This window comes from Clostridium magnum DSM 2767 (assembly GCF_001623875.1).
Classification (GTDB): Bacteria; Bacillota; Clostridia; order Clostridiales; family Clostridiaceae; genus Clostridium_AM; species Clostridium_AM magnum.
The window spans coordinates 57,672-115,342 of record NZ_LWAE01000009.1 but is presented as its reverse complement, the minus strand read 5'-3'; the positions used below and the strand labels follow the sequence as shown (position 1 = coordinate 115,342).

Genomic DNA, 57,671 nt, shown 5'->3' with positions numbered 1-57,671 from the left:
TTTGAGTATATTGTAAGGCATAATCCTAAAATTGTTGTTTTAGTCGTACCAACATTAGCATTAATTGATGAGTATTTAAAGAAGATAGTTAAAAAATATAATGATAAGTTTTCAGAGTACAAAATACACACTACACTAGATGAACAGAAAGATTATGATTTTAATAAAAAGAATATATTTATTTTAACTCATGATAGGGTAGTCAAAGAAAGCTTATATACAATATTTAAAAGGATAGATTTTTTAGTTATTGATGAGGTATATAAACTTCAAATGGATATAACTGATGACAGGGTATTGGTTTTAAATATGGCATACTATCATCTTTCAGAAATAGCTAAAAAGTACGTTTTATTGGCACCATTTATAGGTTCTATAGAGGATATTGATGATTTGAATAAAAAACCTAAGTTCTTTAAGTCAACATATTCTCCAGTTGTTAATGATGTTAAGGTTATTAGTATATTTGATGACAAAGACAGATATAAAGAGTGTAAAAAGTTGCTTGACAGTTTTGATAAATCTGATAAAACTCTTATTTACTTTCCTACAGTATCTGGAATATATAAGTATGTTAATGATATTCTTAAGGATGAGCCTATTCTGAAAAAGCTAGATAGTAATGCGGAAAATTTCATAAAATGGGCGAAAGAAGAGATTCATGATGATTGGTGTTTAGTTAAGGCTTTGGAAAGGGGGTATTTAATTCATAATGGACAGATTCCAATTGGAACAAGGTTATTTCAGCTAGATTTCTATGAAGAAAGTGAATTGTATAATATTTTACTTTGTACATCGACATTACTAGAGGGTGTTAATACTACAGCGAAGAATATTGTAATTACAAGACCTTCAAGAATATCCGAAAAGTACGATGAAAAGTATAATTTCACAGCATTTGATTTTTTTAATCTTGTTGGCAGTACTGGTAGGTTAAACCAGCACTTAATAGGAACAGCATTTTATTTGAAAGGTGAGAATGATCCCAATTTTATAAAAAATGATGCTGTAAAGAGTATTCGATTTGAGATAACTGATACAAGTAAAGATGTAGATATACAAAAGGGAAATATAGATGCACATAAAGATGTACAAGATTTTTTAAATAAGTTAGATATAACTTTAGAGGAATATTTATCAGAGATTGGCAGTCATCTTAGGTTTGATACTGTATTAATGATATTTAATCAATATTTGCAATATAGGAAAGAGTTGTTCAATGAACTTAACTTTTTCTTGATGAATCCGATGAACGGAAGGTTACATTTAGTACAAATACTTTATAAAATAACATCTAAAGAATACAATGGACTATATGCAAATATTATTAGTAATTTATTGAATAAAACAAGACCTAAGATAAAGAAAATAATAAATAACACCAAAAAGTATTTCCCTAGGATTGATATTAATTATATTATTGCTACAACCATTAAAATGAAAATGAGTTATATAGAAAATGATTTTTATACTAGGGTAACATTAGTAAGATTTTTCATGGAAAAAGAAAAAACAAGTAAACAATTACTAATAGAGATGTTGAATAATAAAGTTATTGGTGCTATTGAGCAGTTATATTTCACTTCATCAAAACATAAAAAAATGCTTATAGATTTGGGAATATATGAAAGAGATGTTGATAAAATAATTAAGATTATAGGTGATGATTTCGATGATACAGTGGAATTAAAATTGAGATTAGCCAGAAATCAACATAGATTTAACAAATTAAGCTTTATTTCAAAATATATTATTGGTAAGCTAGTTTAATATATATATATGTTCGAATTATGGTAATACGCATTTAGTAGTTAGAAATATAAAAATACTTTTGGCACATAATTATAAATTAGTTAGTAGTAAAAGCTGTTCAACTTAATATACTTATTAGAAAAAAGACTTAAGTACATAAAGGACATTCAATCTGATGTAGGTTGAATGCTTTTTATTATGGGTAAATTGGCGTATAATGTAAAATATGATATTATTTAATTACAATGAATAAAAATATATGAATGAAAAAATGTGTCAGTTATGATGTTTTAGTGGTAATTCAAAAGGGATAACGAGTGTGAAGAAAGCAAGGGGAGGGTTGAAGTTGGAGAAAGATTATAGTAATGAAATGTAATTATAATTAGGATAAGAGGAGTTTAATATGGAAATAAGAGAAATTCAAATAAAAAATTTCAGATCAGTAAAAGAAATATCTATAAATAACATTACTAAGATAATGGGATTTCTTGGAAAAAATAATTCGGGAAAAAGTGCAATATTAAATGCAATTAGAATGTTTTGGGGAGAGCTTGAGTTAACAGAAGATGATTTTCATAAAAAAAGTGATAATATTGATTTAAAAATATCGTTTGAAGTTAATGATAAGTATATAAATAAACTTATTCTAGATAGTAAATGGGGGATAAATAAATTACCAACTACAGTTGAAGAATATAGAAAATTAAAGGAAACATTGGAGACAGAAGGCATAAAAAATGCACGGGAATACAAAGAAAAAATTAAAGCATTAAGTCAAATTAATTCTCCAAAAGAGTTAATAGAATCAAATCCAATAATACATAAGGTTTGGCTTGAGTGGATAAAAGAAAAGTTACAAATAAAGGATAAGTGTTTACAAATAATATGTAAAGTACAAAAAAAGACAAATGATAAGAAAGGTTCTTTTGATAAAAGTTATTTAATTGGAGAAAACAAAATTAGTGATATAGAAAGAATATTTCCTAAATTAGCATTTGTTGATGATGACAGAAATTTTACTGAAGAAGAAAATGGAAAGGCAAAAACTATAACATCTAAAATTTTTGATAGATATATTATGAGTAATGCTCAAAATAATAATGATAGAGGATGTGAATTAGGTAAAGCATGTAAGTCATATGATGAAATAGCATGTACAAAATGTGTAAAGTATTTAGAGGAGAAAAAAGTAAATGAGTTATCTTTAAGGGATTTAGAATTATTAATTAAGGAAAGAGTAAATAATTCTTCAATAAATATTTCTGATAAAATAAGCTCATATTTTAATACCAATTATAAAGATGGATACAAAGTATTTATAGAAGCAAATGCAAGTATTGATAAAGCATTTTCAGTAATTACTAAAATATATGATTCTAACTTAAATAAAGAAATCGAGTTATCTAAGGTGGGGGCAGGAGTTAGAAGTATATATATACTTTCACTATTGCAAGCATATCATGAGTTAAATAATGAAAATGATATTTTGTTTATTATAGAGGAGCCAGAAATATATTTACATCCATCTTTACAAAAAGAAATGGGTAAAATATTAAGACAAATATCGATGAGAAACCAAGTTGTTTTTTCATCACATTCACCATTAATTATTAAAAATTGTGATATGCATGAGATTAGGGAAGTGAAATTGGAAAGTTCTGAAACAAGTGTAAATGAAACAACGCTGGAGCATATCATTGATGAATTAGGGTATTCCACATCAGATATTATAAATAGTGAATTTGTAATTATATCCGAAGGAAAAGATGATAGGTTAAGATTAGAAAAGATAATAGAAAAATTTTATGATGTAGATATGAAAAAGATTTTAATTTTAGACTCAAATGGATGCGATAAAATAGAAACTTACGCTACTTTGAAGTTTTTACAAAAGACATATTTAGAAGATGATTTTGTAATAATAAGGGATTCAGACACGGCAGAAAAAAGTGCATTATTAGAAAATTTGAGAAATAGTTTCAATGAAAATATAGGAAAAGAGTATTTTGAAAGGATAAAGAATAAAATACTGATATTAGACTATAGTTCTTTAGAAAATTATTTTTTGAATCCTGAAAAATTAGTATGTATACATGCAGTAAAATCAGAAGATGATTTTTATGAAAAAATTGAAAAATACATTAATACGAGTGAAGAACAAATAAAGAAGTATATAGAGAATCACAATAAAAAATTCCCAGAAAAGGCTAGGTTCAAAATTGATAGTATTTATAATGAAACTAGCATTAAAGAAAGAATAGAAGATATAAAAAAATATGTTAGAGGACATGAGCTTTTTGGTATATTTAACAAGTTGAAATCTAATATACACCAATATATTGAACTATCTGATAATAATGATTTTAAAGAGATTTTAGATCATCTTAATAAAGTACCTTATTTTCAAGAAAAAAGGAGATAAGTTATTTTAATAAATAAATATGAACTCTTATGACAGTGTGATAGTAGAAAGAAGTATAAAAATGCTGCGGAAAAACTTTGAAAAAATTTATGTGGGTGTAATCTAAAGTGGTATAATGAGGTTTTTTATTTAATCTACTAAAGGGAAAGGAAGTAAACAAAAAAATTCTTTATATTAACAATAAGATAATTAAGTGTCAAAAGAATATATGAGAGAACAACAAGTATTGAGTATTATAAAAAATACATATCTCAAAGAAAACCTAACTATAAAATAACCAAGATTCTATTATAATATATAAACGATATATGTAGTGTTTTTAACAGTAAGTTAAGTTTTAGAACGGAGGATATTGTGATAAAAGAATCAGAATTACAAAAACAGATACTAGATAAAATAAAGACTAAAGGATTTTATTCATTAATTAATAATCTTGAGTTAATTGATGATTTACTTGATAAGAGGAAGCTTGATGACTTTATGCCAAATTTATCTTTAGATTATCTGTTGAAGTATAAGTATTTAGAATCAGCAAAATTAATTTTGAGAGACTTAGACAGTGAATTAGAATTTATAAATGGTGAACAAATAAAAAATATATCGTTAAACAAAGATGAAAAATTATACCCTGATATAGTATTATATAATCAGTCAACTGAAAAGTATATTATTTTAGAGTTAAAGAGGAGTAATATTTCAGAACGTCAGGCGATTACAGAGTTATTAGGTTATAAACTTGAGATAAAAAATCATCTTCCGTTTATAAGTGATTTGGACATCCATTTGGTAGTTATATCAACTGAATTTAACGCTCTTTTAAAGCACTCTGTAGCTTCATTAATACTAAGTGATATTCCTGTACTATGTTTAAGGCCAAATTTAGAAGGTGACAATTTTAAGGATTTTGAGATAGTTGAGATAGATAGTTGGACAAATACAAACTACCCTGTACTAAACATGGAAGCGTTTAGTGGATATACTTTATGCCTTTATGAACATAATTTCGATAATAAACTCAATGACGACAAAGTTTTTGATTTAATAACGATATCCATAGACTATTTAAAATCTAAAGCTAATAAGGCTGGTAGTCATGGATTTTGTGTGGCTTGGAAAAGTATTAACAAAAAAAGCCTAGCTAAATTTTCAATTTCGATTTTTACAGTTAATCCATATAATATATTTTATAACTCAAGAATTAGTTCTAATAGTAATTTTGATAATCCTATGACTGAACATATTGAAAATTGTATTAATAATTATCAAACACATAGTATTGCAACTTCTTCTATTTTTGACATTTCCGGTGATATGATTGAGTTTTTAAAAGAAGAATTAAATCCTGAATTTGAATTCCCGTGTAATTTTAGGGGATTTAGAAATTACTTATATGATAACGGCGAGGCTGTAATTTGTGATTCTTGGGGAGAAATTGGAGAGTTTATAAGGATGATGTACAGACATCCAAATGTAAAAAGATTTATTGGAAATAAGTACTTTGGAAATCAAAATCCAGTAACTTTTTTTCGAATATATGATCTTATGACACAAAACTTTACTTTTTCTAAGGGCTTTGATAGTTGTGCAGATTTTTTCAAATTTGGAATTCAAGTAGGGTGTATACTAAGTATATTGAGTACTATATTGAGTAACAAACGTCCAATACCTCAGTTTGAAAATCATTTATACTGGCGGATGCTTGATTTAGTTAATACATTTCAGGAAATTGCTATTACATTTAATGATCAAACTGGATACTCAAATCCGCCACATGCAAAATTTAATGTTAAAAATAGAAAGAAATTAATAGAAACTCTTAATTCATTCATAGATTGGTTTTCGAAGGAAATTAATCCTAAATCCCCTGCAATTAGAATGTTTAATTATGGACTTAGATATCATATTATTTTTGATAGTTATACATATAGTAAATTTGATCGGGAGCAAATACTATTTCTAGAAAACGAACTTGTAGAAGAGGTATACCCCTACTTTTGCAATCTACTTAAAGACATGATAGATGGAGGGTATATAAGTACAGATTCTAAGGTTGTTGAGATGTTATATAAAATATGGTGCGATTTAGAGATGGAAGATTTTAATTGTAATCCCAACCAATTAATACGACTTTTTATAGATATAAATAGGGAAGAATTATTTTCATCTTTGAAAAAATTTGATAATGGATATAAGATTGAGTTAATGAGATTGCATTTTTATGATTTGTTAACTCATGCGAAATCCTTTGTTAAAACAAAGTTTGAGGAAGATATAATAAATATTATTAAAAGATTTGATGTTAAGTGGTTAATGAATTGTATTGAACAGTCAAAGAAAAACAATGAAAAAGTATTCATAAATGTCAATGATAATGGAACCGTTGAAATAGCACATTCTCAAAATGAAACAATTATAAGTTTTATTAATAGTCTTGAAGAAGACGAAGTTCTAATACGTCAAGAGGGGTTTGTAGAAATACTTAGAAAAGAAAAAATAAGTGATTTATTAGACTAATTAGTAAAGCTGTCAATTTATTAAATGAAAAAAGTTGGTGTTATATATGGAACTAATTTATGTATATGTTAATAAATTTAGAAATATTGAAAAGCAAGAATTTAAGTTTTCAAATAAGTTTAATATATTTTTTAATAATGTGAATGGTAATTTGGAGATATCAAAGAATAACGATTATTTTGATATGTTTAAATATGATAAAAAAATATGCAATTTTACTGTAATCGTTGGAAGAAATGGAGTTGGCAAAACAAATCTTTTGGATGTAATTGGAGAATTCAAAAATATGCATACAAGGATTGAGAATAAGGATGATTCCTATTTTCTAATTTACCTTTATAGCAATGATAGGTTTGTTGTTGAGGCGATAAATATCAATTTGTTCAGTGAATGTTTCGATAATAGTTTTAATACATTTTGTTGTTCTTTTATGATAATAGATAATAAATTTTGTAATTTCAATATTATTCATCGTAATGATGAATTTATAGATAATAAATTTGATTATAAAGCTGAAGAATATTGTTGCGTATATTTTAGCAGAAATTCTAGAGAAGCAAGTGATACGAGGAATCCTAATTTCTCAAATTGGTTAGGGTTGGAGTTAAACAGTCCTTTTTTTAAGTATGCATTTCTATATAGGCAATCATTTACTAATTATAATAATAATTTCTTTGCCATATATTCTTTTTTAAATCATATAGGAGATTCAAATTATTTTGAAGCAAATTTACATCCAACAGTTTGTTTAGTATTAGGTAATTCATTTAAACATCATAATGCGCAAGGATATGTAGCAAAGTCAATAAAGGACATACCTGACAATGAATTTAAAAAGTTAACCAATAAGCAAAAGTTTATTTTAAATATTTTATACTATTTAAATTTAGTTTTCGCATTCGAATTTATTGATAACTCTAAAGAAGAGTGGGATGATGTGTTAATAGCAAAAAATGAAAAAGTCAAGATAGATTATAGTCAGAATTTATTTAAGAGTTATATTAAATATTATTTGGAAATATATTCATCCCTAGTTAATGAAAGTAGAAGGCTTATAATTAAGGAGTATAAAACACATGAACACGATAATCAAAGAAGAGGTGACTTTATCGAACACTATAATGATATGGCTTATTATGTAAGTAATTCAGATACTTACGCCAAGATGGCTAATCTCCTTAATGAAATATACAAATCTCTAGAAGGAATAGAAGATAAGTTTTTTGTTGATGAAATTAGGTTATGTGTTATAGATAAGGATTGGACGGAGTTGTCTGAAAACTATATTGTTAAAAATAATATAGAAAATGTATTAAATTTATTAGATGATGCTCAAGTGGTTCCATTATGGAATTATATTGGGACCATACATTTAGATATACAAAATATAAGTGAGGGAGAGAAACATTTAATAAATCTCATCGGAGGACTATGGAATTTTAATAAATCAGATGGTGTAAAAGAGATTATTTTCTTATTTGATGAACCAGATTTGTCGTTACATCCGGAATGGAATAGGAGATTTATAAACGATATGATTGGGATGATTTCATCCATTTCTACTTTGAAAAAATATCAGATTATTATCACAACGCATTCTCCTTTCGTTCTTTCAGATTTGCCTAGAGAAAATATTATTGCACTTAAATCAGATGAAAAAGGTAAATGTCAAGTAGAAAAAATTAAAAATAATACTTTTGCAAATCACATACATACTCTACTATCACAAGATTTTTTTATGGATAGTACAATAGGAGAGTATGCTAGAAAGAAAATAAATGAAATTATTAATTACATAAACAGTACTCATCTAACTAATAGAAATCAAGCTAATATAGATAAAGAAAAGATTAATTATTACTTTGGCATAATTAACCATATAGGAGATGAATTACTAAGAAAAAAATTAATAAATATGTTTGTTAACAATGAAGATTATTCTATAAGAAGAAAGGCTATTGAAATGCAAATAAAAAATCTTCAAGATGAATTAAAAATAATTAATTTTAACGGAGAAGATTATGATACAGATAATTAATAGAAATTTGCAACCACTAATTGAAAATCATTGGAATCATATTGAGAATCATTTTAAAAACCATACTAATTCTATTAGATTTGAGGATATAAATCGATTATGCATGAAAATTGAACCTGGATTTTCCTTTGAAATGCTCATAAAAGCTAATTATCAGAAATTGCGATATATTAAAGAAAAAATATATCCTAGAATAAAAAAAATACCGAATTATAATAAGTGTAGTGAGAAAATAAAAGCAGTATATAATGATAAATTTTCAAAATCAAATAGTCATATAGGTGAGTATAATTATAATGCGATCGAATTTGTGGATAATCTCGATATATCAGTATGTCCATATTGTAATAGAAACTATATAGACACACGAGAGTATAATAATGTAAAAAAGTCTGGATGCCAAATTGATCATTTCTATGATAAGTATAGTTATCCATTACTAGCATTATCTTTTTATAATTTGGTTCCAGTTTGCCCATCGTGCAATCATACAAAGGCAACTAAAGAATTTTTTGTTTCACCATTTGATGAAACTAAAAAAACAGACGATATTATTACATTTGACTGGGAACCAATAGATTCTGATTATCTTCAGAGTAAAGATGATGTTAAATTAATATACAAATGTGACATGGAAATGAAACACCAGTTTGAAGAATTAAAGCTGGAGAAACCATATAAAATGCACAATGATATTATTTATGAAATTATAAAAAAAACTCAACTTTATAATAATATAAGATTATTGGAGTTAAAGGAAGATTTCCCAGGTATTCCATTTAATCAGGAAGAAACTATAAAAATTTTATTTGGAGTATATTTAGATAGCGTAGATTATTTAAAAAGACCATTATCAAAGTTAACATATGATATTGTTAAAAAGGAGGTATTTAACAAATAGGATAAATTCATAGAACACCAATTTCTATGCTATTTGAAAATTAATAAATACACAAGATATTTTTGTATGGTCAGCCTATTTCATTAGGTAAAATTATAAATTTTTATTGTAAATAATTGCGAACCAATGGTCATTAAAATTTATTTTAATTGATTTACCATGTAAATTATAAAAGGTCTAAATATATATAATAGATGAGCAGGAAATAACAATATTTTATAATGTGTAAAATTCAATTTAGTTATTATATATAATTTAATAATTAAATTGAATTTATACAGTAACAACTAGAGTTGTTTTCTTAAAAAACTATTTAATAAAACATTTGAAACCTTTATATTACTATGTTTGACTAGTTTTCTTAAATTGTAAATAGATACTTAATTAATCGGTTTAAATATTACAAGAGCTCTTACATGTAAGCATAATGCACAGCTTACAGCAGGACGTGTACAGTCTGCAACCTTAGCTATGATAGTTAATAGAGAAGAAGAAATAAAGAGTTTTAAGCCTAAGGATTACTTTGTTATAAGTGCAAAGTCAAAGGGCTTTACACTTCAATGGAGAGATAAAAATAATAATAGTAATATTTTTGATGAAGATAAGGCAAATAAAATATTAGCAGCTACTAAAGGAAAAGAAGCTAATGTAGTTGATGTTACAGAAAGCTATAAGAAGCAGCATGCTCCAGCTCTTTATGATTTGACTGAGCTACAACGAGATGCTAATAGAATTTTTGGATATTCAGCTAAGCAAACCTTATCTATAATGCAAAGATTATATGAAAACTATAAAATATTAACTTATCCTAGAACAGATTCAAGATATATCTCTACAGATATAGTGGCTACTCTACCAGAGCGTTTAAAAGCAATTTCTATAGGTAGTTATAGACCAGCTGCAAGTGAAATATTAAAGGGAAAGATAAACGGTCATAAAGGCTTTGTAGACAACAGCAAAGTAAGTGATCACCATGCCATAATCCCTACAGAAGAAACAGTAAAATTGTCACTTTTAAGTAGTGAAGAGAAGAACGTTTATGACTTAGTAGTAAAAAGATTTTTAGCTGTTATGCTGCCTCCTTTTGAATACTTGCAAACAACTATATTTGCAGACATTAATGGAGAAAGCTTTATAGCAAAAGGTAATGTTATAAAGTCAAAGGGATGGAAAATGGTATATGACAGAGCTAGTGATTTAACTGAGGATGAAGATGAAAAGGAAAACCAAGTTCTACCTGTGGTTAAAAAAGGTGACAAACTGAATATAACAGCAGTTGAAAGTAAAAAGTTAAAAACTAAGCCGCCAGCAAGATTCAACGAGGGGACTTTGTTATCCGCTATGGAAAAACCACAGAAGTATATAAGTATAGATAAAATACATGCTAAAACCCTTGGGGAAACTGGAGGAATAGGAACAGTAGCCACAAGAGCAGATATAATAGAGAAGCTATTTAATATGTTCTATTTAGAGAAGAACGGAAAAGAAATTATTCCAACTTCAAAGGGAAAACAGCTTATAGAACTAGTACCGGATGAGCTTAAATCTCCATTGTTAACAGCAGAGTGGGAGTTAGAATTAGAGCTTATTAGCAAAGGTAAGAAAGATCCTAGAGCATTCATAGATAGAATGAGAAAATATGCAGCAGAATTAGTTGATGATGTTAAGGGAAGTAGTGACAAATTTAAACACGATAACCTTACAGGTAAAAAGTGCCCTGATTGTGGTAAATACATGCTTGAAGTTAAAGGTAAACAGGGCAGAATGCTTGTGTGTCAAGATAGAGAATGCGGCCACAGAGAAAATTTAGCTAGATTAACTAATGCAAGATGTCCTAACTGTCACAAGAAGCTTGAACTTAGGGGACAGGGAGAAGGACAAATCTATGTCTGCACAACATGTACCTTCAGAGAAAAAGCAGCATCTTTTAATAAGAGATTTGATAATAAAGAAGGTAAGAACAGTAAGAGGGATGTAGCAAATTATATGAAAAAAATGAAGCAAGAAAGTGAAGCACCTATGAATTCTGCCTTGGCAGAGGCTTTGGCTAAATTAAATTTAAAATAAAAAATAAGGCAGGGTCAAGTTAAAGACCTTGTCTTATTTTTTATTCATCAAATAAATCTTCAATACTAGTATCTAAGGCAATTGCAATTGCCTTAATCTCGTAGTCTAGAAGTTCTCTAGTTTGGTGTTCAATTCTAGGTATATTTGATCTATCCATATTTATTCCTTGCACATGAAGGCGAGCAGCAAGTTGTTCTTGTGTTATGCCTTTTTGCATCCTAATTAGACGAATTTTTTTTCCTGTAATATTTTTTTTATTCATATCTATCATCCTTAAATAAAAAATATATGTATTAATTTTAAATGAAAGAAAATACTAAAATGTGAGGTTATCTTACATTGGTTGAATTTTTATTTATTTTGGTTCATCAGTAAATTTTGTGATTTAAAAAATATTCCATTATTTTCATTAGTAAAAGCATATCAAAAAGGTGGAAAAAAATCCGATATCCCTTTAGTATTTATTTTGCGAAACAAATCACCAAAGGAGGAATATCGGATGTTACTACCCATTGATTTTATAGAAAAATTGATTGGTTTGCAAGATATAAAGTTTACAGTTTAAATATCGGTTCTTGTAAATAATTTCTATTTTAGCTTGATGACATAGACCCCTGGGGTACTTGCGAGGGGAAATTCCTGAGCTTATTACTTTAACAATTCACTCCAAAGTCCGGTATATTGCTGTCAATCCTTCTATATCAATACCTTCATAGAGCCCACAATTTGTTCCTAGTATGATTCCGTTTCCAGTGGAGAGGCTTTGTATAGAAGCTGAGAAGTTTTTCAAAAAATCTACATCATGTGCACTGTGTGTGTTTTCAGTATCGATATGTCCCCACAGGCATAGCCTATCGCCATATTCCTTCTGTAAATCAACAATGTCCATACCGCATCGTTGTTCAATGCATTGAAGCCCCTGTATACCCATATGGATTAAATCAGGGATAATTTCACGGTAATTGCCATCCGAGTGGTAAAAGACTGGAAGTCCCAGATGTGTAATTTCTTCAACTTGTTTTGCCAAAGAAGGCAAAAAATATTCTCTCAAAATATTGGGACTTGCTAATAGTCTATGCGCATAAGCGATATCATCTGCCAGTATTATTCCATCTATACCCTGATCCGCTGCTTGTTTGATTATGGCAATATTCAGTTTTTCAACCTGTCTAATAAAGTTTTTCAGGTCGTCAGGAGATTCTTCTGGAAGTGTTAGAAAATCCATGAGGCCATATATCCGTAAGCCTGTCTCAAATGCACCGTCAATTATTGCAAAGGTAAAAACCGAGGTCTGATCAGCCCATTTTTTAATATCGGGCCATTCATATTCATCTGCTTCTGGTAATCTATTCTTGTCATGTGGAAAAATCGGTGAAATAGTAAAAATGTCAAGACCGAGCCTGTCGATAAATGCAAGTTTTTCTTCAAATCCAATTTTACTGCAATTCAATTCACGGCAAATAATAGAATCAGTAATGCAAAGCTCTCCTTTAGGAATCCTGTCTGTTTTCTCACGCCTAATTGTTCTTAGTACTCTTTCACGTTTGCTATAATGGCAATATTTATCCATAAAGTTCTTTGTCGCCCCCCTCTAGACTTGTATCTCTTTATTGTTCCAAATGTGTGTCTAATAAACAATTTCTGCATCTGTCACCGAAGATATTAATCCAGTATCATAGAATTTATAAAATATTCCTGAAAATCTTTTCTTTTTGATAACTCTATATATGTGGTTTTATTAATAATATCTACTGCACTCTCTCTTATTCCTTTTGATAGCAAATATGTTTTAGCTCCACCCCCTGCACAGTTGCCAACAGATTCAATCTTACCCTTAAGCTCTTTGGGTATCATGCCTATAGTAGCAGAACTTTCTTTATCCATATAGTTACCAAATCCACCGCCAATGTACACTTTTTCTATTTCATTAAAGTTTATGTTCTTTTCTTTTAAAAGTATTTTGATACCAGCACATACAGCAGCCTTTGCTAATTGAACTTCTCGTACATCCTTTTGTGTAAAGGTAATAATTTCATTATGTATACTATTTTGTACTAGAATAAACTGTCTCATATTATCTATCTCAACAATCCTATTCTGATACTCCTTGTTTTCCACTTCGTCCGCTCCAACCATTCTACCTGATTCATCTAATATTCCAAACTTCACAAATTGTGCAACAGCATCCAACACTCCTGAACCGCATATTCCGCAGGGTTTTTCATTTCCTATTGTTTCATATATTTTATCCCTTGATAAATCAACTTTGCTTATAGCTCCTTTTACGGCACCAATTCCATACTTAATATTTGTACCTTCAAAAGCTGGTCCAGCAGCCGTAGAGCAAGTTACTACTTCGTTTTTATTGCCTAGGGCAATTTCTCCATTAGTTCCAAGGTCTAATAATAATGAGTATTTTTCTGAATTTAACATACCACAGGATAATATACCAGCAGTTATATCACTTCCTACAAAAGCTGATATACCAGGAAGTAAGCTTACCATGCCTTTAGTATTAATTCCAATATCCTTAGCTTCAAGCTCAAGTGCCTTTGTAGCCACTGGAATATATGGTGACATAGTTATATTTTTACATGGAAGTCCAAGTAGTAGGTGAATCATAATAGTGTTTCCAACAATAACTATATCATATATGTTATCTTCACTTATGTTGTTTTTTTTACATAACAGTTCTATCATATCATTAAGCTGACTTACAATATTATCCTTCAATATACCTAATCCCTTTGGATTCTCAATAGTAAAATTTATTCTTGAAACCACATCAACCCCATAACTTCTCTGGTTATTAACTCTTGAATCTATATCTATTACTTTCCCATCATTTAGATTTAGTAAATAGATTACTATAGTAGTTGTACCTATATCTACAGCCAGTCCATAGTTTTGTTGTAAGCAGTTACCCTTTTCTAAATGTAAAAGACGATTCTTATAAAGTGATGCGGTAACATTAAAATCAGCTCCCCTTAACAAATCGCTTATTTGAGGTAAATATTGTAAACCAATGAGCAAATCATCACTTTCACAAGCATCACTTAGCCTTCTATAATCATCTCGTTGATCATTAATGGATGGTTTTTCAATTGCTAAATACTTTTTCTTCACTACAGTATCTAGAGTATATTGCTGTTCTGTCCCATTTATTAATACTTCCATATCCTTATTCTTTTCTAAAAGTACTATTTCTACATCTTCATTTATAGTCAAATTACAGGATAACCTAAATTCACTTTCTAACTCTTCTTTAGTTAAATGTTTTATATCAAGTGGAGTAGGTTCCTTTAATCCTTTTACTACTTTAACTTTACATTTTCCACAAATTCCTTTTCCATTGCAGGGACTATCTATAAATATTCTGTTATCCATTAATACATTAAATAAATTTTCACCTGGTTTAACCTTTATAACATCTTTACCCTTTTGTGAATTAATAATAAGTTCAAATTTTTTATTGAAAATATCCATATAATTCCCCCCTGTGAAGTATCTTTCTTTAAGTATAATTATATTCTACTTGAATATACATAATTTAAGTTTCGGAATATAGGAGTTCCCTACACATTAGATAATAAAATGAGACTGGTGCTTGACCTTGTAACAAATGAAGAACTCTTAGTAATAAAAAACATTTTGAATTAATTTATTTCTAACATTAATCCAAAATGTTTTCTATTTACAACAAAAATGTTTTTTCCAAGTTATCTACCTTAAAACATTTTTTTACTCATTTCATCTATTGCATTACTTACTGTCTCATATACATTTGGGAAGTACCCCTTAGGTAAACCTGCGGTGAGGCATGGAATAAAGTATTTAGTTCCATTAGCTTTGCAAGCTTCTTCTACATGTTTAACACAATTTTCAGGCGTCCAATCCGGAAAATCAATCATACCGCTGTGAAGTCCTCCCATAAATGAGATTTTTCCACCATACTCCTTGATCAATTCAGGAATGTTATTAGTGTTCATAGTACCTTGCCAAATATCGATGCCCATTTCGATCATATGTGGAACTAAGTTAGCTGCATAAGAATCGCTATGGTGAACTATCAATTCAACACCATTGGCTTTATAGTAACCATAGATCTTTTTATAAGCTGGAAGAAAGAACTCTTCAAACATTTCAGGAGACACAAAAGAGTTTTTTTGACTTCCCCAGTCATCATGGTGGAAAATACAATCTGGATGAATTTTTTCAACTAGCACTTTTGCAAAATCCAACTCATACTGTGTAATGGCATCAATTAACTCATGCATAGCTTCAGGCTCTTCATATAAAGCCATTAATGCATCTTCCATACTCATAAGATTATGTGTCATTTCAAAGACACCTGGAGCATAGAAAGGTGCTACAAATTCCTCGTTACGGTCCACAGAATTAGCATGAGCAATAGCTGGAGCCCAAGCTTCATCGGAAGTATTAATTTCAGGAATTTTAACGTATTTCTTCCATTCAGTAACATCCTTTAAAACTTTGTGTTCGTTATCATGCACAGGGAATGCACCAAGTTGATCTTTTGGCCATCGCCACGTTACCCCCCAAGTATCTATCCAACTACCACCGTAATTTGAACTAGCTCTCGCAGGAACTTCCAAAATCATATTCATAAATTCATATTGATTAACAAAACGATCCGGATTCCCACCCTTAATCGTTTCCAGTAAATTCTGTCTTTTAGTTAACATACATCAATACCTCCCCATATTGTTTATGATATATTTATGCTGTTGCAAATTCTTTAGCCTTAACTGCAGCACTACCTGCATCAGCCGTATATGCATCTGCACCTATTGAAGCCGCAAATTCAGCTGTTACAGGAGCACCACCAACCATTATCTTGAATCCTTCTAATCCACTTTCTCTTAAAGTCTCAACTGTTTTCTTTAAAGCTGCCATTGTTGTAGTAAGAAGTGCTGAACATACTACTACTTTTACATTTTCATTTTCCTTAACTGCTTCAACAAATTTAGTATCAGGTACATCTACGCCAAGGTCTACTATTTCAAATCCAGTACTTTCAATCATCATTGAAACTAGATTTTTTCCAATATCATGTAAATCACCTGCAACTGTTCCAATAATACATGTTCCTAAAGAAGATGAAGCGCCGCTTGCAAGATGAGGTTTAAGCACTTCTACACCTCTTGACATTGCTTTTGCTGCTATTAGCATTTCAGGTACGAATATTGTTCCTGCGGAGAACTTATCCCCTACAACACCCATTGAGTCAATCATAGCTTGAAGTATATCTTCTGCTTTGCTTCCCTCATCTAATGCTTCTTGCACCAATCCTTTTATAAGTTTAGTTTTACCTGCCTCTACATTAACTTTTACTTCTTCAATTTTAGCCATTACATTTTCCTCCTCATTATTTCATATAATTATTTCTTTTGACCAAATATTCCTTCTCTGTATGCTCCAATATATTCCATGCAGTACTCGTCTTCACCTAATAGTGCTTCTGTTGCAAACAACATTCCCATTAAGTCCTGATTTAATGGATCAAGAATAAAGCTGTCCATTCCTGCATTCATAGCCAATACTGCAAATGCCTGATTGACAATTTTCCTAGCTGGAAGATTAAATGATATATTGCTGACAGCTCCAGTGACATGAATCGTAGGATACTGTTCTTTGATTCCTTTTATAACTTCAGTTACAATGGAGATTCCTTCTTCGGATGTACATAACATTTCAATCAATGGATCAATATGCAACCTAGACGGATCAATGTTGTATTCTTTTGCTTTTGCCATTAAATCTGCAAATACATCCAAACGGTCTTTAGCAGTTTTTGGGATTCCTTTGTCGCTGTTCAAGAGAGCAACACACTCCCATTTTGTACCAGCAATCGCAGGAAATGCTACGTCAATCTTGTCCCCTTCCATTGATACGGAATTGAAAAGTCCTGGCTTCTTACAGTATTTCATGGCTTCTACGCATGTGTGAACGTTAGGGCTGTCCACTGCGATTGGAACATCGGTTGCATCCTGTACGATGTCTATAAGCCATTTCATTGTTTCTAGTTCGATATCATCATCCACTGAAGCACAAACATCAATAAAATCTGCACCTGCTTCAGCTTGCTTTATTGCAAGATTTCTTATGAATTCTGCATCCTTTTCTGCAATTGCCTTAGCTGTGGAGGGAATCGCTCCGTTAATTTTTTCACCAATTACTATCATATATATACACTCCTTCTTAAAACATTTACTTTAAGTTACAATCATATAAACTAGTACTACAACACTTTAAATTTCTTTGATTTGTATCTTATGCTTTTCATCCCCATATCACCCATAGTTGATAAAATAACGCAGTGAGATTCAAAAAAATCAGATTTGATGCTTTTACAATATTTTTACATATGATATGTTCATCATCCTGCACCGAAAAAGTCATGTTAAACATTTACATTAGGGAAGTGTAACCCATCAGCTGTTCACAACATTTAATTGGCCCTAATCAGGATATGTATCTGTTGCATCAATTGAAAGTATATGCCATAATCTCTAATTCTCCTGACTAAATTTATACATTTTTTTATTATTGTATAAGTAACACAAGAGCCAGCAGAAATCGTTGTAATTTATCAACCATTTGATATAATCATATTATAGCAAACGGAAATTTGTAATTCTATTTACACAATGCACATTTTTTTTACAATAATTTATACAAAATGTATAAAATAGAGGTGCTCATGAAATTAAATGCATATATTATCAAAGATTACGTATCATTCCCTATCATCACAAGTTTTTTGAATTCCAGTCTTCTTGATTACAATTTGGCCGTTTATACAACCTATTTACACTTCATTAAAACTTTTTAACTAAGTGTTCTTCTTATAGTATAAAGTAGTATTATTACAGCTTTGTTATAGTACTATGACAATTTTTTATTTACTAGGAATTTAAAAAAAATCGGCACAAAAAAATAGCCCGTGAGGGCTTGGAAATAGGATGTTCTAAGGTGTGTGTAAAATATCTCAAGGAATAAAATGTAAGCTGATTTATGAAAAAAACTATGTGAGAAGATGAGAAAATGGTAGGGGTTGTAAAAAATATATTTATAGATAATTGGGATGAATTTCAACAATTGAATAGAGGTAAAATAAGAAGTATTGTTTATAAGGAAATAGAGAAAATGCTTAATTGAGGTTCTTTAGACATAGGGTATATTGAGTTTAATATAGAAATGCATATAACTAGAAATGAATTTGGAGATGTTGATATGCCAGGATATGCATGCGAAGCATGTGACTCTACAATGATAGTTAAAAATCCTGAAAAGTTAAATCTTAAAGAAGCAGACTTTGATGAAGTATTTGAGGAATTTAAAAATAAAAATTTCTAGATTTTTAATGCTACCGCATAAATGTAACTGTAAAAAAATTAAAGGAAACCAATAAAAAAGGATAAACCAAAGGCTGCCGCCCAATGTCATCAAGTTAAAATGTAAGAAAAAGTTAAAAAGTTTCAAAGAAACACTTGACATTTGAAAATTGCCCCAATAATCAGAAAGAACACATAAATTTTGTGTATTTCTAATGATTAAAGGTGATTGAAATGAAGTTTAAAAAAAGCTTTGAAAAAGCCATGCTAGAAAGTAAAATAATGATTGAGGACTATATATTTAAATGTTCTAATAGGACAAGTCCATCACATTTTACGAGGTCTGGAAAAATGGGATTTAAAGAAACTATATTATTTATGCTTAATATGATAAACAAGTCTTTACAAGTAGAATTAAACAATTTTTTTGAAGTAATTTTAAAAAGAAAAGATACAATTTCAAAACAAGCTTTTTCAGAAAACAGGCAAAAAATTAATCCTAATGCATTTATTGAACTAAATGATAGAATAGTAGATGTTATTTATAAAGAATGTGATGAATATAAACTTTGGAATAGATATAGGTTATCTGCCATTGATGGTACTACAATAGAGTTACCTAATACAGAAACCTTAAGAAATGAGTTTGGATATGCGAAAAACCAACACGCTAGTGTAGCCATTGCTCGTGCAAGTGCTTCCTGTTTATTTGATGTGTTAAATAAAATTGTTATAAAAAGTAAAATATATCGTTTTGAAACTTCTGAAAGAAAAATAGCAATGGAATTAATTTCGGAAATGAAAAAAGACTCTTCTATAAAAGAACTGATATTATTGAATAGGGGATACCCAAGTAGTGAACTTATTTCTACACTGATTGAAAGCAATATTTATTTTGTTATGAGACTAAAAAATAATGTATTCAAGAAAAAAATTAATGCAGAAAAGCACGATCAAATAATAGAAATTACACATAATAAAAAAGTTTATAAAGTAAGAGTTATAAGGTTCCATCTTACCTCTGAAATTGAAGAAGTTTTAGTAACTAACTTATTTGATGAATCTATGAAAATCGAAGACTTTAAAGAATTATATTTTAAAAGATGGGGCGTAGAAATAAAGTATGATGAATTAAAAAATCGACTTGAAATAGAGAACTTTACAGGCATTACTAAAATAGCAATAGAACAGGATTTTTATGCTTCTATTTATCTATCGAATATGATTGAATTGGCACGTAAGGACAGTGATGAAATTGCAAAAGTTGAAAGAGAAAATAAAGAAACAAAGTATGAATATAGGGCAAACTTAAATATCTTAATAGGTAGTTTAAAAGATAAACTTATAATGATGTATCTTGAAGAAAATCCAAGAAAAAGAAATAAGATTTATAAAGAAATCATGCAAAAAGTCTCAAGAAGTAGCATTCCTATAAGACCCAATAGGCAAAATCCTCGTATCAAAAGAATTGCAAGAGGAAAGTATAAAAAAATAAAAAATGTAGTTTGTAGATTTAAATAAATAAGTTTCTAAAAATAATCCTATTAGGAATTTGAATAAAAAATTCCGACAATTGATAGGGTTTATTTGTCATACGAAAATAGAAGTTAAGACAAATCTTCTTTTAATTGTTTTGGACATTATAGATAATATTCCATATTATTGAATATTAACTTGATGACATTGGGCGCAAGCCCAATGATTCATAGTGATCGAGGTTTTCAATACACATCCTATGGCTTTAAACAAAAATTGGTTGATGCAAGAATGACTCAAAGCATGTCACGAGTTGGTAAGTGTATCGACAATGGTCCCATGGAAGCCTTTTGGGGAATTCTCAAATGTGAAAAATATTACCTACGCAAATATAATACATATGAAGATCTCTCTGAATCAATCGCTGAATATATTCTCTTTTACAATACTAAAAGATTACAAAAAAGATTAAACGGCCTAAGTCCAATGGAATTCAGGACTTTAGCCGCTTAAGCTGGTTTTTATTATTTCCGCTGTCTACTTGACAGGGTGCAGTTCATAAATCTATATTTTGGGTTATTTTAATTTGTGGAATTCTGTTACTAAATATAATTTATAGTGATAAAATTACTTAAATATAGGACGATATTAATGAATTTAGTTTTATTTATTGGTAAATATGTGAATATAAAAAATATATTGACATTTTAACTAAAAAATAATATACTTAACTAAAAGTTTCATAATTTAATAAAGTAAAGGCTGCGATGGAGAAAAAAATATTCGATGTATTAATTACAGAGAGCCAACGTTAGGTGTAAGTTGGTATTAATGTGGATATATAATGATCACTCTGGAGCCTCCAAGTTGAAAGGCTTTTGTTAAGTAAATGAGGACGTTTACCAGCGATACATGGTTATGGTTCACAATGAATAAGATATTTTAATCAGTGTTCAAAGTTGACCTGATAATGAGTGGCAATTAGTATATCTAATTGTAAATAAGGTGGTACCACGGAAGTATATCTCTCGTCCTTATAAGTATAATAAATTATGCTTATAAGGACGAGAGATTTTTTATTCATATAAAGCCTAGCGATTAAAAAGTTGGGCTTATAAATACTTGTGGAATTCTGCAAGGCACTAATACAAATTTAAATTATGGGGGTATAAAACATGGCACAGTTAACAGAAATAAGATGGCATGGCCGAGGGGGACAAGGTGCTAAAACAGCTTCTTTGCTATTAGCAGATGTTGCTTTTAGTATAGGAAAATATGTACAAGGTTTTCCAGAGTATGGACCAGAGAGAATGGGGGCACCAATAACTGCATACAACAGAATTAGCGAAGAAAAAATACTTGTACATTCTAATATTTATGAGCCTGACTATGTTGTTGTTGTAGACGATACACTTTTAGAAGTGGTTGATGTTACAAAGGGACTTAAGGAAGATGGTGCAATTATAATAAACACAGAAAAGAGTCAGGAAGAAGTAAAAAAGCATCTTAAAGGATATGTTGGAACCGTATACACTATTAATGCCAGAGAAATATCAGAAGCTTGTTTAGGTAAGTATTTTCCTAATACTCCTATGCTTGCAGCAGTAGTTAAGGTAGGCAAAGTAATGGATGAGAATACATTTATTGAACAAATGAGACATTCCTTTGAACATAAATTTGCCACAAAATCTGAGGTGATAGAAGGTAATATGAAGGCATTAGAGAGGTCTTTGAAGGAGGTAAGGAAGTAATGACTAAAACAAAGATAAATGAAACAACTACATGGAGAGAAATGACTGCTGGGGGAAACATATATTTAAGTGGTAATTCAGAGGAATTTATTACTGGAAGCTGGAGAACAGACAAACCTATATTTATAGAAGAAAAATGTAAGCAATGTTTGTTATGTGTACCAGTTTGCCCAGACAGTTCTATACCAGTTAAGGAAAGTAAACGATTAGAGTTTGACTATGATCATTGCAAAGGTTGTGGAATATGTGAAAAGGCATGTGCATTTGAAGCAATTAAAATGGTAAAGGACGAAAAATAGGAGGGGAAAATATGAGTATAAAAGAGAGACTATCAGGAAATGAAGCTATAGCAATAGCTATGAAACAAATAGAGCCAGATGTAATGCCTGCTTTTCCAATAACGCCTTCTACAGAAATTCCTCAATATTTCTCAAGGTATGTATCAGATGGAAAAGTAAGAACAGAATTTATACCAGTAGAAAGTGAGCATAGTTCAATGTCTGCAGCTATTGGTGCTCAAGCAGCAGGTGCAAGAACAATAACAGCAACATCATCCTGTGGACTTGCTCTAATGTGGGAGATGCTATATGTAGCTGCTTCAAATAGATTACCAATAACTATGGCGGTAGTAAACAGAGCATTATCCGGTCCTATAAATATAAATGCAGATCATTCTGACAGTATGGGAGCAAGGGATTCAGGATGGATACAGATATATTCTGAAAACAATCAGGAAGCCTATGATAATTTCGTACAGGCCATGAGAATAGGTGAACACAAAGATGTACTATTGCCAGTGATGATTTGCCAGGATGGATTTATAACAAGCCATGCAGTTGAAAATATTGAATTGATAGAGGATGAAAAGGTAAAAGCATTTGTCGGAGAATATAATCCAGAGCATTACCTTATGAATCCAAAGGAAACTATGTCTGTAGGTCCATATGATACATCTGCATACTATATAGAGCATAAGAGACTTCAGGCACAGGCTATGGTAAATGCAGAAAAGGTAATTTTAGAGGTAGCTGAAGAATTCGAAAAAATGACAGGTAGAAAATATGGATTATTTGAAGAATATCAACTTAAAGATGCAAAATATGCAATTGTACTAATTAACTCAACTGCAGGAACTGCAAAAGCGGCTGTAAATAAATTAAGACAGGAAGGGAAAAAGGTTGGATTACTTAAGATAAGAGTATTTAGACCATTCCCAGCAGAAAGAATTGCAGAGGCTCTTAAAAATACAAAGGTCATAGCTGTAATGGACAGATCAGAAGGTTTTTCAGCCTGTGGAGGCCCTGTTTTTGCTGAAGTGAGATCTGCAATGTTTGATGTAGAAAATGCTCCTAAGATAGTAAACTATGTTTATGGCTTAGGAGGAAGAGATGTTGCAATAAATGATATAGAAAAAGTTTATGATGATTTGAACGAAATAGATGCATCAGGAACTTATGGTGAAATATATAGATATTTAGGAGTTAGAGAGTAGGAGGTGGAGTACAATGGAATATAAATTTAAAGAAGAAATGAATAAACCAGAAAGATTGGCCAGCGGTCATAGAATGTGTGCTGGATGTGGGGCTCCTATTGCAGTGAGAAGTGTGCTTAGAGCTATAGAGGAAGAGGATAAGGCGGTAATAGGTTCCGCAACAGGATGTCTTGAGGTTTCTACATGTATGCATCCATATACATCATGGAAGGATTCTTTTATACATAATGCTTTTGAAAATGCAGGAGCAACTATGAGTGGTGTGGAAGGTGCATACAATGCTTTAAAAAGGAAAGGGAAACTTAATGAAAATTATAAGTTCGTAACTTTTGGTGGAGATGGAGGAACCTATGATATAGGGTTTCAATCACTGTCTGGTGCCATGGAAAGAGGACACGACTTTGTATATGTATGCTATGATAACGGAGCTTATATGAACACGGGAATCCAAAGATCGTCGGCAACTCCTAAGTATGCAGACACGACAACAACACCAGTTGGAGCTGTATCACAAGGTAAACCTCAGTTTAGGAAGGACTTAACAGAAATAATGGTAAGCCACAATATACCATATGTAGCCCAGACAACATTCATGGGAAACTTTAAAGATATACATGGAAAGTCCCATAGAGCAATATACAAAAAAGGACCAGCATTTCTAAATGTATTAGCTCCATGTCCAAGAGGATGGAGATATGAGACTGCTGATTTGATGAAAATGTGCAAATTGGCAGTGGATACATGTTTCTGGCCTATGTTTGAGGTTGAAGATGGAGAGTGGAGACTAAGTTATAAACCTAAAAATAAGCTTCCAATAGAAGACTTCTTAAAACCACAGGGAAGATTTAAGCACTTGTTTAAAAAAGGCAATGAACATATGATTGCTGAATTGCAAAAAGAGATAGATAAGCGTTGGGAAACTTTATTAAAAAAGTGTGAAGGTTAGATAGAAAAGCCATCGGGAAAAGAACCGATGGCTAGATTTTTTTATTTAAGGTTACCTCAATTAGTGAAGTAACCTTAAAAACTACTTAATGATATTTAGAACATTTTCTCTTCTTGGTGCTATGTTATCGGTTCCTGATGCTTTATAACCAAATGCACCTGAACCAACGACACTATAACCTTCTGGTATATTTAGCTCTTTTAGTAAAGCTGATCCTTCCTCAGTATCTGAGAAAGAAGTTATTGCATGAATCCAGCAGGAAGCAATATTCATTGATTCGGCAGCTAAAAACATATTTTCTAGTGCAACAGCGCAGTCAATTTGTGGTGCTATAGCTTTTTCGTAACCAGAAACTATAATTAATGTAGGAGCATTATAGAATACATTAAAACTTTTAGATTTAGCTCTTTCTTCAAAGGTTCTATTTCCTGATTTAAGAAAAATAGATTTGCATACTTCATTTATTTTATTTAATAATTCCTTGTTTTGGATTACAGTAAAATACCAAGATTGTTGGTTCATTGCACTAGGTGCGAACATACCAGCCTTTAATATTGTATTTAATTCTTCATCCTTAATCTGATCATGCTTATACACTCTTGTGCTACGTCTGCTTAATAGCGTCTTAATTGTTTCGTTCATATTAAAAATACCTCCTGTTAATATTTTGAATAAAATGGAATTGATATGTAACATATTTATAGTATAATAAATTTATGTATATAAATCAAATAACTATTAAAAAAACTTAATACAAACTGATTTTCCAATTAATTTGATAATTAAACATAATTTGTCATATTATTCAAATCCAATTCCTAGTTTCCCTTCATATCATAATTAAATTGTGGTATACTTACACTAAGTTATAAGATTTTACTTGACTTTAATATATTTTTCAAATTAGGGGGGCTATGTTATTATGAAAAAAATTGAAATGAATTATGGTAGGGTGAAAGTTACTGCTTCGCTGAAAGAAGAAAATTTAATGGGAATAATAGAAGGAAATGAGTTTAAGTTAACTAAGTCAGAGGATGAAATCATTTTAGATGCATTACATAATCCAATAGGAAGTCCAAGACTTAAAGAACTTGTTCATTCAGGTGAAACTGTTTGTTTGGTTATACCTGATGTTACAAGGGCATGGCAGAAAACAGATAGGTTTCTATCGAAAATTATAGAGGAATTAAATGCTGGTGGGGTAAATGATAAAGATATAACTATCATAAGTGCATTAGGTTCTCATAGAAATCAAACTGCTGAAGAACATGAAAAACTTATAGGTAAGGATTTAGTAAAAAGATTTGATGTGATTGATCATGATTGCTTCGATAAGGAAAATTTAGTATACCTTGGAGAAACTACATATGGAACACCAGTAATTTTAAATAAAAAAGCTGTAGAGTGTGATCATGTAGTGCTTGCAGGAGGTATTGTATATCATTTCCTTGCAGGTTGTGGTGGAGGAAGAAAGACTGTTCTTCCAGGAATATCATCTTATGAAACTATAATGAAAAACCACTCACTTTCTCTTAGTAAGAACTTAGGTGAAGGTAAAAATGAGGATGCAAAATGCGGAAAGCTTAAAGGAAATCCAATACATGAAGATATGATGCAGGCTGCAGCATTTTTAAAACCTACATTCTTATTTAATGTAATTGCGGGACATGATGGAAACATAGCTGCTGCTGTTAGTGGTAATTATGTAGAAGCTTTTTATGAAGGCTGTAATATAGTAGAACAAATGGATGGTGTAGAAATAAATGATAAAGCAGATCTTGTTATAGCTACAGCAGGTGGTTATCCAAAGGATATAAACTTCTATCAAACTAGTAAAACTATTATAAATGCAAGAGAAGCAGTAAAAGAAGGTGGAACAATAATCATTCTAAGTGAATGTAGTGAGGGGCTTGGAGGAAATCAAGACGTTCAAGATATATTACTTAATTTTGACACTTTATTAGATAGAGAAAAAGAATTAAGAAGAGAGTACAGTATTTCAAAGGATGTAGGATATATTTTCTGTGAAACTGCTTGTAAGTTTGATGTTATAATGGTTTCAGATTTAAACCCTGAGCTTCTTAAAAAGGCTAATATAAAGGTAGTGAAAACATTAGATGAAGCTTTAGAAATCACTTATAATAAAAAAGGTGAAAATTTAAAAACTTATGTTATGACTGCCGCAGCGAACACATTTCCAAGAATTAAATAACCTAAAATCGTTTATGAAGAGGATAGAGAAGTATGAGTATTAGAAAGAAACATCTAAAAAACATAAAAAGAATAGTAGTAAAGGTAGGATCATCAACGTTAACTCACGAGAGTGGTTTAATGAACATTAATCAGATTGAAAAGCTTGTAAGACAAATTTCAGACTTGCACAATCAAGGTATGGAAGTAGTTCTTGTTACATCCGGAGCTGTTGCAGCAGGAGTAGGTAGGCTAGGACTTAAGAGTAAACCTAAAACTATTCCAGAAAAACAAGCTGCTGCTGCAGTAGGACAGGGAATACTTATGCATATGTATGAGAAAATTTTTTCCGAATATGGAAAGGTAGCGGCACAAATTCTTATAACTAAAGATGATATGTCCCATAGAACAAGATTTTTAAATGCAAGAAATACGTTTTTTGCTCTTTTTGAACAGGGCGTTATTCCGATAGTAAATGAAAATGATGCTATTATAGTTGATGAGATAAAATTTGGAGATAACGATACTTTATCAGCTATTGTATCCTCTTTGATTGAGGCAGATTTATTGATTTTACTTTCAGATATTGAAGGTCTTTATGATAGTAACCCTAGAACAAACCCTAATGCAGTACTTATACATGAAGTTGAAGAAATTACAGAGGAAATTGAAAAATGTGCAGGAGGGGCAGGAACTTCTTTAGGTACTGGAGGAATGGCTACAAAAATAAGTGCTGCAAGAATCGCTACTACTGCTGGTGTTTCAATGGTTATAGTAAATGGAGCAAATAATAATATTATAAGAGATGTTGTAAATGAAGAGGAAGTTGGAACCTTTTTTGCGCCTAATGAACATCCGCTTCAGTTGCGTAAACACTGGCTCACTTTTAACACAGAGATAAATGGAAAAGTAGTAATAGATGATGGGGCAGTTAAAGCTCTAGTTGAAGAACATAAGAGCCTTCTACCTAAAGGTGTATTATCTGTAGAGGGATTCTTTCATCAAGGTCAGATTGTTTCTATTGTAAATACTGAAGGCATTGAAATAGGCAGAGGAATAACTAATTACGATTCATTAGAAATAGAACAAATAAAATCCTTGAAGACGGATGAAATAGAGAGTAAGCTAGGATATAAAAATTATGACGAAATAGTTCATTGCAATAATATGGTTAGATTTTAAAATGAGGTGATAGATGAATGAATATTTATGATTATATGGTGGAGAAAGGGTTACTAGCTAAAAAAGCCGCAAGAAAACTTGCTTATATAAGTACTGAGACCAAAAATAATGCATTAATTGCTATGAGTGAGGCTTTAGTAAAGAATAGTGATTTTATATTAGCGGAAAATGAAAAAGATATTACAAATGGTAAAAATAATGGTATGTCTCAAGGACTCTTAGATAGATTGGCTTTAAATATTAAGAGAATAGAAGATATGGCACAAGGGTTGAAAAATGTTGCTTTATTGCCTGATCCTATAGGAGAAGTAACAAAGATGTGGAGAAATCCAGATAACCTTCAGATTGGGCGAGTAAGAGTACCTCTTGGTGTTATAGGGATGATTTATGAGGCAAGACCTAATGTTACCGTGGATGCAGCAGCTTTGTGTATAAAATCAGGAAATGCTGCTATATTAAAAGGTGGTAAGGAAGCAATAAATTCTAATATAGCTATAGCAAATACTATTATAAAGGCTGCAGTAGAAGCAGGTCTTCCAGAGGGAAGTATTCAGCTTATAGAAACAACGGATAGAGAAGCAGTTAATGTTATGATGAAACTCAATGAATACATAGACGTGTTAATCCCAAGAGGTGGATCAGGCCTTATACAGACTGTAGTAAAAAATTCAACAGTACCTGTAATTGAGACTGGAATAGGAAATTGCCACGTATATGTTGATGAAGAGGCTGACTTAGAGATGGCTGAGAACATAGTTATTAATGCAAAAACTCAAAGAATAGGTGTATGCAATGCTATGGAGACATTATTAGTTCATAAAGATGCTGCACAAAAGCTTCTACCAAAGCTTGGAGAGCGCTTGAAATCTTTAGGAGTAGAGATAAGAGGCTGTGAGAAAACTGGAGAATATATAAAGGATATAGTAAGTGCTAGTGAAAAGGACTGGGAAACTGAATATTTAGATTTAATTTTAGCAGTAAAAATTGTAGACTCAATAGATGACGCAATGGATCATATATATATATATGGAACAAAGCATTCAGAAGCTATAGTAACAAATAATTACAGGAATTCTCAAAGATTTTTGAATGAAGTTGATGCAGCAGCAGTATATGTAAATGCATCTACTAGATTCACAGATGGAAGTGAATTTGGCTTTGGTGCGGAAATAGGAATTAGCACACAAAAACTTCATGCAAGGGGACCTATGGGACTTGAGCAATTGACTAGCATAAAATACATCATTTATGGAGAAGGACAGACTAGAAAGTAATTAAAAAACAGGATTAGCAATAGAAAACTATTAATGCTAATCCTGTTTTTATTATTTCCCCCAATTCATCTAAGGACTACCCATTCATATCTGATTCAAGCTTTATTTTATTAGTTCTTAAAGCTATGGATTGGTGCAGGAATATGTCCGCCTCTGTTTATAAAGTCTTCACTGGAGAATTTGCTTACAGGCATTATAGGAGCTGTTCCTAAAAGACCGCCAAATTCGGCTTCATCACCAACTGTTTTTCCGTAAACAGGGATTACTCTTACTGCAGTCGTTTTGTTATTTATAACCCCAATAGCTGCTTCATCTGCAATTATAGCTGATATAGTTGATTCTGGAGTGTCTCCAGGTATTCCAATCATATCAAGTCCTACAGAACAAACGCAAGTCATTGCTTCTAATTTTTCTAAATTTAAAGAACCAGCTTTTACTGCTGCTATCATTCCTTCATCTTCACTTACAGGAATGAATGCGCCACTAAGACCACCTACTTGGGAAGCTGCCATTACGCCACCTTTTTTAACAGCGTCATTTAAAAGAGCTAAAGCAGCAGTAGTTCCATGACATCCACAGCTTTCAAGTCCCATTTCTTCTAAAAGTCTTCCTACGCTATCACCTATAGCTGGTGTTGGAGCAAGGGATAAGTCAACTACACCAAAAGGAACATCTAGTCTTTTTGAAGCTTCTTGTGCAACAAATTGACCAAGCCTTGTTAGCTTAAATGCAGTTTTCTTTATTGTTTCTGAAACTATATCAAAACTTTGTCCTTTTACTTGTTCAAGGGCAGACTTTACAACTCCTGGTCCGCTAACCCCAACATTTATTATGCATTCTGCTTCTCCAACCCCGTGGAAGGCACCAGCCATAAACGGATTATCTTCTACTGCGTTAGCAAATACTACAAGCTTAGCACAACCTATGCTCTCATTATCTTTTGTAAGATAAGCAGCTCTTTTTATTATTCTACCCATATCTCTTACAGCATCCATGTTTATTCCGGATTTACTATTTCCAACATTTACTGAGGAACAAACTTTTTTTGTAACAGCTAAAGCCTCGGGAATAGATTCTATAAGTATTTTGTCTCCTTTAGAATATCCTTTTTGTACAAGTGCTGAGAACCCTCCTATAAAGTCAATTCCTAAAGTTTCAGCAGCTTTATCCAATGTCTTAGCGAATTCAACATAATCAGTATCATCGCAAGCTTGAGCAATAATAGATATAGGAGTTACAGAGACTCTCTTATTGACAATAGGTACTCCATATTCTGTTTCAATTTCTCTTCCAACTTTAACTAAGTTTTCAGCATATCTAGTTATTTTATCATAAATTTTAATTCTTGATTGTTTTCCGTCACTATGGCAGCAATCTAAAAGAGATATTCCCATTGTAATTGTTCTTATATCTAAATTTTGGTTATCAACCATTTTTATTGTTTCCATTATATTATTAAAATTGATCATTGGTTCAAAACTCCTTATAATTTAAATTTTGTACATTGAATTAAATATATCTGCTCGTTGAATTTTAATAGAAACTTCTATTTCATTAGCTTTACTTTCAAGTTTATCTTTTAATTCTGTAAAGTCTATTTCCATTTTTGATAAATCTACAAGCATTACCATAGTAAAATAACCCTCTAGAAGAGTTTGATTAATATCTAAAATATTTACATTGTTTTTAGACAGTACAGAAGTTACCTCATGAATAATACCTACCTTATCGTTTCCTAATACAGTTACAAATGATTTCATTTTATGTATCGCTCCTTCTTAAAATATATTTTAAAACCACCCAAATATGAAGTGGAAACTTGAATCAGATGGGGGTTCAAGCCCCATCTGATTCTTAGTTGAACGAATCCAGGGACGTAGCCGCTCGCAACGTACTCTTTGAGATGAGGGAGTATTAGAGCGGGTAGTCATCGGATAAAACAAAAGAGACTAAATTTAAAGTTAGTCTCTGGAAAACAAGATTTTTAAAAAAAGAATAAGTAATCGTTAATAAGCTTAAAAGCAAATAACTTAATAAGCTAATAATTATTTTTCTTAATATAAAAATGCTCTGTCCTTTTACCTGAGAGTTTCACCAAAAACTTGGTTTTCCCCTTCGGTGCTCATTTGAGTCTCTCCAGAGGTCCGTCCAATAGCGGTTTAAAAAAATCCCGCTACCTTCATACGGCGGTATTAAATTTTTTTAAATTATAACACAATAAAAAAATTTAATCAATTTAAAATTTTGACAAATTAGTGTATGTAAGCATTTTCAACTCTCTAATTATAGCAAGAATCTTAGTTTTTTGCTATAATCAGGGAACTGAAAAAATAAATTACATATAAGTATAATAGATTAAAATAATTAGTTACTGTTTGCTATAAGTTTATCAATTATTTTTACCAGGTTACCGATTTCAGGTTTGCTTATTTGAGCATCCGCTCCAACAGAGGCTCCTTTATGAGCTAAATCATCTGTAATTAATGATGAAAAAACAATTACTGGGAGCTTTCTTAGTGTTTTATGCTCTTTAATTTTTCTAGTAAGTGTAAGACCATCCATTCTAGGCATCTCTATATCAGTTATAAGTATTTGTACGTCATCAATAAAATTTTCTTTCTTTTCTGCTTCTAGCTTATATAAATAATCTAAAGCCTGCTCACCATCATCAAAGAACTTTAAGTTATTGAATCCGGCCTGGGTTAAAGTATCCTTTAATAAACTTCTGATTAAGAAGGAATCATCCGCTAGCATGAGTTTGATATTAGATCTGTCTTTATACTCAACATTTTCAATTCTTTCTGGGCTAATGCCTACTTTTGGATTTATGTCAGTAACAATCTTTTCAAAGTCTAATAGAAATATTATCCTGTTATCAAGCATAATATTACCTATGATTAAAGAATTGGCGTAAAGTGCATCTGGTTTTGTTATTTTATCCCATCCCATTCTATGAATTCCTACCATGCTGTCAATATTAAAAGCAACTTTAGTTTTATTAAATTCACATAATATTATAGTATTTTTCTTAGACACTGCAGAAGTTCCATCTAAAACATATTTTAAGTTTATAAGAGATATTATTTCATTCCTATATAGAACAAGACCAGCAATAGCTGGATGAGATTGAGGAATTTGTGTCAAATTATCTGTTTCTATAACTTCTTTCACTTTTACAACATTTATTCCATAATGCTTGTTATTAATTATAAACTCAAATATTTCTACCTCGCCAGTTCCGCTTTCTAACAATATATTTGTTTCCATGATTTTACACCCCTTTTGTCTATAGTTATCTATCATAAATAGTAAAGGTTTAATACAGAAATAATGATTTATTTTATTAAAAATAAGTTTTCATTCTTGTATATATTATAATAGAATTCAATAGAATTTACTATAATTATTATGATACTGTATATGTTTTAAGTTTAAAATATTAGTAGAATATACAAAGATTATAAGAATTTTAGAAGGATTATTGAAATGATTTATAGAAAAGTTATTAGGGAAAGCTTTAAGATGTTAATATATAATAGCAAGGAAAATACCTATAGAGGATGTGGCTAGGATTTGACCAAATTAGTTGATTTAGATAACTGCAATAAAGTAATTCAGCTGCTGCATGAAAGTAGAAGTTGTGCAGGACAAATAACAAAGATTTATAAGAATTGTATTCTTGTAAGAGTTGATTTTTATGAACATTTTATTTTTCCTATAAATAAAGAGGTTGAAACTGTAATTTTGCAGGGAAGAGAATTACTACTTTGCAAATCACTTGTATTAGGAACAAAACATGAAAATGATTACATGTATCTTGTATTAAGTCCACCGGAAATATTAAGGACTATTGACAGAAGAATGTATCACAGGACTCCCATTAATTTAAAGGTTTCTTACACTGCTTTTACAAATAATGTCCATTATAATGCCATTCAGGAAGTACCTACTCAAGTACTAGCCAATAATAAATACAAAACTGCTATTATAACTGACATAAGCGGTGGCGGTATAATGTTGCAGTGTCAAGAGCACTTAGACATAGGTAATCAAGTAATAGTTTCTATGAATATAAAATCCGGAATTTCTCTGCTCAGCAGGATAACAAGAAAAGAGGTAATTTCAGATCCTGATACTACGGTGTACCTTTATGGAATTTACTTTGATATTATTACAGAAAGGGAAAGAGAAAAAATAATTGAATTTGTTTTTGAAAATGAAATTTACTTAAGACATAAAAACAAAAATAAAGAAAAAGCTATTAGTAGGTAAAATGTAAAAAGGGCTACCGCACATAGAAATTATTCTATTGTGAGATAGCCCTTTTACATTTTATTTTCTAATTCTTGTTTTTGCAATTAATGTTAAAGATTTTAATGATTTCATCTACCTTGCCATACAAAAGTATATTATCTCCCTTTTCTATGACGTAGTCTCTAGTTGGAAAACCAATAAATTGATTCCCCTTATCAATATTTAAAACTATAATATTACGAGGTTTTAGGTTTGAATCCTTTAAAGCTACTCCAACTAGTGAAGATTGTTCATCTATTAATATATTAAAAACCCCGTAGCCTTTAGCTCTAGTAATAAGCTTATACATTTTGTTAGGACTCTTTGTTTTAAGCTGTTTCCTTAAAATAATCTTCTCAATAAAGTTATCAAAGTAAGACAGTAGAAATTTGTTTTTAAAAAACATATAGACCAGTATAAAAAACACTATAACTATAGTGATTGTTTTATAAGAAAGTGATTTTTTTATAATATCTACTAAAAATGAAATTCCAGTCAAAAATCCAATATATCCTACAATCATAAGAATTTGAGCTAATTTTCTTCTTGAGGGGTGCTGAGTTATAAGTTCAGCTTCTTTTGTGGTAAAACCTGAACCTGTAAGTAGAGATATAACTTGAAATCTAGCCTTTTCCTCAGACAAGCCTGTTAACTTGAACAATACAGTTATGACCTCTATTACTATAAGAAAAATTATTATAGATAATAGAAAATATAGAATCATTTAAGTATATAAACCTTAACGGATCTCCTTCCCCAGCTATTGGCCTCGGATTCTGAATGAAAAAACACATCTATGATGTTTCCTTTAATAGCTCCACCTGTATCCTGTGCAATAGCATATCCGTATCCTTCCACATAAACTGTAGATCCTATTGGGATAACTCTGGGGTCTACTGCGATAGTGCTATATCCATCACGATCTCTCCTAGTTGCAGCACCAGAGGCTGTAATACCATCACCTGAATATGCGGTTGATTGCATATTTAATACTTGTGAGTATGAAAGAGATTTTGATGTACCACGAGATAAGGTACCACCATTAGAATTTTTACTATTATTGTAAGCCAACTGTCTAGAAGCATTTTCAGCTAACAGTTGTTTTTCTTCTTCAGTTGCTTTGCTTAGAAGAGTCTTTTGTTCCTTTATTTCTTTATTTAAATTTAATAGAGTGCTTTCATTGGCTGTCTTTAAAGCTTCTAATTTTTCATTTTCATGCTTTAAATTATCCTTTTCCTTTGCTATAGCTTGTTTCTTTTCTTTTAGCTTAGCAATTACTTGATTATCAAATTTTATCACCTGTGTAATCATATCAAATCTTGATATAAAATCACTTAAATTATCTGATGCTAAAAGTACCTCAAGATAGCTGCCTGTACCACTTATGTACATACTACGAATTCTTCTTTTGAATAGTTCATCTTGCTCCTGAGAATTCTTTTCTATAGTATCTAATTTAATTTGCGTATTTTTAATATCTTGAGCTATTTTATTCATATCTTTTTTATTGTTATCAATTTTCGTTAGAACCTCATCAATTTGATTGTCCAATGTTTGAACTTTTGCTTGTAGTTCTTTTTTGTTATCTTTTGCCTGTTTTAATGCATCTGATGTGCTTGTACTTGGTGCGGCAAAAGCATTGCCACTTGTAATTACCGTTAATACTATCGTCATTATAATAGATAACGCCATTTTATTCATTCTATTTCCTCCTTGAGCTTATTATCAAGTTATCCGTACACCTTAAATTCAATACTTGTTTACTATTATACCATTAAAATATCTAACAACTCAAGTTTTGGAATAAATTTAGTTAAAAATGGATAAAAAAGTAATCAAAAATACTGGTTAAAAAAATAAATTTTTATGTTGTGATAAAGCTAGCAAATAAGCCATATAAAGGATACTCAGAACATATAACTGAAGAAAACAGAAAATTCTTTATTGACATAAAAAATCAAAGTGATATAATAACTACTAAATACAGGCTTATGTTTAAAGCCGATAAAAAATTATTTTAAGTGAAAGTATATTTGGAGGATTAAATCATGAAAAATATCATTGGAAAGGGAATAAGCGGAAAATATTATTTTTATTTTAGCTGGGGCTATTTTTATTTTAGCGCTGGTTACTTTTTCTGCAAAAAAATATATATTCCTGTTTTCAATGAGTTTAATAAATCGAAGTTTATAACCTGTAGGGAACCACTACAGGCATAAAATAACACAAAGTGATTTATAGGATAAGGCTCATTAGAGCCTTATTTTTTTTTACTAAATTTGATAAAAAGTGTATTTGTACATACCAAAATTCGTATTAATTAGCTCTATAGCCGGCAAAAGAGTTATTAATCATATATAAAACATGAAGCTTAGAAAAAATAAATTTAAATTAAGGAGGGCTAATCATGATAGTGATTATGAGAGCTGATGCAACTAAAGAGGAGATTCTAAAATTGAAAGGAAAAATTGAAATGGAAGACTGTAGAGTAAGTGTTGTACAAGGAGAAAAACACTGCATATTGGGCCTTGTAGGAGATACTACAAAAATTGATCCAAGTAAAATTGAAGCAAATGAGTTTGTAGAAAGAGTTACTAAGGTACAGCAACCTTATAAGTTAGCAAATAAATTATTTCATCCACATGATACAGTAATAAAGGTTAATGATAAAACCATAGGAGGAGACAAATTAGCGGTTATAGCAGGACCTTGCTCAGTAGAAAGTGAAGAGCAAATTGTTGAAATAGCAAAAACAGTGAAGGAAAGTGGAGCAGGTTTCTTAAGAGGAGGAGCCTTTAAACCAAGAACTTCACCTTACAGCTTCCAGGGTCTTAAACAACAGGGGTTGGAATTATTAAAAATAGCTAGACAAGAAACAGGATTACCAATTGTAACGGAAATTATGTCTGCTGATGTAATAGATGAATTTGAGAGAGATGTAGACATTATACAGGTAGGAGCAAGAAATATGCAAAACTTTGAACTACTAAAGCAGCTAGGAAAGACAACTAAGCCTATACTTTTAAAAAGAGGTTTATCTGCTACAATTGAAGAGTTGATTATGTCTGCGGAATATATAATGTCAGAAGGTAATGAAAATGTAATTTTATGTGAAAGAGGTATAAGAACCTTTGAAACTTACACAAGGAATACTTTAGATTTAAGTGCTATTCCTGCAATAAAAAGACTAAGCCATTTACCAGTAATAGTTGATCCAAGTCATGCAGCAGGAATGTGGTGGATGGTAGAGCCACTATCTAAAGCAGCTGTAGCTGTTGGAGCAGATGGTCTAATTATTGAAGTGCACAATGACCCTGAAAATGCTAAATGTGACGGTCAGCAGTCTATAAAACCTGAAAGATTTGATTCTCTTATGAAGGATTTGGTTGTAATAGCAAACATAGGGAAAAAGAGTGTTTAAAAATTAAGTTAAAGAAAAAATAATAATAAGTAGTTAAAAATATATGAAAAAAAACATTAAATTTGGAGGGGATATTTTGGATGAATGTGATTTTGATTTTAATATAGTGATTGTAGGTCTTGGGCTTATAGGAGGCTCTTATGCAATGGCACTTAAAGAGTTGAAGCCCCGCCAAATATGTGCAATTGATATGGATGAAAGAGCTTTAGAACAGGCTCTAGAAATTGGCATAATTGATAAAGGGTGTAAGAATGGTAAAAGTTTTTTAAAGGAAGCAGATTTAATAATTATAGCCCTTTATCCGGAGGAAACTGTAAAATTTGTAAATGATAATAAGCAGAATTTTAAGAAGAGTGTTGTTATAACTGATACCTGTGGCATAAAAAGTGGGATAGTGGAAAAAATAAATTCTTTTTTACCGGAAGGTATGGATTTCATTGGAGGTCATCCAATGGCAGGGAGAGAATCGAAGGGTTTAAAATCGGCTTCAAAGGACATTTTTCAGGATGCTAACTATATAATTACTCCTGCTGAAAGAAATAAAAGAGAAAATATAGAACTAATAGAAAAAATGGCAAGATCTATGGGGTGTAAAAATGTAGTAAGTTTAACTCCAGAGGAGCATGATAAAATAATATCTTATACAAGTCATCTCCCTCATGTTATAGCAGTATCACTTATGAATTCAAACATGATAGAAAACGTAGGATTGTTTATTGCAGGAAGTTTTAAAGATGCTACAAGGGTTGCAAATATAAATTCTACATTATGGTCTGAGCTTTTTGCTTTAAATTCAGAAAGCTTAGTTGCTGAAATCGAAAAGTTTGAGGAAAGTATTAAGGAAATTAAAAAAGCTATAAAATCAGAGGATAAGCAAAACTTAATTAATATTTTTAAAAATGCCTCTGAAAAACGAAGAAAGATGGTATGAATATGAATGTACTTGAAATAGATCTCAAAGAAAATAGTTATAAAATTTGTATTGAGAGAAATATTCTAAGCAGAATAGCAGAATATTTAGATGAAAATTATAGTAGTAAAAAAATAGCTATAATTACAGATGATAATCTAGCAAAACTGCATCTAGAGAATTTAAAAAGAGTTATTGAGGAAAAAGGATTTAATACAAAAATTATATCTTTAAAGCCAGGTGAAGAAAGTAAGTCTATAGATACCCTTAAGGAAGTATATAATGAACTTTCTCAATTTAGACTTGGAAGAGAAGATCTAATAATAACTTTTGGTGGTGGTGTTGTAGGAGACTTAGGAGGATTTGCAGCTTCTACTTATTTAAGAGGAGTATCCTATATTCAAGTGCCGACATCTCTTTTAGCCCAGGTAGATAGCAGCATAGGTGGAAAGGTAGCTGTAGACTTACCATGGGGGAAAAATTTAGTTGGAAGTTTTTATCAGCCAAAAGCAGTTTTTATAGATCCAGAGCTACTAAAGACATTGGATAAAAAATTTTTACATGATGGATTGGCAGAAGTCATAAAGTATGGGTGCATAAGGGATAGAAGTATAATTGATCAATTAATGAATTATACAAAGGATGAAGAACTCTTAGATAATATAGATTCTTTAATATTCAAATGCTGCAGTATTAAAAAATCAGTGGTAGAGCAGGATGAAAAAGACTTTGGAGAGAGAATGCTTCTGAATTTTGGCCATACATTAGGTCATGTTATAGAAAAGTATTTTAATTATAAAAAATATACTCATGGAGAAGCAGTGGCTATTGGAATGGCCGAAATAACTAGAAAAAGTGAAAAACTTGATATTACAGAAAAAGGTGCTTCAAAATGTATTGAAGAAGTATTGAAAAAATATGAACTTCCATATAAAGTGCCAGCAATGGATAAAGAAAAGGCGTTTAGTACCATATTTTTAGATAAAAAAAGTAGTGGTGAAAATATTAATTTGATTCTCCTTAAAAGAATAGGTGAAGGAGTTATCAGAAAAGTAAGATTTAATGAATTAGAAGATTATATTTAAGATTATAAGTCAATTATTATTTGATAGATAGTTTTATAAAATAGGAGGAAATTTATGAAGCATGTAACACTTAATCCAAGCAAGCTAAAGGGTGAGGTAGTAATTCCAACATCAAAAAGTGTTTGTCATAGAGCAGTAATTTGCGCTGGACTTTCTGAAGGTGTTAGTAATATTGATAATGTGGTTTTTTCTCAAGATGTAGAAGCTACCTGTGGAGCTATGAGTAACCTAGGAGTAGAGATAGCATTAGATAAAGAAGCTTCAAAAATAAAAGTAAAGGGTGCAGCTAAATTAGAACCTAAAGATGTTAGTATTAATTGTTTTGAATCAGGGTCTACTTTGAGGTTTTTAATACCTGTAGCTGCTACTACAGGAAAAAAAGTTACATTTGATGGAAAAGGTAAGCTTGTAGAAAGACCACTACAAGACTATTATAGAATATTTGACGAACAACAAATTCATTATGAAAATGCAGATGAAAAACTTCCACTAACTATAGATGGAAAATTAAAAGCTGGAGAATACAGAATTAAAGGAGATGTAAGTTCACAATTTATCAGTGGTTTATTGTTTGCACTTCCACTTTTAGATGGAGATTCAAAAATAATAGTTACAACAGAATTGGAATCTAAACCTTATGTGGACTTAACTATAGATGCTCTTAAAACTTTTTCTGTAGATGTTGAAAATGTTAACTATAGAGAATTCATTATAAAAGGAAACCAAAAATATAAAGCATCAGACTATAGAGTTGAAGGAGACTTTTCACAGGTAGCCTTCTGGTTAGTTGCTGGCAGCATAGGAGCAGATGTAGTTTGTGATGGAATGAACATAAATTCTCTTCAAGGAGATAAGGCTGTATTAGAAATAATAAAAAGTATGGGTGGAGAAATCTCAGTAGAAGGAAACAAAATTAAAGCGATACCATCTAAAACAAAAGGCACAGTTATTGATGCTGCGGAGTGTCCAGACTTAGTGCCTGTGCTTACGGTACTAGCAGCATTAAGCGAGGGAACTACAGAGATAGTAAATGCATCAAGGCTTAGATTTAAGGAATCAGACAGATTAAGTGCTATAACTTCTGAACTTAATAAAATTGGGGCAGATATAGAAGAAAAAGAAGATGGTCTGGTAATAAGAGGTAAGGAATTTCTTATAGGTGGCACTGTGGATAGCTGGAATGATCACCGCATAGCTATGGCATTAGCAGTAGCATCAATAAGATGTAAGGAACCAGTAATAATAAGGGATTCTTCTTGTATTAAAAAGTCTTATCCGAATTTTTGGGAGCATTTTAAAGAGCTAGGAGGTAATTTAAATGAGTGGAGTTTGGGGGAATAAAATTAAACTTTCTATTTTTGGAGAGTCCCATGGAAAAGCTATAGGAATAAATATTGATGGACTTGAACCAGGTATAGAGTTAGATTTAGACTATATTAATAAAGAAATGGAAAGAAGAGCTCCAGGAAAGAATAAGCTGGGCACACCAAGAAAAGAGGAAGACAGTTTCCAAATATTAAGCGGCTATTTTAATGGAAGAACCACAGGAACACCTCTTTGTGCAATAATTCATAATACAAATCAGCATTCAAAAGACTATGAAAAAACTAAGAATTTAATGAGACCTTCTCATGGTGATTTTACAGGATATGTTAAGTACAATGGATTTAACGATTATAGAGGAGGAGGCCATTTTTCGGGAAGAATAACAGCACCACTAGTATTTGCTGGTGCAGTATGCAAACAGATTTTAGAAAGTAAAGGTATAGTAATTGGAAGCCATGTAAAAAGTATTGAAAAATTAGAAGACAAGAGCTTTAATATGGTGGAAATAGACGGTGAAAAGTTAAAAGCATTAAGAGAGAATTCATTTCCAGTATTAGATGAGAGCATAGGTTTAAAAATGCAGGAAACTATTATAAGGGCTAGAGAAGAAAGGGATTCAGTAGGAGGAGTTATAGAAACAGCAGTTATTAATTTGCCAGTAGGAGTTGGAGATCCTTACTTTGATTCAGTAGAAAGCACTTTAGCACAGTTGCTATTTTCTGTTCCTGGAGTAAAAGGAGTAGAATTTGGCGTAGGTTTTGATATATCAAAAATGAAGGGGTCAGAGGCTAATGATGAATACTATATTGATGGAGATAAGATAAAAACCTATAGTAATAATAATGGAGGGATTCTAGGTGGAATTACTAATGGAATGCCTTTAGTATTCAAAGTTGCAATGAAACCTACTCCTTCAATAAGTAAAACTCAAAGGACTGTAGATATAGAAAAGAAGGAGAATGCTGAAATAGAGATACAAGGCAGACATGATCCTTGCATCGTGCCTAGAGCATTACCTGTAGTTGAAGCAGTTACTGCTATAGCAATACTGGATTTATTACAATAGATTATCAAGTTACACCACTGTTTTAAAATTTAATTTAAAAATGGAAGTGATGAGTGTGGAAAAGTTAGACTATTTAAGAGAAGAGATTAATGAAATAGATGAATCTTTAGTAAAGTTATTTAAAAAGAGGATGGAAATAGTTTCTGAAGTTGCTGAATATAAAATAAAAAATTCTATGACAGTATTAGATAAAGCTAGAGAAGAGGAAATCATAAATAAGCATTTAGATGGTGTGGAAGATAAAGTTTTAAAAAGTAATTTGAAAGAATTTCTTGAAGATTTGATGAGTATAAGCAGAAAAACACAAAAGGACATAATAAGTAAGGCTTCAAATGTAAATAAAACAGAAAAGAAAAGTTCATCATATAAAGTTGGATTCCAAGGAGTGGAAGCTTCTTTTAGTCACCAAGCTTTAATAGAATATTTTGGACCAGAAAGATCAACATCTTGCTTTCCAAACTTTAAAGATGTTTTTGATGCACTAGATAGAGGTGAAATAGAGTATGGGATTTTACCTGTTGAAAATTCATCTACAGGAGTAATAACAGAGGTTTATGATTTGCTGCGTAAATATGGCTTTTATATAGTAGGTGAAAAATGTATAAAAGTTGATCATAATTTACTTGGAATTAAAGGGGCTAAGCTTTCAGATATAAATGAAGTTTATTCTCACGAGCAGGGATTTTTGCAGTCTAAAGAGTTTTTTAGTAAGCATAAGGATTGGAGTCTTATACCCTATTTTAATACTGCGAAAAGTGCTCTATACATTAGTAGGGAAAATTTAAAAAGCAAGGCTTGTGTAGCAAGTAAAAAAGCAGCAGAAACGTATGGGCTTGATATTATACAAGAAAACATAAATTACAATAAGAATAATTATACTAAGTTTATAATAATAGGAAAAGAAATAGAAATTAATGAAGAATGCGATAAAATAACTATTGTAACAACGTTACCACACAAAGTTGGAGCGTTATATAATATCCTAAAGCATTTTTCAGAAAATAATTGCAATATGATGAAAATAGAATCTAGACCTATTGTAGATAAGTCTTGGGAATATTTCTTTCACATAGATTTTCAAGGAAATATATTAGATGAAAATATTAAAATTGTACTTAAAGGAATAGAAGAAGAAAGCCTATATTTTAAATTCTTAGGAAATTATAAAGGTGAGGTGATCTAAGGTATATGAGTAATTTTTATGGATTAATTGGGGAGAAGCTAGGGCACAGCCTTTCTCCAGAAATACATAACTTGATTTTTAAAAATATAAATTCAAAGGGCTTATATAACCTGTTAGAGATAAAAAGAGAAGATCTAGAAAATGCTATATGGGGATTAAAGGCTCTTGGTTGCAAGGGGGCAAATGTAACAATACCTTACAAAATACAGGTTATGCAATATCTAGACAGTATTTCTGAAGAAGCGGGAAAAATAGGAGCAGTTAACACTATATCCTTCAATAATGGTGTGCTTACAGGATATAATACGGATTATCACGGTTTTGGAGCAGCACTAAAAAGAAAACAGATAGATATCAATAATAAAAAGGCAGTAATACTTGGTTGCGGAGGTGCTTCTAAGGCGGTAGTTCAGTACCTTATAGATAATAGAATAAATGATATTATTTATGTAAGTAGGGATCCTCAAAATACAGCAAAGGATACAAAAAATTTAAAAGTAATATCGTATGATGATATAGAAACTCTAACAAATCAAGATATCATTATAAACTGTACTCCTTGTGGAATGTATCCAAGCATAGAGTATTGTCCTGTAAAAGAAAATATTTTATCTAAATTTTCTGTGGCAATAGACTTAATATATAATCCGCAGGAAACACTTTTTCTAAAGCAATCCAGAGAACTAGGTCTTAAGACTGAGAATGGACTTTATATGTTGGTAGCACAGGCGGTGGCAGCACAGGAAATTTGGCAAAATATTAAAATTAATGAAGAATCTATTGATGAAATATATTTAGAGTTAAAGAATAGATTTGTTTAATATATTAATGACTATGAGTAAGGTGATAAGGGGATAAGGTGATGTGCAAAATGAGTAAAAATGTTGTTTTAATAGGTATGCCTGGATGTGGTAAAACCACATTAGGAAAAATTATATCTGAAAATTTAGGATTTAAGTTCTTTGATGTAGATGAATATATAGAGAAAAAGAGCGGAAAAATTATATCTCAACTATTTGATGTAAGTGAAGAGTATTTTAGAAGTGTGGAAAGTGAAGCGGTTTATGAGTTGAGTAAGGAGAATACTTCAGTAATATCTACTGGAGGTGGAGTAATAAAAAAACACATAAATATAGAGAGATTGAAGGAAACTGGAATTGTAATTTTTATAGATAGACCTGTAGACAACATAGCAACAGATGTGGAAGTATCAACAAGACCTCTTTTAAGGGATGGAGTTCATAAGCTATATGATCTTTTTAACGAGAGATATGAAATTTATAAGAAATGCTGCGATTTTCATGTGATGAATGACAGTGATATTAATGAAACTGTAAAAAGAATAATGGGAATAATAAGTTAAAAAATATGAGTAAAACATGAATTTATTAAAAATTTATGTAAAAATTATTGATATATTGTAACAATAAGCGTATAATCTCACTATGGTAAATCTTAGGGATAAGAGTTACAATAATATTTAAGTCTAGGGGGCTACAAAAGTGAATTTTGAAAATTTAGAAAAAACAAATCCTAAAATATTTGATGCAATTGAAAAAGAAAAATTAAGACAAGAGGAAGGAATAGAGCTTATTGCGTCAGAAAATATTGTAAGTAAAGCAGTAATGGAAGCAATGGGTTCATACCTTACTAATAAATACGCAGAAGGTTATCCAGGAAAAAGATATTATGGTGGATGCCATGTAGTTGATATAGTAGAGGATCATGCTAGAGAAAGTATGAAAAAACTATTTGGAGGAGAACATATAAATGTTCAGCCACATTCAGGTTCACAGGCTAATATGGCAGTATATATGTCAGTACTTCAACTTGGAGACACAGTTCTTGGTATGGATTTAACTCATGGAGGACATTTAACTCACGGTAGTAGTGCTAGTTTTTCAGGTAAGTTATATAACTTCGTGTCTTATGGATTGGATGAAGAAACTGAAAGATTAAACTATGATACAATAAGAGAACTTGCATTAAAACATAAACCTAAGATGATAGTTTCAGGTACAAGTGCTTACTCTAGAGAGATTGATTTTGAAAAAATAAAGGCTATCTGTGATGAAGTTGGTGCGTATATGATGGTAGATATGGCTCATATAGCTGGTCTTGTTGCAGCTGGCAAACATATGTCACCAGTACCATATGCTGATTTTGTAACAACTACAACTCATAAGACTTTGAGAGGTCCAAGAGGCGGAGCTATTATATGTAAAGAAAAATATGCAAAAGATATAGATAAGACTATTTTCCCAGGAATACAAGGTGGTCCTCTAATGCATACTATTGCTGCAAAAGCAGTATGTTTTGATGAAGCTTTGACAGATGAATATAAAACATATGCAGATCAAGTGATTAAAAACGCAAAGGTTCTAGCAGATGAGTTAATAAACTATGGTTTTAGAATAGTATCAGGTGGTACAGATAATCACCTAATGTTGATAGACTTAACAAACAAGAATATGACAGGTAAAGAAGCAGAAAAACTTCTAGACGAAGTTGCTATAACTGTAAATAAAAATACAGTGCCTTTTGAAAAATTAAGTCCTTTTGTTACAAGTGGTATAAGATTAGGAACTCCAGCAGTAACTACAAGAGGCTTTAAAGAAGAGGAAATGAAAAAGATAGCTTACTTTATAAATTATGTAATAGAAAATAGAGATAAAGATTTATCTGGAATAAGAGAAGAAGTAATAGCTCTATGCAGAAAATATCCAATATATGAATAGAACTCAAAACATCAGCATTTAGGTGCTGATGTTTTTTTGAGTCCTATTTATTTAAATTAGCCAGTAAATGTTTAAGGCTTTCTTTTAAAGAAACGGCCTCCTCTAAATATAGACCAGTTCCACAAAATACTTTACTAGGTATTTCTAAAGCCTTCTCTTTCATTTTAGAACCTTTATCAGTTAATTTTATATAAACATTTCGTTCATCTTCTGTATCCCTAATTCTTTTTATTATATCTGCGCCTTCTAACTTTTTTAGCAAAGGTGTAAGTGTGCCAGAATCAAGATGAAGTTTAACTCCAAGTTCTTTTACTGTAAGGTTATCTTTTTCCCATAACACTAAAAGTGTGACATATTGAGTATAGGTTATTCCTAGATTGTCTAGATAAGGTTTGTAGAGCTTGTTTATTTCACGGGAGCAAGCATATAATGCAAAACATAGTTGGTTATCCAATTTTAGTAGTTCTGAATTCATTGTTATCACTTCCTATTTTTTCGAAAAGAGAAAAGGTTACAATATTCAATAGCTCCCCCATCCTATCTTCATTAATGTATGTTGCAAAATTAAATTGCATACAATTTAATTTGTTTCATTTTGAAGGGACAGCTAGAGAAAACCTTATGGGTTTCAATGGAGTTATTCAAAATATTGGTGGTATTGTGTTTCAGATGCTTGGAGGAGTTTTATGTACTGTTAACTGGAAGAATACTTTTCTAGTGTATCTTTTAGGTGTTATCCCTCTAATTATAGTTATTTTCTTACTACCTGAGCCGCCTAAGATCGAAAAAGCAAAATATGAAAAAATAAAAATGCCTGCTATGGTATATGTTTGGGCAATAATTATTTTAATTTATACTATAGTATTATACCCAATGTTAACAGGAATATCTTCATTAGTAATACACAATAATTTGGGAACTGCAGCTGGTGCAGCACTTGTACTTACAATGTTCACTGTTGGTGGAATGGTATCAGGCGCTATTTTCGGAAAAGTATTTCATATAGTTAAAAGACTTACTTTTGGGATAGGGCTTATTATACATGTTGTGGGATATATTTTCTTAATTTATGGAAATAGTTTGACTGCTTTTACCATTGGATCCACAATAGTAGGAATAGGATTTATGCTTAGTTTTACAGCTGTCATAATGTTTGTTGGTATGCTAGTTACACCTTCTGGAACTACTTTTGCAATCTCTATAGTCATGGCATTTATGAGTATAGGCGGATTTATTTCAGGTTTCTTTTTTTCCTTTATTGAGAGTATCTTTAAAATAACATACATGCGATTCCCATTTGTGTTAGGAGTTATATGTCTTTCAATTTCCGGTATTATTTATATTATGTTGAATCTAAAGAGAACAAATACACAGGGATCTTCAGTATCAGAATAATGAAAAAAGTATAAAGTTATAAAAAGTTTTCTTATAACTTTATACTTTTTTTGATACTCACTAATTAGTGGCAATAGGAGTTTTCTATTGCCACTTTCATTATGGGCCTTAGTTTGTTGAGCGATAGCGAAACATAAAACCACCTAATTTTAGGGGTGGTTATGACTTTAGTATATTTATTTTTTCAGAATCTAAGCGAACAATTAGTCTCTTGTTTTTAGACATACTTGGCTCTTATATTTTGTTTTTTATACTGCATAGGAGTTAGACCTGTAATTTTTTTAAAGGTCTTGGAAAAATGTTTTTCATCAGAAAATCCAACTTTTTCAGCAATGTTATAAATCAGTTCATCACTTGAAGAAAAAAGCTCTTTAGCCTTTTCAACTCTATAAGTAATAATATATTTTATGATGCTTGTACCAATCTCTTTTTTAAATATCTGACTTAAATATGAACTGCTAATATTTAAGTTGGAGGAAATAAGATTCACAGTAATGTCCTCCATGTAGTGAATATGTATAAAGTCTAATGCTTGAAGAACTATGGAATTCTTTATCATATATTTGTTGGAAAGCTTAGACTTAAGCTGATTTACAGAATCGATAAACTCACTACATTTATCTTCTATGGAGGTGAAGAATACTTTTCTGTAGGGGGAGCTCTCCGGTAATATTTTTTTATATAGATTGCCATACTTGTCAACCAATGCAGATGACAACGAAGTATGACAATAATAATAAAGATTGTAGTCAAGACTCTGTTTTACAAGATCTAAAAATAGTTCATTCATCAAGTTATTTAATTTTAAATTAAAAATATCATAATTTATAAGTTCTTTTATTTCTTTTAGAGTTTTATCTACTAAAGTATAATCTACTTCTTTTTTTATTGAATTGATATATTCTTGAGTAAGCAACTTTATATCAGTACAGAAAAAGTTGTATGTTTTTATACAATGAAAAGACTCATAAGCATCTCTGATATTTTCGATATCTTTGATATAGCTGCTCATATATCTGAAGGCTGTTTTACTATTTGTTACAATATTTAATTTGTTGGTAATTTCAAAAAGTTTACTCTGTTTGCTAGCAATACTTGCACAATTAAAATCATTGATAATTATACACAAAATATAGGGATTTATATAAAAGACTTCCCCTCCACTATATTCATCAAGTACTTCTTCACACTCTTTAATAAATTCTTCTCCGTTTAGGTAGTAAATATTTTTATTCAAATAGTGGTCTGGATATTCAATCTCCATAAGATTGCAAATATATACGTAGTAACCATGATCATTTAGATTTAAGCTTACTTTTCTTTTATAATATAAAAATTCCCTTTTAATTACTCCTCGTAGAATGTCTTTTAGATATTCGGTTTTTTCTAGTTTACTTATCCTGAAGTTCATTACTAAGTTTGAATCTTTTTCTTCCCCAATATAGTTAAAATGACAAGTATAGCTTTCAATTAATGACTGAGTGAAAAAGAGTTTTATTTTATCAATATAAGTAGTGTCTTTATGGCTTGTAATGGAGTAAACAATTTGAGTTTCTGAAACAATATTAAAAATTACAAGCATGGGATATATATTGGACATTGCCAAATCGTAGAAAAAATTATGAATTTTATATACAGGATGTTTAAGTTGAAGAATTATAACTTGAGCATTAAGTTCCACTGCTTTTTCCACACTGTTTTCATAAGAATCAGCAATATAAGAAATGGAAAAATCACTTTTGGTTGTCCTGTTGAAGCTACATATCATATTAGCAATTTTATCTTCTGCATATAAGATAACTTTTGAAAACATCTACATAATACCTCCAGACTACCTAAATTACTATTATAAATTTCTAATTATGATTTTATTGTATATGTTTATCAAAATTTTGTAAATACAGTTTGGAAAATATATGAAGCAACTATCTCTTCAAAAAATATATTTTAAAATAAAAGAGAACTACATTAATACAGAAAAGTACACGTTTTCATAAAAAAAACACACGTAAGTTAAGCGTAAATAATATAAAATTAATAACAAAGAAGTGGTAAATAAAGTAAAAATGGGAGGGCAAATCTTTTCAACTATGCCATTTTATTTAAAAGTTAAGCCTGCAACCGTTTACTGATGTTGAATTACTAGGGGGTGTTTTTTAAAAATTGTAAGCTGTGCTGTATATCTAGTTTTATGTTCTTTAATCTGATAATACAAGTATAAATTTGAAAAGGAGTGAAGAGATAGTGGTAAAAACGATAAATTTGTATGAAAAAAGTGGTTCTAATCCTGGGTTTTATAAATTGGGGAACAAGGAAGTAGTTGGATATTCTCTTGTAGATGGTGGTATGAATTTAGTTTTTCAGTCAATTTTAATGTTTTTAATGTTCTACTATACCGATGTATACGGATTGACTGCTGTAGAAGTTTCTGTTATGTTTCTTGTTTCAAGAGTATGGGACATGATATGGGACCCTGCTATGGGAATTATTACAGAAAGATTGAATCCAAAACGAGGTAAGTATAAAAGTTACCTTTTATATGGAGCCATTCCTTTTGGAATTGCAGGCGCTTTGACCTATACAGTTCCTAATTTTGGACACACTGGTAAATTAATATGGGCTTATTTTACCTACAATTTGCTGATGACATTATATACTTTCATTATCAATCCATATGTATCCTGTACCACTGTTATGACAGCAGATCCTATGGAAAGGACTAGATTAAATTCCATAAGAATGATGGTTGCTCAGTCAGGTGGTGTTGTAGTTGCTGTATTTATTCCTGTTTTGTCACAATTTTTCGGTGGAGACAATGTGGCAAAAGGTTACCAAATGACAGTTATCTTACTTTCTATTATAACTACTTCTATTTTAATTTATAGCTATACCACTCTTCATGAACGTATCAGAGTAAAATCCCATTTAGATCCAGTTAGCTTTAAAGGATGGATTGAACAGATTACTCATAATCAGCCAGGTGTTGTATTATTCTTCTTATTTATGGGTGTCTATGCATTTTCATCCATACAATCAGCTTCAGGAATTTATTATATGAATTATAACGTAAATAGAAAAGACTTAGTTGCTTTATTTTCAATTTTAAACGTTTTGCCTTCTGTTATAGCAGTTCCTTTTGTACCTATGATGTTTAGACGTATTAAGAAAAAGAATACTGTTGCACTTGGTTTACTTTTAGGTGCCATCGGATCAGCAGTTTTATACATTATACCTGTTTCCCAAATAGCAGCAATGATGATTTTTAAATCAGTAGCTTCCTTTGGATATGGTATACTAATGGGCAGCATATGGTCAATTATTCCTGATTCAGTTGAATATGCAGAATACAATACGGGTAATAGATATGCAGCAGTTGTATATACACTTATTACTCTTGGCTTAAAGGCTTCGTTAGCTATTGGTGGATTTGTACCTACATTTATATTGGCTAAAGTTGGTTATGTTGCTAACGTACATCAAACTCCAGAGGCTTTAAATGGAATTTTAATTATGACATCTATTTTGCCAGCGGTTGTCTGTGTAGTTACATTGATCATATTCATGATATTCTATAATTTAACAGAAGAAAGAGTAGCTGAGATAATGGCTGAATTAGACATAAGACATAAAAATGATAAAGAAAATTCTCGTGTAGAGTTAGTAGAAGAGATCTCCGCACAATCAACAACATTATAAAGATAGGAAGGTATTATTATGGAAAAGAAACTTAGTGATTTTTCAATGAATGCATTTTCACTTAAAGGTAAAGTGGCTATGGTGACAGGTGCCAATCAAGGTCTTGGTATGGCTTATGCTGTTGCTTTTGCAAAAGCAGGTGCTGATATTTTTATACCTCATTTTACCGATGACGTATCTGAAATTAAGGGCCTCATAGAGGAAACTGGTCAGAAAGTTAAGTTCTTGCAAGGAGATTTGACAAAACAGGATTATATTGAGCAAGTTGTCAATACATGCTTAGAAGAGTATGGCAAAATCGATATTCTGGTGAACAATGCAGGTGGAAGTATATTTGGGGAATTTTTAGAGTATCCAGATTCAGCTTGGCAAAAGCTTATTGACATTGATTTAAACTCTGTATACTACCTAAGTCATAGGGTAGTTAAGGAAATGGTTAAGCAAAACTCCGGCAAGATTATAAATATTGGTTCAGCTTTATCCTTTACTGCGGATAAAAAATGCCCACCATATACAGCAAGTAAACATGCTGTTCTTGGCTTAACAAAGGTATTTGCAAATGAGGTTGGTCAGTATAACATTCAAACCAATGCTATTTGTCCTGGATTTTTAGCAACGGATGTTAATAAAGATTTACGTGCTGATAAAGATTTTTATAACAAAATTACAAATAGAATCCCAAGTGGTCGTTGGGGTGAACTTAATGATTTAATGGGAACTGCCATATTTTTAGCAAGCAGCGCATCGGATTATATTAATGGATGGTACATCAGTGTTGATGGTGGATTCCAGACAACATTATAAAATAGGGAGGTCTTAATTTATGAAAACTATTGCATGTGTTAAGGTAGGAAGTTTAAAAGACCCTGATATTAATAAAAGGGGACATGTTCAGGTTATGGACATGCCTGAACAGCAAATGGGAGACGAGGATGTCAAAATAAAGGTCGCTTACTGTTCCATATGTGGTTCTGATCCACATTTAGTAGAAGGTATTTTTGGTCTTGAGCCACCCTTTGGATTAGGGCATGAGATTTCAGGTACTATTGTGGAAATTGGGAAGAAGGCTACTAAAAAGGGATTAAAAGTAGGAGATAAGGTTGCAGGGAACTTTTTAAGATTTTGTGGTACATGCTATTATTGCCGAAATGGCCAGGAGCAGTTCTGTGAATATGCGGATAACAAGCCTGGTTTTTCCGAATATGTAGTGTGGCATGAATCTCAAGTTTTTAAAATTCCAGATGATGTAAGTTTAGAAGAAGCATGCCTGTTAGAGCCTGTGTCAATCGCAGTTAGAATTGTTGACAAAACAAATATGAAGATTGGTCAAAGAGTTGCTATTTCAGGAGGTGGACCTATAGGCTTATTGGCACTTCAAGCAATGAAAATGTTTGGAGCTACATCACTTACACTGATAGAACCTATAAAGGAAAGGCAGGAACTTGCCAAAGAATTTGGTGCCGATTATATCATAGATCCTGTAGAGCAGGATGTATGTGAGGAATCCAATAAAATAACTGATGGATTGGGTTTTGACCTTGTGATAGAGGCTTCAGGATCACCTAAGGCTGCGCCTGCAGCAAGTGAAATAGCTGCAAAAGGAGGTACTGTTCTCTATATAGCAATGTTTCCAAAACACTATGACATGCCACTAAACTTATATGATAAATTGTACAGCAAAGAATTGACAATCTCTAGTATAAATGTAGCTCCATATGCCTTCCCAAGAGCTGCTGAAATTATGCCTAGAATGAATTTGAAACCTTTTATACAGAAAGTTTTCACTATTGATCAAGCAGAAGAAGCTTTTGCTGCTCAAGTAAGTGGAAAATATACAAAAATACTTATTAAATGTAATGATTTTTAATAACTTTATAAATAAATAAAAAAGGAGATGCCAATTATGTATTGTAACGTTGATATGGAACAGGTTAAACAATTAGAAGATAAGGCAGTGGAAATCCGAAAGAAGTTATGTTCATTTATCTATGAGATAGGCATGGGTCATCTTGGAGGAGAGTTATCCATTGTTGATATGGCTGTTGGTCTCTATTATAAGTATATGAACTACGATCCTAAAAATCCTAAATGGGAAAAAAGAGATAGATTGATTTTAAGTAAAGGGCACTGTGGTGAAACATTGTATACTATATTTTCAGATTTAGGCATGTATACTATGGAATATATGATAGAACATTTTGAAACCTTAGATACTGCTAAATTCGGTATGCATCCTAATAGAAAGTATGTCCCTGCTATTGAGGCATCAACAGGTTCCTTGGGTCATGGATTATCCATAGCTACTGGTTTGGCATTAGGTGCAAGAATGTCTAAGGAATACTGGAGAACTTTCTGTATTATAGGTGATGGCGAGATTCAAGAAGGTTCAAATTGGGAAGCTTTTATGGCAGCTGGGCACTATCAGCTAGGTAATCTTGTGGCAATTGTTGATAAAAATCGCCTGCAGATGACTGGTTTCACCAAGGATGTAATAAATATTGATCCTTTAGGAGATAAAATAAAGGCTTTTGGTTGGGATGTTATAGAGATTCAAGGAAATGACATGTATGAAGTTTGTAGTGCATTACAATCTCTTCCGCCAGCAGATCCAGAAACTAGAAGAAAGCCAATATGTATTATTTCAAATACTACTAAGGGTTGTGGTGTTTCATTTATGGAAAATAATGCAGTATGGCATGGTGGTGGAATTGCTAAGGAGCAATTGGATGAAGCACTAAAATCAATAGAAAATAATAGAAAGGTGAGATAAATTATGGCAGTTGAAACAACTTTTGATTTTGACCAGATGTTGTCATCCGCAAGAGAGGCTTATGGTGTTGAATTAATGAAGATGGCGGATGAAGGATTAGACTTTGCATTTACTTATTCTGATAATGTTGCGGCTTCCACATCTACTGGAAAGTTCATGAAAAAATATCCTGAACGTTGTTTTAATATTGGTATTGCAGAAGCAAATCAAGTTGGTATATCTGCAGGATTAGCACTTTCAGGTAAAATTGTGTTTTCACAAGTATTTGGACCATTTCTTCCTTTGAGAGCGGCAGATCAGATACACACAGATATTGCTTATAATGATGTACCTGTAAGATTGATTGGAACTCACTCTGGGGTTACATCCGGTGGAGGTCCTACTCATAATGTTATTGCTGACTTGTCATTTTATAGGGCAGTACCAAATCTAACAATTTGTGTTCCAGCGGATGCAGGGCAGTGCATGAAATTGGTAAGAGAGTCTATGACTTATCCAGGTCCTATGATTATTCGTATTGCAAGAGGTGCTGAGCCAGATGTATATAAAGATAACAATTATGAGTTTAAAATTGGTAAGGCTATTACAGTAAAGGAAGGTAATGATTTAACTTTAATTGGTACAGGCAACAGCGTATACTGGTCACTTATGGCAGCAAAAGAGCTTGCAGAAATAGGTGTAAATGCTAGGGTTATAGATATGCATACTATTAAGCCTTTTGATGTTGATATAGTTTTAAAAGCTGCAAAGGAAACAGGATTTGTTGTGACAGTTGAAGATCAGAGCATTAATGGTGGACTTGGTGGTGCAGTGGCTGAAGTGATAGCAGAAGCAGGTATACATTGTAAGTTTAAGAGAATTGGGTTACCTGATGAGTTCTGTGTTATTGGTTCAGATACTGAAATCTACAAATATTATCATCTAGATTCACATGGTATTGCTGAAACAGTGAAGGAGATGCTTTAATTTTCAAAGTGTACGTTGCGAGCGGCTATGTCCCTGGATTCGTTCAACTAAGAATCAGGTGGGGGTTAAATGCCTAAAGGGCATTTAACGGGCAAAGCCCCGGGTCGTAGACGAAACCCATCTGATTCAAGTTTACACTATCATAATGATTGCAGAGGAGCGATGCCTGTATATTCAACAAGCATCAATCTTCTGTGGTCATATATTGGGAATAGGAATAAGTATTCTTATAATAAAGATTTCTTGGTGCTAGTACATAGAGAGTTCCAACTTTTTTTAGTTTTTTTATTTGGTGGTACTTATAAAAATTTGACAAAAGTATGAGGAAATCCTATGACATATATTTGAGTGGTTAAAAAAATTAGACCTACAGAGCTAGCAAAATAAAGGCCTGTGAACTATACACAAGGCCATTAAAAGTTATATTAAGCAGGTGAAATATATGAAAATAGGAATTTTAACAAGTGGAGGAGATGCTCCAGGAATGAATGCTGCCATAAGAGCAGTAGTAAAATCGGCAAATTATAATAACATAGAAGTTTTTGGTATAAAATACGGATATAAAGGTTTAATAAAAGAAGAATTAATGAAATTAGATAGTTTAGGTGTAGATGGTATTGCAGAAAAAGGAGGAACTATACTAAAAACAGCTAGATGCCTAGAATTTATGGAGGAAGATGGAAGAAGAAAAGCTTTAAAAACATTAAGGAACTTTGAAATAGATAGTGTAGTAGTAATTGGAGGAGATGGTTCTTTTCAAGGTGCAGAAAAGCTTAGTAAACTAGGGGTAAAAGTTATAGGATTACCGGGAACTATAGACAATGATTTGGCTTACACAGACTATTGTATAGGCTTTGATACAACTTTGAATACAGTTTTGGAATGCATAGGTAAAATAAAAGATACAGATTCTTCCCATGAAAAAACTACTATTGTAGAGGTAATGGGAAGGTATTGTGGTGATTTAGCTTTATATTCAGCTTTAGCTGGAGGAGGAGAAATAATATCTACTCCTGAAAGAAAGTTAGAGTTTCATACCATATGTAATAAATTGGCTGAAAACATAAGTAAAGGGAAAAATGATAACGTAATAATAATAACTGAAAGAATGTATGATATAGAAGAACTTCAAAAGTATATAGAAGAAAGGCTAAAAATTAGTATAAGAAACACAGTTTTAGGATTTATACAAAGAGGAGGAAGCCCATCTGCTTTTGACAGAGTATTAGCAAGTAAAATGGGTGTTAAAGCTGTAGAACTATTGATGGAAGGTTTTGCAGGAAGGGCTGTTGGAATTAAGGATAACAAAATAATAGATGTAAATTTCAGCGAAGTAAATAACAAAAATACTGATAAACAAAAGGAATATGATTTATTAAAGTTTCTTCTATAGATTTCTACTAAGTTAAATTCAATTAAGTAAATATAAAAAATCGACATAAATTTTATTCAATCAAATAAAGAAAGAAGAGCTTCTTAACATATAAAATAGATTAAATAATAATTATTTAGGGGGATATATTATGAGTAAAAAATTAATAGAAGCAATGGCAGATCTTGATGAGGACATAGTAATTTCAGAGGTAAAAGCATTAAAGGAGCAAGGGGTATCATCACTAGACGTTATAGAAAGCTTACAGGAAGGTATGGGGATTGTAGGAAAGAGATTTGAAGAGAAGGAATATTTTCTATCAGAACTTATTATGTCTGCAGAAGTATTTAATGAGGCATCCCAGTTGCTTGGAGGTATGGAGAAATCAGGATCATCTAAGTATGGAGTTTTTGTTTTAGGAACAATATATGACGATATCCATGATATCGGAAAAAATATTGTAACTACAGTAATGAGAAGTAATGGTTTTGAAGTAATCGACTTAGGAGTCGATGTACCTACAGCCAAATTTATTGGAGCTATTAAACAGTACAAGCCTAAAGTAGTTGGTATATCCTGTCTTCTTACTACATGTTTTGATAATGTTAAGGAATGTATACAGGCTATAGAAGATGCAGGACTTAGAAACGATACAAAGGTTCTAATCGGAGGAGGCCCAGTTGATGAGGCTACAGGCAAATATGTAAAGGCAGATATTGTAGCTAAGAATGCACAAAGTACTGTAGACTACTGTAAGAAATTTGTGGAGGTGCAATAATATGAAAACAACACAAGAATTATATAATGAACGTTTAAATAGACTTAGAAAAGCATTAGCATTGGAAAAAGTAGATAGAACTCCTGTTCTTATGGCTGGGGACGCTTTCTGTGCCATACAACAAGGTATAAAGTTATCAGATTTTTGCAAAAGTATAGAAAGTTCAAATAAAGTCATTGTAGATTCCCTTAAGGCATTTGAGGATTTTGATGGAGCAACTACTACTTTTGCTGCTGCTAGAACATTTCCATTGATATTTATGTCAAAAATTAAGCTTCCTGGACGTGAGCTACCTGATAACATGCTCTGGCAGTTGGATGAAAGAGAAACGATGACAGTAGAAGATTATGATCAAATTATTAATAAGGGCTGGAATGATTTTATGCCTAGTTTTGTAGAAAATAAATTAAATATTGATTTAGCTGCACTCACGGAAGAGATGGCATATATTCCTCAAGCGAAGAAGAATGTTGAAGATGCAGGGTTTGTAGTATATAGTCCTGTTGTAACTACAACCGTTAATGAATATTTAGGTGGCGGACGTTCAATGGCAAAATTCATGAGAGATTTATATAGAATGCCAGATAAAGTTGAGGCAGTATTGGATGTTATTCAAAAGGATACTATTGAAAGCTTAAGACAACAAATTAGACAAATGAAACCTGATGTTGTATTTGTTTCGCCAGCACGTGGAGCTAGTGAATTTTATTCTCCTAAACTATGGGAGCGTTTTGTATGGAAATATATAAAGGAAACAGCAGATGCAGTTATAGAAGAAGGTGCTATATGCGATATCCACTGTGATTCAAGTTGGGAACGTGATCTTGATTATTTTAAAGCTTTCCCTAAAGGAAAATGTGTATTTGAAACTGATGGAACAACAGATATTTATAAGATAAAAGAAAAGCTTGGAGATCGCATGTGTATTAAAGGAGATGTACCATCACAGAAGCTTGTTCTTGGTAACCCAGATGAAATCTATGATTATTGTACAAGGATTATCAAGGATGTTGGTCCAGGACTTATTCTTTCTAGTGGATGCACAATACCTCCAAATGCAAAACTTGAAAATATAAAAGCAATGCTTGCTGCTGCTACTGGTAAGTAAAAAAACAATATATTTTACTGATAAACTAAATAAGTTTAAGAAAAAGGCAATAGGGGGTTGTTCTTCTGCAGAGGACAACTGAAAGTAACATTATACCTTAGAGTAAAGATCCTAATAAATAATGAATAAAATTAAAATGATTAATATAAACGTTTTAATAAGTGGAAAAGATTCTAAGAAATAACTAGCCAAATTTAAAGT

48 protein-coding genes, 2 pseudogenes, 1 riboswitch and 1 other annotated feature (1 of these 52 only partly in view) are annotated in these 57,671 nt (G+C 31.2%); of the genes and pseudogenes, 36 read left to right on the top strand and 14 right to left on the bottom strand.

What is annotated here, in order from left to right; translation table 11 throughout:
• The 6 genes and pseudogenes from CLMAG_RS25320 to topB all read left to right on the top strand — a co-directional run.
• A protein-coding gene (locus tag CLMAG_RS25320) for a DEAD/DEAH box helicase (RefSeq protein WP_066629330.1) crosses the window boundary here: on the top strand, nt 1-1,770 show its 3' portion. The gene continues 309 nt to the left of window position 1, outside the view; only the last 1,770 of its 2,079 coding nucleotides appear in the window; its start codon lies off the left edge, out of view; it ends in the stop codon at nt 1,768-1,770.
• Between the two features lie 385 nt (nt 1,771-2,155).
• Nucleotides 2,156-4,174, top strand: coding sequence for an AAA family ATPase (locus CLMAG_RS25315; RefSeq protein WP_066629319.1), 2,019 nt, complete (start codon nt 2,156-2,158; stop codon nt 4,172-4,174).
• Nucleotides 4,175-4,528: 354 nt separating this feature from the next.
• Entirely contained in the window at nt 4,529-6,688 is a 2,160-nt protein-coding gene (locus CLMAG_RS25310; RefSeq protein WP_066629317.1) for a hypothetical protein, read from the top strand.
• 46 nt (nt 6,689-6,734) lie between these two features.
• Entirely contained in the window at nt 6,735-8,726 is a 1,992-nt protein-coding gene (locus CLMAG_RS25305) for an AAA family ATPase (RefSeq protein WP_066629315.1), read from the top strand.
• Entirely contained in the window at nt 8,710-9,627 is a 918-nt protein-coding gene (locus CLMAG_RS25300) for a hypothetical protein (RefSeq protein ID WP_066629312.1), read from the top strand. The genes CLMAG_RS25305 and CLMAG_RS25300 overlap by 17 nt, the downstream gene beginning before the upstream one ends.
• Before the next feature lie 384 nt (nt 9,628-10,011).
• Nucleotides 10,012-11,694, top strand: a pseudogene (gene topB / locus CLMAG_RS25295) (DNA topoisomerase III); the annotation flags it as partial.
• Between the two features lie 40 nt (nt 11,695-11,734).
• Here the strand turns inward: topB and CLMAG_RS25290 are convergent.
• The 6 genes from CLMAG_RS25290 to CLMAG_RS25260 all read right to left on the bottom strand — a co-directional run bounded on the left by CLMAG_RS25290 (nt 11,735) and on the right by CLMAG_RS25260 (nt 17,900).
• On the bottom strand, nt 11,735-11,956 hold the full coding sequence (locus CLMAG_RS25290; protein WP_066629309.1) for a helix-turn-helix domain-containing protein: 222 nt from the start codon (nt 11,954-11,956) through the stop codon (nt 11,735-11,737).
• A 399-nt stretch (nt 11,957-12,355) separates the two neighbouring features.
• Nucleotides 12,356-13,264 (bottom strand): uroporphyrinogen decarboxylase family protein, encoded by a 909-nt coding sequence (locus CLMAG_RS25280; RefSeq protein WP_066629303.1) that lies wholly within the window; start codon nt 13,262-13,264, stop codon nt 12,356-12,358.
• 92 nt (nt 13,265-13,356) lie between these two features.
• Nucleotides 13,357-15,180 (bottom strand): ASKHA domain-containing protein, encoded by a 1,824-nt coding sequence (locus CLMAG_RS25275; RefSeq protein WP_066629301.1) that lies wholly within the window; start codon nt 15,178-15,180, stop codon nt 13,357-13,359.
• 242 nt (nt 15,181-15,422) lie between these two features.
• Complete coding sequence (locus tag CLMAG_RS25270; RefSeq protein ID WP_066629299.1) at nt 15,423-16,400, bottom strand: uroporphyrinogen decarboxylase family protein; 978 nt, start codon at nt 16,398-16,400, stop codon at nt 15,423-15,425.
• A 34-nt stretch (nt 16,401-16,434) separates the two neighbouring features.
• Complete coding sequence (locus CLMAG_RS25265) at nt 16,435-17,067, bottom strand: corrinoid protein (protein WP_066629297.1); 633 nt, start codon at nt 17,065-17,067, stop codon at nt 16,435-16,437.
• A 29-nt stretch (nt 17,068-17,096) separates the two neighbouring features.
• Nucleotides 17,097-17,900 (bottom strand): methyltetrahydrofolate cobalamin methyltransferase, encoded by an 804-nt coding sequence (locus tag CLMAG_RS25260; protein ID WP_066629294.1) that lies wholly within the window; start codon nt 17,898-17,900, stop codon nt 17,097-17,099.
• A 1,015-nt stretch (nt 17,901-18,915) separates the two neighbouring features.
• Here CLMAG_RS25260 and CLMAG_RS32675 point away from each other — a divergent pair.
• From CLMAG_RS32675 to CLMAG_RS25230, 7 genes and pseudogenes are all read left to right on the top strand, one after another.
• Nucleotides 18,916-19,074, top strand: coding sequence for a hypothetical protein (locus tag CLMAG_RS32675; protein ID WP_161487030.1), 159 nt, complete (start codon nt 18,916-18,918; stop codon nt 19,072-19,074).
• 212 nt (nt 19,075-19,286) lie between these two features.
• Nucleotides 19,287-20,573, top strand: coding sequence for an IS4 family transposase (locus CLMAG_RS25255; protein WP_066629292.1), 1,287 nt, complete (start codon nt 19,287-19,289; stop codon nt 20,571-20,573).
• 165 nt (nt 20,574-20,738) lie between these two features.
• Nucleotides 20,739-21,041 (top strand): annotated as a pseudogene (locus CLMAG_RS25250) (transposase); the annotation flags it as partial.
• 242 nt (nt 21,042-21,283) lie between these two features.
• Nucleotides 21,284-21,567 (top strand) — a binding site (T-box leader).
• A 136-nt stretch (nt 21,568-21,703) separates the two neighbouring features.
• Entirely contained in the window at nt 21,704-22,279 is a 576-nt protein-coding gene (locus tag CLMAG_RS25245) for a 2-oxoacid:acceptor oxidoreductase family protein (RefSeq protein ID WP_066629290.1), read from the top strand.
• Complete coding sequence (locus tag CLMAG_RS25240; protein ID WP_066629289.1) at nt 22,279-22,578, top strand: 4Fe-4S binding protein; 300 nt, start codon at nt 22,279-22,281, stop codon at nt 22,576-22,578. The genes CLMAG_RS25245 and CLMAG_RS25240 overlap by 1 nt, the downstream gene beginning before the upstream one ends.
• Nucleotides 22,579-22,589: 11 nt before the next feature.
• Nucleotides 22,590-23,771 carry a pyruvate ferredoxin oxidoreductase gene (gene porA, locus CLMAG_RS25235; protein ID WP_066629288.1) on the top strand — a complete coding sequence of 394 codons (1,182 nt, stop codon included), beginning with the start codon at nt 22,590-22,592 and terminating at the stop codon, nt 23,769-23,771.
• Between the two features lie 13 nt (nt 23,772-23,784).
• Entirely contained in the window at nt 23,785-24,717 is a 933-nt protein-coding gene (locus CLMAG_RS25230; protein ID WP_066629286.1) for a thiamine pyrophosphate-dependent enzyme, read from the top strand.
• A gap of 81 nt (nt 24,718-24,798) precedes the next feature.
• On the opposite strand, the gene CLMAG_RS25225 is transcribed toward CLMAG_RS25230, so the two are convergent.
• Complete coding sequence (locus CLMAG_RS25225) at nt 24,799-25,359, bottom strand: nitroreductase family protein (RefSeq protein WP_066629280.1); 561 nt, start codon at nt 25,357-25,359, stop codon at nt 24,799-24,801.
• 280 nt (nt 25,360-25,639) lie between these two features.
• Here CLMAG_RS25225 and CLMAG_RS25220 point away from each other — a divergent pair, with 280 nt between their 5' ends.
• From CLMAG_RS25220 to CLMAG_RS25210, 3 genes are read left to right on the top strand one after another with little or no spacing between them, the layout of a single operon-like run.
• Entirely contained in the window at nt 25,640-26,929 is a 1,290-nt protein-coding gene (locus CLMAG_RS25220) for a lactate racemase domain-containing protein (RefSeq protein WP_066629277.1), read from the top strand.
• 32 nt (nt 26,930-26,961) lie between these two features.
• The gene (gene proB, locus CLMAG_RS25215) at nt 26,962-28,089 is read left to right on the top strand and encodes a glutamate 5-kinase (protein WP_066629274.1); all 1,128 of its coding nucleotides are present in this window, start codon (nt 26,962-26,964) and stop codon (nt 28,087-28,089) included.
• A 17-nt stretch (nt 28,090-28,106) separates the two neighbouring features.
• Complete coding sequence (locus tag CLMAG_RS25210; protein WP_066629271.1) at nt 28,107-29,363, top strand: glutamate-5-semialdehyde dehydrogenase; 1,257 nt, start codon at nt 28,107-28,109, stop codon at nt 29,361-29,363.
• 110 nt (nt 29,364-29,473) lie between these two features.
• Here CLMAG_RS25210 and CLMAG_RS25205 read toward each other — a convergent pair whose 3' ends face one another.
• The 3 genes from CLMAG_RS25205 to CLMAG_RS25195 form a co-directional block, all read right to left on the bottom strand.
• On the bottom strand, nt 29,474-30,829 hold the full coding sequence (locus CLMAG_RS25205; protein WP_175562193.1) for a PFL family protein: 1,356 nt from the start codon (nt 30,827-30,829) through the stop codon (nt 29,474-29,476).
• A gap of 24 nt (nt 30,830-30,853) precedes the next feature.
• Nucleotides 30,854-31,123, bottom strand: a complete 270-nt coding sequence (locus tag CLMAG_RS25200; RefSeq protein WP_066629268.1) for an ACT domain-containing protein — start codon at nt 31,121-31,123, stop codon at nt 30,854-30,856.
• A 300-nt stretch (nt 31,124-31,423) separates the two neighbouring features.
• Nucleotides 31,424-31,513, bottom strand: a riboswitch (glycine riboswitch).
• Nucleotides 31,514-31,727: 214 nt separating this feature from the next.
• Nucleotides 31,728-32,630, bottom strand: a complete 903-nt coding sequence (locus CLMAG_RS25195) for a chemotaxis protein (RefSeq protein ID WP_066629265.1) — start codon at nt 32,628-32,630, stop codon at nt 31,728-31,730.
• Nucleotides 32,631-32,936: 306 nt separating this feature from the next.
• Between CLMAG_RS25195 and CLMAG_RS25190 the strand changes: the two genes are divergently transcribed.
• Nucleotides 32,937-33,635, top strand: a complete 699-nt coding sequence (locus CLMAG_RS25190) for a flagellar brake protein (RefSeq protein ID WP_066629262.1) — start codon at nt 32,937-32,939, stop codon at nt 33,633-33,635.
• Between the two features lie 67 nt (nt 33,636-33,702).
• Here CLMAG_RS25190 and CLMAG_RS25185 read toward each other — a convergent pair whose 3' ends face one another.
• Together CLMAG_RS25185 and CLMAG_RS25180 are read right to left on the bottom strand one after the other, a co-directional pair.
• The gene (locus tag CLMAG_RS25185; protein WP_066629260.1) at nt 33,703-34,380 is read right to left on the bottom strand and encodes a TrkA C-terminal domain-containing protein; all 678 of its coding nucleotides are present in this window, start codon (nt 34,378-34,380) and stop codon (nt 33,703-33,705) included.
• Complete coding sequence (locus CLMAG_RS25180; protein WP_066629257.1) at nt 34,377-35,357, bottom strand: 3D domain-containing protein; 981 nt, start codon at nt 35,355-35,357, stop codon at nt 34,377-34,379. The genes CLMAG_RS25185 and CLMAG_RS25180 overlap by 4 nt, the downstream gene beginning before the upstream one ends.
• Nucleotides 35,358-35,527: 170 nt before the next feature.
• On the opposite strand from CLMAG_RS25180, the gene CLMAG_RS32670 reads away from it, so the two are divergent.
• The 10 genes from CLMAG_RS32670 (at nt 35,528) to glyA (ending at nt 45,385) form a co-directional block, all read left to right on the top strand.
• Nucleotides 35,528-35,677: a hypothetical protein gene (locus CLMAG_RS32670; RefSeq protein WP_161487028.1), complete on the top strand. Its 150-nt coding sequence runs from the start codon at nt 35,528-35,530 to the stop codon at nt 35,675-35,677.
• A gap of 386 nt (nt 35,678-36,063) precedes the next feature.
• The gene (gene aroF / locus CLMAG_RS25175) at nt 36,064-37,077 is read left to right on the top strand and encodes a 3-deoxy-7-phosphoheptulonate synthase (protein WP_066629254.1); all 1,014 of its coding nucleotides are present in this window, start codon (nt 36,064-36,066) and stop codon (nt 37,075-37,077) included.
• Nucleotides 37,078-37,153: 76 nt separating this feature from the next.
• Nucleotides 37,154-38,008: a prephenate dehydrogenase gene (locus CLMAG_RS25170; protein WP_066629251.1), complete on the top strand. Its 855-nt coding sequence runs from the start codon at nt 37,154-37,156 to the stop codon at nt 38,006-38,008.
• 2 nt (nt 38,009-38,010) lie between these two features.
• Entirely contained in the window at nt 38,011-39,072 is a 1,062-nt protein-coding gene (aroB, locus tag CLMAG_RS25165) for a 3-dehydroquinate synthase (RefSeq protein ID WP_066629249.1), read from the top strand.
• Nucleotides 39,073-39,126: 54 nt separating this feature from the next.
• Nucleotides 39,127-40,413: a 3-phosphoshikimate 1-carboxyvinyltransferase gene (aroA, locus tag CLMAG_RS25160; RefSeq protein WP_066629246.1), complete on the top strand. Its 1,287-nt coding sequence runs from the start codon at nt 39,127-39,129 to the stop codon at nt 40,411-40,413.
• Nucleotides 40,391-41,464, top strand: coding sequence for a chorismate synthase (gene aroC, locus CLMAG_RS25155; RefSeq protein WP_066629238.1), 1,074 nt, complete (start codon nt 40,391-40,393; stop codon nt 41,462-41,464). Before aroA ends, aroC begins: the two co-directional genes overlap by 23 nt.
• A 49-nt stretch (nt 41,465-41,513) precedes the next feature.
• A complete protein-coding gene (locus CLMAG_RS25150; RefSeq protein ID WP_341420962.1) occupies nt 41,514-42,647 on the top strand; it encodes a chorismate mutase in 1,134 nt (377 codons plus the stop codon).
• A gap of 5 nt (nt 42,648-42,652) precedes the next feature.
• Nucleotides 42,653-43,468 (top strand): shikimate dehydrogenase, encoded by an 816-nt coding sequence (gene aroE, locus CLMAG_RS25145; protein WP_066629231.1) that lies wholly within the window; start codon nt 42,653-42,655, stop codon nt 43,466-43,468.
• Between the two features lie 50 nt (nt 43,469-43,518).
• Nucleotides 43,519-44,010 carry a shikimate kinase gene (locus CLMAG_RS25140; RefSeq protein ID WP_066629503.1) on the top strand — a complete coding sequence of 164 codons (492 nt, stop codon included), beginning with the start codon at nt 43,519-43,521 and terminating at the stop codon, nt 44,008-44,010.
• A gap of 139 nt (nt 44,011-44,149) precedes the next feature.
• A complete protein-coding gene (gene glyA, locus CLMAG_RS25135) occupies nt 44,150-45,385 on the top strand; it encodes a serine hydroxymethyltransferase (RefSeq protein WP_066629228.1) in 1,236 nt (411 codons plus the stop codon).
• 43 nt (nt 45,386-45,428) lie between these two features.
• On the opposite strand, the gene CLMAG_RS25130 is transcribed toward glyA, so the two are convergent.
• Nucleotides 45,429-45,860, bottom strand: coding sequence for a MarR family winged helix-turn-helix transcriptional regulator (locus CLMAG_RS25130; protein WP_066629225.1), 432 nt, complete (start codon nt 45,858-45,860; stop codon nt 45,429-45,431).
• A gap of 110 nt (nt 45,861-45,970) precedes the next feature.
• On the opposite strand from CLMAG_RS25130, the gene CLMAG_RS25125 reads away from it, so the two are divergent.
• Nucleotides 45,971-46,780 carry an MFS transporter gene (locus CLMAG_RS25125; protein WP_139264214.1) on the top strand — a complete coding sequence of 270 codons (810 nt, stop codon included), beginning with the start codon at nt 45,971-45,973 and terminating at the stop codon, nt 46,778-46,780.
• A 217-nt stretch (nt 46,781-46,997) separates the two neighbouring features.
• Here the strand turns inward: CLMAG_RS25125 and CLMAG_RS25120 are convergent, their stop codons facing one another.
• A complete protein-coding gene (locus tag CLMAG_RS25120; protein ID WP_066629211.1) occupies nt 46,998-48,593 on the bottom strand; it encodes a helix-turn-helix domain-containing protein in 1,596 nt (531 codons plus the stop codon).
• Between the two features lie 431 nt (nt 48,594-49,024).
• On the opposite strand from CLMAG_RS25120, the gene CLMAG_RS25115 reads away from it, so the two are divergent.
• The 8 genes from CLMAG_RS25115 (at nt 49,025) to CLMAG_RS25075 (ending at nt 57,470) form a co-directional block, all read left to right on the top strand.
• Nucleotides 49,025-50,476, top strand: coding sequence for an MFS transporter (locus CLMAG_RS25115; RefSeq protein ID WP_066629208.1), 1,452 nt, complete (start codon nt 49,025-49,027; stop codon nt 50,474-50,476).
• A gap of 18 nt (nt 50,477-50,494) precedes the next feature.
• Entirely contained in the window at nt 50,495-51,280 is a 786-nt protein-coding gene (locus CLMAG_RS25110; RefSeq protein ID WP_066629205.1) for an SDR family oxidoreductase, read from the top strand.
• Nucleotides 51,281-51,299: 19 nt separating this feature from the next.
• On the top strand, nt 51,300-52,343 hold the full coding sequence (locus CLMAG_RS25105; protein WP_066629204.1) for a zinc-dependent alcohol dehydrogenase: 1,044 nt from the start codon (nt 51,300-51,302) through the stop codon (nt 52,341-52,343).
• Nucleotides 52,344-52,379: 36 nt separating this feature from the next.
• Nucleotides 52,380-53,246 carry a transketolase gene (locus tag CLMAG_RS25100; protein ID WP_066629203.1) on the top strand — a complete coding sequence of 289 codons (867 nt, stop codon included), beginning with the start codon at nt 52,380-52,382 and terminating at the stop codon, nt 53,244-53,246.
• A 3-nt stretch (nt 53,247-53,249) separates the two neighbouring features.
• Entirely contained in the window at nt 53,250-54,212 is a 963-nt protein-coding gene (locus CLMAG_RS25095; protein ID WP_066629201.1) for a transketolase family protein, read from the top strand.
• 442 nt (nt 54,213-54,654) lie between these two features.
• The gene (gene pfkA, locus CLMAG_RS25085; protein ID WP_066629195.1) at nt 54,655-55,605 is read left to right on the top strand and encodes a 6-phosphofructokinase; all 951 of its coding nucleotides are present in this window, start codon (nt 54,655-54,657) and stop codon (nt 55,603-55,605) included.
• Between the two features lie 130 nt (nt 55,606-55,735).
• A complete protein-coding gene (locus tag CLMAG_RS25080; RefSeq protein WP_066629193.1) occupies nt 55,736-56,362 on the top strand; it encodes a cobalamin B12-binding domain-containing protein in 627 nt (208 codons plus the stop codon).
• A gap of 1 nt (nt 56,363) precedes the next feature.
• A complete protein-coding gene (locus CLMAG_RS25075; protein ID WP_066629191.1) occupies nt 56,364-57,470 on the top strand; it encodes a uroporphyrinogen decarboxylase family protein in 1,107 nt (368 codons plus the stop codon).
• Nucleotides 57,471-57,671: the final 201 nt, after the last annotated feature.

Excerpts from the sequence above, each read along its gene's own strand:
- CLMAG_RS25315 (WP_066629319.1), top strand. The coding sequence starts at position 2,156 with ATGGAAATAAGAGAAATTCAAATAAAAAATTTCAGATCAGTAAAAGAA.
- CLMAG_RS25305 (WP_066629315.1), top strand. The coding sequence starts at position 6,735 with ATGGAACTAATTTATGTATATGTTAATAAATTTAGAAATATTGAAAAG.
- CLMAG_RS25300 (WP_066629312.1), top strand. The coding sequence starts at position 8,710 with ATGATACAGATAATTAATAGAAATTTGCAACCACTAATTGAAAATCAT.
- CLMAG_RS25290 (WP_066629309.1), bottom strand. The coding sequence starts at position 11,956 with ATGAATAAAAAAAATATTACAGGAAAAAAAATTCGTCTAATTAGGATG.
- CLMAG_RS25280 (WP_066629303.1), bottom strand. The coding sequence starts at position 13,264 with ATGGATAAATATTGCCATTATAGCAAACGTGAAAGAGTACTAAGAACA.
- CLMAG_RS25275 (WP_066629301.1), bottom strand. The coding sequence starts at position 15,180 with ATGGATATTTTCAATAAAAAATTTGAACTTATTATTAATTCACAAAAG.
- CLMAG_RS25270 (WP_066629299.1), bottom strand. The coding sequence starts at position 16,400 with ATGTTAACTAAAAGACAGAATTTACTGGAAACGATTAAGGGTGGGAAT.
- CLMAG_RS25265 (WP_066629297.1), bottom strand. The coding sequence starts at position 17,067 with ATGGCTAAAATTGAAGAAGTAAAAGTTAATGTAGAGGCAGGTAAAACT.
- CLMAG_RS25260 (WP_066629294.1), bottom strand. The coding sequence starts at position 17,900 with ATGATAGTAATTGGTGAAAAAATTAACGGAGCGATTCCCTCCACAGCT.
- CLMAG_RS32675 (WP_161487030.1), top strand. The coding sequence starts at position 18,916 with ATGCATATAACTAGAAATGAATTTGGAGATGTTGATATGCCAGGATAT.
- CLMAG_RS25255 (WP_066629292.1), top strand. The coding sequence starts at position 19,287 with ATGAAGTTTAAAAAAAGCTTTGAAAAAGCCATGCTAGAAAGTAAAATA.
- CLMAG_RS25245 (WP_066629290.1), top strand. The coding sequence starts at position 21,704 with ATGGCACAGTTAACAGAAATAAGATGGCATGGCCGAGGGGGACAAGGT.
- CLMAG_RS25240 (WP_066629289.1), top strand. The coding sequence starts at position 22,279 with ATGACTAAAACAAAGATAAATGAAACAACTACATGGAGAGAAATGACT.
- porA (WP_066629288.1), top strand. The coding sequence starts at position 22,590 with ATGAGTATAAAAGAGAGACTATCAGGAAATGAAGCTATAGCAATAGCT.
- CLMAG_RS25230 (WP_066629286.1), top strand. The coding sequence starts at position 23,785 with ATGGAATATAAATTTAAAGAAGAAATGAATAAACCAGAAAGATTGGCC.
- CLMAG_RS25225 (WP_066629280.1), bottom strand. The coding sequence starts at position 25,359 with ATGAACGAAACAATTAAGACGCTATTAAGCAGACGTAGCACAAGAGTG.
- CLMAG_RS25220 (WP_066629277.1), top strand. The coding sequence starts at position 25,640 with ATGAAAAAAATTGAAATGAATTATGGTAGGGTGAAAGTTACTGCTTCG.
- proB (WP_066629274.1), top strand. The coding sequence starts at position 26,962 with ATGAGTATTAGAAAGAAACATCTAAAAAACATAAAAAGAATAGTAGTA.
- CLMAG_RS25210 (WP_066629271.1), top strand. The coding sequence starts at position 28,107 with ATGAATATTTATGATTATATGGTGGAGAAAGGGTTACTAGCTAAAAAA.
- CLMAG_RS25200 (WP_066629268.1), bottom strand. The coding sequence starts at position 31,123 with ATGAAATCATTTGTAACTGTATTAGGAAACGATAAGGTAGGTATTATT.
- CLMAG_RS25195 (WP_066629265.1), bottom strand. The coding sequence starts at position 32,630 with ATGGAAACAAATATATTGTTAGAAAGCGGAACTGGCGAGGTAGAAATA.
- CLMAG_RS25185 (WP_066629260.1), bottom strand. The coding sequence starts at position 34,380 with ATGATTCTATATTTTCTATTATCTATAATAATTTTTCTTATAGTAATA.
- CLMAG_RS25180 (WP_066629257.1), bottom strand. The coding sequence starts at position 35,357 with ATGAATAAAATGGCGTTATCTATTATAATGACGATAGTATTAACGGTA.
- aroF (WP_066629254.1), top strand. The coding sequence starts at position 36,064 with ATGATAGTGATTATGAGAGCTGATGCAACTAAAGAGGAGATTCTAAAA.
- aroB (WP_066629249.1), top strand. The coding sequence starts at position 38,011 with ATGAATGTACTTGAAATAGATCTCAAAGAAAATAGTTATAAAATTTGT.
- aroA (WP_066629246.1), top strand. The coding sequence starts at position 39,127 with ATGAAGCATGTAACACTTAATCCAAGCAAGCTAAAGGGTGAGGTAGTA.
- aroC (WP_066629238.1), top strand. The coding sequence starts at position 40,391 with ATGAGTGGAGTTTGGGGGAATAAAATTAAACTTTCTATTTTTGGAGAG.
- CLMAG_RS25150 (WP_341420962.1), top strand. The coding sequence starts at position 41,514 with ATGAGTGTGGAAAAGTTAGACTATTTAAGAGAAGAGATTAATGAAATA.
- aroE (WP_066629231.1), top strand. The coding sequence starts at position 42,653 with ATGAGTAATTTTTATGGATTAATTGGGGAGAAGCTAGGGCACAGCCTT.
- CLMAG_RS25140 (WP_066629503.1), top strand. The coding sequence starts at position 43,519 with ATGAGTAAAAATGTTGTTTTAATAGGTATGCCTGGATGTGGTAAAACC.
- CLMAG_RS25130 (WP_066629225.1), bottom strand. The coding sequence starts at position 45,860 with ATGAATTCAGAACTACTAAAATTGGATAACCAACTATGTTTTGCATTA.
- CLMAG_RS25120 (WP_066629211.1), bottom strand. The coding sequence starts at position 48,593 with ATGTTTTCAAAAGTTATCTTATATGCAGAAGATAAAATTGCTAATATG.
- CLMAG_RS25110 (WP_066629205.1), top strand. The coding sequence starts at position 50,495 with ATGGAAAAGAAACTTAGTGATTTTTCAATGAATGCATTTTCACTTAAA.
- CLMAG_RS25105 (WP_066629204.1), top strand. The coding sequence starts at position 51,300 with ATGAAAACTATTGCATGTGTTAAGGTAGGAAGTTTAAAAGACCCTGAT.
- CLMAG_RS25100 (WP_066629203.1), top strand. The coding sequence starts at position 52,380 with ATGTATTGTAACGTTGATATGGAACAGGTTAAACAATTAGAAGATAAG.
- CLMAG_RS25095 (WP_066629201.1), top strand. The coding sequence starts at position 53,250 with ATGGCAGTTGAAACAACTTTTGATTTTGACCAGATGTTGTCATCCGCA.
- pfkA (WP_066629195.1), top strand. The coding sequence starts at position 54,655 with ATGAAAATAGGAATTTTAACAAGTGGAGGAGATGCTCCAGGAATGAAT.
- CLMAG_RS25080 (WP_066629193.1), top strand. The coding sequence starts at position 55,736 with ATGAGTAAAAAATTAATAGAAGCAATGGCAGATCTTGATGAGGACATA.
- CLMAG_RS25075 (WP_066629191.1), top strand. The coding sequence starts at position 56,364 with ATGAAAACAACACAAGAATTATATAATGAACGTTTAAATAGACTTAGA.